51 protein-coding genes, 2 tRNA genes and 1 pseudogene are annotated in these 48148 nt (G+C 60.6%); 22 read left to right on the top strand and 32 right to left on the bottom strand.

What is annotated here, in order from left to right; all coding sequences use genetic code 11:
• The 4 genes from B3605_RS19490 to B3605_RS19475 all read right to left on the bottom strand — a co-directional run.
• On the bottom strand, positions 1-266 hold a 266-nt coding region (locus B3605_RS19490; protein ID WP_296435620.1), incomplete at its 3' end, for a biotin carboxylase N-terminal domain-containing protein.
• Positions 267-276: 10 nt separating this feature from the next.
• The gene (gene accB, locus B3605_RS19485; RefSeq protein ID WP_112941510.1) at positions 277-756 is read right to left on the bottom strand and encodes an acetyl-CoA carboxylase biotin carboxyl carrier protein; all 480 of its coding nucleotides are present in this window, start codon (positions 754-756) and stop codon (positions 277-279) included.
• An 18-nt stretch (positions 757-774) separates the two neighbouring features.
• The gene (gene aroQ, locus B3605_RS19480; RefSeq protein ID WP_047510061.1) at positions 775-1212 is read right to left on the bottom strand and encodes a type II 3-dehydroquinate dehydratase; all 438 of its coding nucleotides are present in this window, start codon (positions 1210-1212) and stop codon (positions 775-777) included.
• A 143-nt stretch (positions 1213-1355) separates the two neighbouring features.
• On the bottom strand, positions 1356-2114 hold the full coding sequence (locus B3605_RS19475) for a DsbA family protein (RefSeq protein ID WP_112941509.1): 759 nt from the start codon (positions 2112-2114) through the stop codon (positions 1356-1358).
• Between the two features lie 212 nt (positions 2115-2326).
• On the opposite strand from B3605_RS19475, the gene B3605_RS19470 reads away from it, so the two are divergent.
• Complete coding sequence (locus B3605_RS19470) at positions 2327-3490, top strand: pyridoxal phosphate-dependent aminotransferase (RefSeq protein WP_112941508.1); 1164 nt, start codon at positions 2327-2329, stop codon at positions 3488-3490.
• A 77-nt stretch (positions 3491-3567) separates the two neighbouring features.
• Here B3605_RS19470 and B3605_RS19465 read toward each other — a convergent pair whose 3' ends face one another.
• Positions 3568-4572: a ketopantoate reductase family protein gene (locus B3605_RS19465; protein ID WP_112941507.1), complete on the bottom strand. Its 1005-nt coding sequence runs from the start codon at positions 4570-4572 to the stop codon at positions 3568-3570.
• A gap of 76 nt (positions 4573-4648) precedes the next feature.
• Positions 4649-4861, bottom strand: a complete 213-nt coding sequence (locus tag B3605_RS19460; RefSeq protein ID WP_026283302.1) for a hypothetical protein — start codon at positions 4859-4861, stop codon at positions 4649-4651.
• 223 nt (positions 4862-5084) lie between these two features.
• On the opposite strand from B3605_RS19460, the gene ftsZ reads away from it, so the two are divergent.
• The 3 genes from ftsZ to B3605_RS19445 all read left to right on the top strand — a co-directional run bounded on the left by ftsZ (position 5085) and on the right by B3605_RS19445 (position 7418).
• On the top strand, positions 5085-6116 hold the full coding sequence (ftsZ, locus tag B3605_RS19455; protein ID WP_051110811.1) for a cell division protein FtsZ: 1032 nt from the start codon (positions 5085-5087) through the stop codon (positions 6114-6116).
• A gap of 208 nt (positions 6117-6324) precedes the next feature.
• The gene (locus B3605_RS19450; RefSeq protein WP_112941506.1) at positions 6325-7173 is read left to right on the top strand and encodes an oxidoreductase; all 849 of its coding nucleotides are present in this window, start codon (positions 6325-6327) and stop codon (positions 7171-7173) included.
• Positions 7174-7217: 44 nt separating this feature from the next.
• Positions 7218-7418 carry a hypothetical protein gene (locus tag B3605_RS19445; protein ID WP_112941505.1) on the top strand — a complete coding sequence of 67 codons (201 nt, stop codon included), beginning with the start codon at positions 7218-7220 and terminating at the stop codon, positions 7416-7418.
• A gap of 79 nt (positions 7419-7497) precedes the next feature.
• Here the strand turns inward: B3605_RS19445 and B3605_RS19440 are convergent, their stop codons facing one another.
• Entirely contained in the window at positions 7498-7824 is a 327-nt protein-coding gene (locus tag B3605_RS19440; RefSeq protein ID WP_018900140.1) for a hypothetical protein, read from the bottom strand.
• Positions 7825-8324: 500 nt separating this feature from the next.
• Here B3605_RS19440 and B3605_RS19435 point away from each other — a divergent pair, with 500 nt between their 5' ends.
• On the top strand, positions 8325-8504 hold the full coding sequence (locus B3605_RS19435) for a hypothetical protein (protein ID WP_112941504.1): 180 nt from the start codon (positions 8325-8327) through the stop codon (positions 8502-8504).
• 64 nt (positions 8505-8568) lie between these two features.
• Here the strand turns inward: B3605_RS19435 and B3605_RS19430 are convergent, their stop codons facing one another.
• Positions 8569-8751 carry a YegP family protein gene (locus tag B3605_RS19430; protein WP_112941503.1) on the bottom strand — a complete coding sequence of 61 codons (183 nt, stop codon included), beginning with the start codon at positions 8749-8751 and terminating at the stop codon, positions 8569-8571.
• 187 nt (positions 8752-8938) lie between these two features.
• Here B3605_RS19430 and B3605_RS19425 point away from each other — a divergent pair, with 187 nt between their 5' ends.
• Positions 8939-9427 (top strand): BON domain-containing protein, encoded by a 489-nt coding sequence (locus B3605_RS19425; protein WP_112941502.1) that lies wholly within the window; start codon positions 8939-8941, stop codon positions 9425-9427.
• Between the two features lie 79 nt (positions 9428-9506).
• On the opposite strand, the gene B3605_RS19420 is transcribed toward B3605_RS19425, so the two are convergent.
• The 5 genes from B3605_RS19420 to B3605_RS19400 form a co-directional block, all read right to left on the bottom strand.
• On the bottom strand, positions 9507-13328 hold the full coding sequence (locus B3605_RS19420) for a vitamin B12-dependent ribonucleotide reductase (RefSeq protein WP_112941501.1): 3822 nt from the start codon (positions 13326-13328) through the stop codon (positions 9507-9509).
• Between the two features lie 593 nt (positions 13329-13921).
• Positions 13922-14509, bottom strand: coding sequence for a hypothetical protein (locus tag B3605_RS19415; RefSeq protein WP_112941500.1), 588 nt, complete (start codon positions 14507-14509; stop codon positions 13922-13924).
• Positions 14510-14694: 185 nt separating this feature from the next.
• A complete protein-coding gene (gpt, locus tag B3605_RS19410) occupies positions 14695-15192 on the bottom strand; it encodes a xanthine phosphoribosyltransferase (protein WP_047510080.1) in 498 nt (165 codons plus the stop codon).
• 192 nt (positions 15193-15384) lie between these two features.
• Positions 15385-16227 carry a universal stress protein gene (locus B3605_RS19405; RefSeq protein WP_112941499.1) on the bottom strand — a complete coding sequence of 281 codons (843 nt, stop codon included), beginning with the start codon at positions 16225-16227 and terminating at the stop codon, positions 15385-15387.
• Positions 16228-16335: 108 nt separating this feature from the next.
• Positions 16336-17109 carry a competence/damage-inducible protein A gene (locus tag B3605_RS19400; protein ID WP_112941498.1) on the bottom strand — a complete coding sequence of 258 codons (774 nt, stop codon included), beginning with the start codon at positions 17107-17109 and terminating at the stop codon, positions 16336-16338.
• Positions 17110-17405: 296 nt separating this feature from the next.
• On the opposite strand from B3605_RS19400, the gene wrbA reads away from it, so the two are divergent.
• The 3 genes and pseudogenes from wrbA to B3605_RS25840 all read left to right on the top strand — a co-directional run.
• Positions 17406-18002 (top strand): NAD(P)H:quinone oxidoreductase type IV, encoded by a 597-nt coding sequence (wrbA, locus tag B3605_RS19395; RefSeq protein ID WP_112941577.1) that lies wholly within the window; start codon positions 17406-17408, stop codon positions 18000-18002.
• A 614-nt stretch (positions 18003-18616) separates the two neighbouring features.
• Positions 18617-19420 (top strand): DUF4886 domain-containing protein, encoded by an 804-nt coding sequence (locus B3605_RS19390; RefSeq protein WP_162725032.1) that lies wholly within the window; start codon positions 18617-18619, stop codon positions 19418-19420.
• A gap of 94 nt (positions 19421-19514) precedes the next feature.
• Positions 19515-20510 (top strand): annotated as a pseudogene (locus B3605_RS25840) (acyltransferase family protein); the annotation flags it as partial.
• Between the two features lie 203 nt (positions 20511-20713).
• Here the strand turns inward: B3605_RS25840 and B3605_RS19380 are convergent.
• Both B3605_RS19380 and B3605_RS19375 read right to left on the bottom strand, forming a co-directional pair.
• Positions 20714-20799: transfer RNA gene (locus B3605_RS19380), tRNA-Leu, on the bottom strand.
• A gap of 62 nt (positions 20800-20861) precedes the next feature.
• Positions 20862-21218, bottom strand: a complete 357-nt coding sequence (locus tag B3605_RS19375) for a VanZ family protein (protein ID WP_112941495.1) — start codon at positions 21216-21218, stop codon at positions 20862-20864.
• A 197-nt stretch (positions 21219-21415) separates the two neighbouring features.
• Between B3605_RS19375 and ilvA the strand changes: the two genes are divergently transcribed.
• The 3 genes from ilvA (at position 21416) to B3605_RS19360 (ending at position 24545) form a co-directional block, all read left to right on the top strand.
• The gene (ilvA, locus tag B3605_RS19370; protein WP_112941494.1) at positions 21416-22666 is read left to right on the top strand and encodes a threonine ammonia-lyase; all 1251 of its coding nucleotides are present in this window, start codon (positions 21416-21418) and stop codon (positions 22664-22666) included.
• A 61-nt stretch (positions 22667-22727) separates the two neighbouring features.
• A complete protein-coding gene (locus B3605_RS19365) occupies positions 22728-23057 on the top strand; it encodes an HlyU family transcriptional regulator (RefSeq protein WP_112941493.1) in 330 nt (109 codons plus the stop codon).
• 267 nt (positions 23058-23324) lie between these two features.
• Positions 23325-24545: a GGDEF domain-containing protein gene (locus tag B3605_RS19360; protein WP_409457177.1), complete on the top strand. Its 1221-nt coding sequence runs from the start codon at positions 23325-23327 to the stop codon at positions 24543-24545.
• 69 nt (positions 24546-24614) lie between these two features.
• Here B3605_RS19360 and B3605_RS19355 read toward each other — a convergent pair whose 3' ends face one another.
• A complete protein-coding gene (locus tag B3605_RS19355) occupies positions 24615-25229 on the bottom strand; it encodes an FMN-dependent NADH-azoreductase (RefSeq protein ID WP_018900127.1) in 615 nt (204 codons plus the stop codon).
• A gap of 144 nt (positions 25230-25373) precedes the next feature.
• Between B3605_RS19355 and B3605_RS19350 the strand changes: the two genes are divergently transcribed.
• Positions 25374-26342, top strand: coding sequence for a LysR family transcriptional regulator (locus tag B3605_RS19350; RefSeq protein WP_112941492.1), 969 nt, complete (start codon positions 25374-25376; stop codon positions 26340-26342).
• Between the two features lie 31 nt (positions 26343-26373).
• Here B3605_RS19350 and B3605_RS19345 read toward each other — a convergent pair whose 3' ends face one another.
• The 4 genes from B3605_RS19345 to B3605_RS19330 all read right to left on the bottom strand — a co-directional run bounded on the left by B3605_RS19345 (position 26374) and on the right by B3605_RS19330 (position 30325).
• Positions 26374-28362, bottom strand: coding sequence for a bifunctional 2',3'-cyclic-nucleotide 2'-phosphodiesterase/3'-nucleotidase (locus tag B3605_RS19345; RefSeq protein WP_112941491.1), 1989 nt, complete (start codon positions 28360-28362; stop codon positions 26374-26376).
• 124 nt (positions 28363-28486) lie between these two features.
• Positions 28487-28819: a PilZ domain-containing protein gene (locus B3605_RS19340; protein ID WP_183794720.1), complete on the bottom strand. Its 333-nt coding sequence runs from the start codon at positions 28817-28819 to the stop codon at positions 28487-28489.
• Positions 28820-28908: 89 nt separating this feature from the next.
• Complete coding sequence (locus B3605_RS19335; protein ID WP_112941489.1) at positions 28909-29790, bottom strand: DMT family transporter; 882 nt, start codon at positions 29788-29790, stop codon at positions 28909-28911.
• Between the two features lie 73 nt (positions 29791-29863).
• Complete coding sequence (locus B3605_RS19330) at positions 29864-30325, bottom strand: Lrp/AsnC family transcriptional regulator (RefSeq protein WP_112425295.1); 462 nt, start codon at positions 30323-30325, stop codon at positions 29864-29866.
• 163 nt (positions 30326-30488) lie between these two features.
• Here B3605_RS19330 and ald point away from each other — a divergent pair, with 163 nt between their 5' ends.
• Positions 30489-31607, top strand: coding sequence for an alanine dehydrogenase (gene ald, locus B3605_RS19325; protein ID WP_111561353.1), 1119 nt, complete (start codon positions 30489-30491; stop codon positions 31605-31607).
• A gap of 63 nt (positions 31608-31670) precedes the next feature.
• On the opposite strand, the gene B3605_RS19320 is transcribed toward ald, so the two are convergent.
• The 5 genes from B3605_RS19320 to B3605_RS19300 all read right to left on the bottom strand — a co-directional run bounded on the left by B3605_RS19320 (position 31671) and on the right by B3605_RS19300 (position 35488).
• Positions 31671-32141, bottom strand: coding sequence for a DUF1203 domain-containing protein (locus B3605_RS19320; RefSeq protein ID WP_112941488.1), 471 nt, complete (start codon positions 32139-32141; stop codon positions 31671-31673).
• 108 nt (positions 32142-32249) lie between these two features.
• Positions 32250-32810 (bottom strand): GNAT family N-acetyltransferase, encoded by a 561-nt coding sequence (locus B3605_RS19315; RefSeq protein ID WP_112941487.1) that lies wholly within the window; start codon positions 32808-32810, stop codon positions 32250-32252.
• 2 nt (positions 32811-32812) lie between these two features.
• Positions 32813-33682 (bottom strand): 3-mercaptopyruvate sulfurtransferase, encoded by an 870-nt coding sequence (sseA, locus tag B3605_RS19310; RefSeq protein ID WP_112973400.1) that lies wholly within the window; start codon positions 33680-33682, stop codon positions 32813-32815.
• 21 nt (positions 33683-33703) lie between these two features.
• Positions 33704-34441 (bottom strand): alanyl-tRNA editing protein, encoded by a 738-nt coding sequence (locus B3605_RS19305; protein WP_112941485.1) that lies wholly within the window; start codon positions 34439-34441, stop codon positions 33704-33706.
• Between the two features lie 6 nt (positions 34442-34447).
• Positions 34448-35488 carry a cysteine synthase A gene (locus B3605_RS19300; protein WP_112941484.1) on the bottom strand — a complete coding sequence of 347 codons (1041 nt, stop codon included), beginning with the start codon at positions 35486-35488 and terminating at the stop codon, positions 34448-34450.
• 230 nt (positions 35489-35718) lie between these two features.
• Between B3605_RS19300 and B3605_RS19295 the strand changes: the two genes are divergently transcribed.
• A complete protein-coding gene (locus B3605_RS19295) occupies positions 35719-36363 on the top strand; it encodes a ChrR family anti-sigma-E factor (RefSeq protein WP_112941575.1) in 645 nt (214 codons plus the stop codon).
• A 100-nt stretch (positions 36364-36463) separates the two neighbouring features.
• Positions 36464-37297 (top strand): SDR family NAD(P)-dependent oxidoreductase, encoded by an 834-nt coding sequence (locus B3605_RS19290; RefSeq protein ID WP_112941483.1) that lies wholly within the window; start codon positions 36464-36466, stop codon positions 37295-37297.
• A 117-nt stretch (positions 37298-37414) separates the two neighbouring features.
• On the opposite strand, the gene B3605_RS19285 is transcribed toward B3605_RS19290, so the two are convergent.
• From B3605_RS19285 to B3605_RS19270, 4 genes are all read right to left on the bottom strand, one after another.
• Complete coding sequence (locus B3605_RS19285; protein WP_112941482.1) at positions 37415-38674, bottom strand: SAM-dependent methyltransferase; 1260 nt, start codon at positions 38672-38674, stop codon at positions 37415-37417.
• Between the two features lie 163 nt (positions 38675-38837).
• A complete protein-coding gene (locus tag B3605_RS19280; protein ID WP_112941481.1) occupies positions 38838-39680 on the bottom strand; it encodes a DUF1365 domain-containing protein in 843 nt (280 codons plus the stop codon).
• Positions 39677-41014, bottom strand: a complete 1338-nt coding sequence (locus tag B3605_RS19275; protein WP_112941480.1) for an NAD(P)/FAD-dependent oxidoreductase — start codon at positions 41012-41014, stop codon at positions 39677-39679. Before B3605_RS19275 ends, B3605_RS19280 begins: the two co-directional genes overlap by 4 nt.
• Positions 41011-42456: a cryptochrome/photolyase family protein gene (locus tag B3605_RS19270; RefSeq protein WP_296435602.1), complete on the bottom strand. Its 1446-nt coding sequence runs from the start codon at positions 42454-42456 to the stop codon at positions 41011-41013. The genes B3605_RS19275 and B3605_RS19270 overlap by 4 nt, the downstream gene beginning before the upstream one ends.
• A gap of 305 nt (positions 42457-42761) precedes the next feature.
• Between B3605_RS19270 and B3605_RS19265 the strand changes: the two genes are divergently transcribed.
• The 5 genes from B3605_RS19265 to B3605_RS19245 all read left to right on the top strand — a co-directional run bounded on the left by B3605_RS19265 (position 42762) and on the right by B3605_RS19245 (position 45811).
• Complete coding sequence (locus tag B3605_RS19265) at positions 42762-42962, top strand: hypothetical protein (protein ID WP_112941478.1); 201 nt, start codon at positions 42762-42764, stop codon at positions 42960-42962.
• 9 nt (positions 42963-42971) lie between these two features.
• The gene (locus B3605_RS19260; protein WP_112941477.1) at positions 42972-43562 is read left to right on the top strand and encodes an alpha/beta hydrolase; all 591 of its coding nucleotides are present in this window, start codon (positions 42972-42974) and stop codon (positions 43560-43562) included.
• Between the two features lie 121 nt (positions 43563-43683).
• Positions 43684-44118, top strand: coding sequence for a hypothetical protein (locus tag B3605_RS19255; protein ID WP_112941476.1), 435 nt, complete (start codon positions 43684-43686; stop codon positions 44116-44118).
• A gap of 178 nt (positions 44119-44296) precedes the next feature.
• A complete protein-coding gene (locus tag B3605_RS19250; protein ID WP_112941475.1) occupies positions 44297-45520 on the top strand; it encodes an MFS transporter in 1224 nt (407 codons plus the stop codon).
• A 108-nt stretch (positions 45521-45628) separates the two neighbouring features.
• Complete coding sequence (locus B3605_RS19245; RefSeq protein ID WP_112941474.1) at positions 45629-45811, top strand: hypothetical protein; 183 nt, start codon at positions 45629-45631, stop codon at positions 45809-45811.
• Positions 45812-45963: 152 nt separating this feature from the next.
• On the opposite strand, the gene B3605_RS19240 is transcribed toward B3605_RS19245, so the two are convergent.
• Positions 45964-46038: transfer RNA gene (locus tag B3605_RS19240), tRNA-Asn, on the bottom strand.
• 108 nt (positions 46039-46146) lie between these two features.
• Here B3605_RS19240 and B3605_RS19235 point away from each other — a divergent pair.
• Positions 46147-46440, top strand: a complete 294-nt coding sequence (locus tag B3605_RS19235; RefSeq protein ID WP_112941473.1) for a hypothetical protein — start codon at positions 46147-46149, stop codon at positions 46438-46440.
• Positions 46441-46450: 10 nt separating this feature from the next.
• Here B3605_RS19235 and B3605_RS19230 read toward each other — a convergent pair whose 3' ends face one another.
• Both B3605_RS19230 and B3605_RS19225 read right to left on the bottom strand, forming a co-directional pair.
• Positions 46451-47455, bottom strand: coding sequence for an inorganic phosphate transporter (locus tag B3605_RS19230; RefSeq protein WP_112941472.1), 1005 nt, complete (start codon positions 47453-47455; stop codon positions 46451-46453).
• Positions 47455-48096, bottom strand: a complete 642-nt coding sequence (locus B3605_RS19225) for a DUF47 family protein (RefSeq protein ID WP_026283297.1) — start codon at positions 48094-48096, stop codon at positions 47455-47457. Before B3605_RS19225 ends, B3605_RS19230 begins: the two co-directional genes overlap by 1 nt.
• Positions 48097-48148: the final 52 nt, after the last annotated feature.

Raw genomic sequence — 48148 nt, 5'->3', positions numbered from 1 at the left:
GCGTTCTCCGACAGGAAGCCGTAGCCTGGGTGTACGGCGTCGGCGCCGGTGATCTCGCAGGCAGCAACGATCTGATGAATGTTCAGATAGCTGTCGCGCGACGGCGGCGGGCCGATGCAGACGCTTTCGTCGGCCAGGCGCACGTGCATGGCGTCGGCATCGGCGGTCGAGTGAACGACGACGCAGGGAATACCGAGCTCCTTGCAGGCACGAAGCACGCGAAGGGCAATTTCCCCGCGGTTGGCGATGAGGATTTTCGAGACCATGACGTTCGCCTTATTCGACGACCACGAGAGCTTGGCCGTATTCGACGGGGCTGCCGTCCTCGACAAGAATTTCAACGACCTTGCCCGACTTCGGGGCAGGAATCTGGTTCATCGTCTTCATCGCTTCGATGATGAGCAGCGTCTGGCCTTCCTTGACCGTCGCGCCAACTTCGATGAATGCGCGCGCGCCCGGAGCCGGTGCCATATAGGCGGTGCCGACCATCGGTGCGGAAACCGTGTTGGCCGGGTTGCGAGCCGGTGCGGCGGAAGCGGCAGGCGCTGCTGCGGCCGGAGCTGCAATCGCTGCCGGAGCGGCGGCGTAAGCAGGGGCAGCCATCGGCGCCTGGATGTACTGCGTGTTGCCGGCGCGCGAAACGCGGATGCGCAGATCGTCCTGCTCGACTTCAATCTCGGTCAGATCCGTGTCGTTGAGGATGTTCGCGAGATCGCGGATCAGTGCCTGGTCGATACCGTTCTTTTTTTCAGCCATGAGTTTTGCCCTGTCTTTTTATGCGGTGACGTTCTTTAGCGCATGGAGCGCCAGAATGTAGCTATATGGTCCGAAGCCGGCGATGACACCCTTTGCAGCGGGCGCGATCATCGACTTGTGGCGAAATTCTTCCCGCGCATGCACGTTGGAGATATGGAGCTCTACAACGGGAATGGAAATGGCGCGGATCGCATCATGTAGCGCAACCGAGGTGTGCGTGTAGGCGCCGGCGTTGATCGCAACGCCAATGGCCTTGTCGCCGGCTTCATGCAGCCAGTCGACGAGCTGACCTTCATGGTTGCTTTGACGGAAATCGACATCGACGCCAAGCTCTCGCCCGGCCGACTTGCAGTCCGCCTCGATGTCCTGAAGCGTCTTGCCGCCGTAAATGCCTGGCTCTCTTTTGCCGAGCATGTTCAGGTTTGGCCCGTTCAGGACGAAAATGGTTTGCGTCATCGAGTGTTCCGTCAAATGTGCGAGGGCAACCTATAGACTCACCAAAGGCTTAATGAAAGCCCTTTGGACAAGGCATCAGGAATCGCGCCACATTGTCCACATGGCTGAAGCACCTGGATTCTGGCAATTTGATGGGGGCCGGTTCAGCAGCTGGTCTTGCCGCATGTCCGCATGTTCTTGACCTTGGTCTCGAGGTCGTCGTAGCCGACCGCGCCCTGCACCAGCTCGTTGCCGATCACATAGGACGGCGTGCCCGTTATGCCGAGGTTCTGCGCCAGTGAGTAGGTTTCCTGCACGGAAGCGTCGCTCGGGCTCTTGGCCATCTCCGCCCGGATCTGCTTTTCGCTGACACCGAGAGACTGAGCCGCTTCGATGGCGCTCGCCTCGTCGGCGCGCCCGTCGCTGCCGAGAAGGGCGACGTGGAACTTGCTGTACTTCTCCGGAGCGATCTTGCGGAAGGCGTCTGACACCTTGTGGGCGGCAACCGATTCAGGTCCAAGGATCGGGAATTCCTTGAGCACGAAGCGGACGTTCGGGTCCTTCTTCAGCATGGTCTGCATGTCGGTCAGCGCATGGCGGCAGTAACCGCAATTATAGTCGAAGAACTCGACGATCGTGACGTCGCCCTTCGGGTTGCCGATCGTCATGTCGTATTTGGAATCGAAGATTGTCGCCTTGTTTTCCGAGATCGTCGCATTGGCCTTCACCAGGCGCGCGGTCTCCTGCTTCTTCTGCAGGGCATCCTGCACGTCGAGCATGATCTCCGGGTTTTCGATGAGGTACTGCTTGATGAACTCGCCGAACTCCTTCTTCTGCGCATCATCGAGCGCAGCGGCCGGCTGAGCGGAGACTACGGAGGCGGTCAGCGCGAGCGCCGTGAAGATTTTCGGGAGAATGGCCATGATATCCTCGTCTTTGCAGGTGATTTTGGTCGTTCAATGCTTCGGGTACCACAGTCCCATGATCGGAACGCAATGCGAAGCAACAAAAATACGGCGCATTCCGTCGTAAAGAAACAGGAATTCTCGTGTTCGTTATCTGGTCGCGGGATTGTGAAGATCTCACTAATGCGGCATTTGTCTGGCCGCAAATCGAAGTCGAAAGAGCAGAGTAATTGTTTTCCATTTCCAAGCGCAGTGCAGTCGAGCCGTTTCACGCAATGGATGTTTTGGCGGAAGCGACGCGGCGGCGCGCAAGTGGCCGGCCGGTAATCTCAATGGCCGTCGGTCAGCCCTCCCATCCGGCGCCGCGCGCCGCACTTGATGCGGCGAAGGCAGCCCTCGATGACGGCAGGATCGGCTACACCGATGCGCTAGGGACTGTGAGCCTGAAGCAAGCGCTTGCAGCGGATTACCGCGAGCGCCACGGCCTGGACATCGATCCCGCACGCATCGCGATCACGACAGGCTCGTCCGCCGGCTTCAACCTCGCATTCCTGTCGCTCTTCGATGCCGGCGATGCGGTGGCGATCGCCCGGCCCGGCTATCCCGCATACCGCAACATCCTCGGCGCGCTCGGCCTGCGGGTCATCGAGGTGCCCGTCACCGCCGAAACGCATTTCACGCTGACACCCCAAAGCATCGAGGCAGCCCAGAAGAAAAGCGGCGTCCGCGTGAAGGGCGTTTTGCTCGCAAGCCCGGCAAACCCCACAGGCACCGTGACCGGCCGCCAGGCGCTCGCCGAACTGGCGGAATACTGTTCGGCCAATTCGATCGCCTTCATTTCCGACGAGATCTATCACGGGCTCACCTTCGCGGGCGAGGAGACAAGCGCGCTCGAACTGACCGACGAAGCCATCGTCATCAACTCGTTCTCGAAATATTATTGCATGACCGGCTGGCGCATCGGCTGGATGGTATTGCCCGATCGTCTCGTGCGCCCGATCGAGCGGGTCGCCCAAAGCCTCTACATCTCTGCGCCGGAGCTATCACAGATCGCCGCCACCGCAGCGCTTGGCGCTTCCGCCGAGCTCGATGTCTACAGGGCAAGCTACGCCGCCAACCGGGACTTCCTGATGCGGCGTCTCCCGGACATGGGCCTTACGATCGCCTCGCCGATGGATGGCGCCTTCTACGCTTATGTGGATGTGACGCGCTTCACCAACGACAGCATGGAATTCGCCAAGCGGATGCTGACCGAGATTGATGTTGCCGCCACGCCGGGCCTCGATTTCGATCCGCTGGAAGGGCACCGCGCCATGCGCATGTCCTACGCAGGCTCCGAAGCCGAGATCGCCGAAGCGGTCGATCGCATGACGGGCTGGCTCAAAGCGGGCTGATTTCAAGGCGCTGCAGGCGTTTCCGGACTCATTTTCTGAGCGCCTTGGAAAAGCATTGTGAAGGGCAGGTCGGCCGTCTAGGCCGGCTTGCAGTTCTCGCGATCGAGCTGCGAAACCATTGCAAGCAAGGTTTCCGAAACCGGTGTCGGCACCGAAGCGAGCCTGCCGAGAACCACGACCATGCCGACCAGCGGCGTGATTTCGAGTGCCTTTCCGGCAAGCAGGTCCTGCAGCATCGAGGTGCGGACAGGGCCGATTTGGCTCGCCTGTTCGAGCCGCTCTTCCACCGACATGCCGACGTTGGCCCCAAGCGCCTCGCCAACCGCCTTGACCTCCTTCATCACCTTGCCGATCTGGTCGCTGACGGCGACGTCGGCCATGAGGCCGGACATGGTGGAGCGCGTCAGCGCGCTGATCGGATTGAACGAAGCATTGCCCATCAGCTTGCTCCAGATGTCGTTGCGGATTTCCGGTGACAGCGTGATGTTGAGATCGGCCTTCTGCAGCAACGCCTGAATGGCCTCAAGATCGCTCGTGACCTCGCCGGAGGGCTCGCCCAGAATGAAACGTCCCTTGTTGCTCAGCCTGATATGACCGGGCTGACTGACCTCCGCGCCCTGATGCGCGACGCAACCGATGACGCGGTGCGGGCCAACAAGGCGCCAGAGCGCGCCGCCTTCATCGAGCTCCTCGAATTGCAGTTCGGCGAATTTAGGGTGGTCGTCGCGGTGGAAGTACCACCACGGAATGCCGTTTAGGATCATCACGACGCGCGTGTCATCCTTCAACAGCTTCGCCATCCCCTCGGCGGCAGCGCCGAGCTGATGTCCCTTGAGACCTGTGATGACCAGATCCTGCGGCGGAAGATCGGCCGGATTGTCGGTCGCCACCACCTTCACGTTGATCGGCGTCTCGGCGCCTGCTTCGTGCAGTGTCAGCCCGTCGCGGCGGATGGCATCAAGATGCGCGCCGCGCGCGATGACCGACACCGTGACGTCGCTTCCAAGCAACGCCGCGATCTTGGTGGCGATCATCCCGCCAAGGGCGCCGGCGCCAAAAATGCAGATGGTCTTGATGGTCATGAAATCCTATCTCCGCAATCACTTGACCGCGTAGAGATAGGCCATCCGGCCTCGAAGGCGAATGATTTTTTGGTGTTCAGCGATCGCCCGGCAGCAACTCGCTGCGACGCAATTCGTCGATCGCGCTCACCGCGTCCTCTGCCGACCAGCCGGCCTTCAGAGCAGCGGAAATCATCCGCAACTCAGCCTCGGCCTCGATCTGCAGGAAGAGCGGCTCCAGCGCTTCCTGAGCGGTCACGACATGGTCTTTCGGAGGGGCTATCGACTGGCTGGAAGCGAGCATAGGCATCTGCGCGGTACTCCTCTCTTTATGGGCGGGCGGGCTTTCATTTTGACTGGCTTGAATCGACCTAATGCGCCAACCTCAAAAAAGGTTCCGGATAAATTTTAGAAAAGCCTGCATCTTGTTCTTTCGCCCCGCCTCTGCCTTCTTGCGCCCATAGGCTGATGCGCGATTCGGGTCCCGATAAAGCGGTGGAGCCCACGGAAGAATGCGCACGAAGGAGATTGCGATGACGAACGCCAAGCCCGGGATTTCCGAGATGCGGCCCAGAATTTCGGTGATCGGCGTTGGTGGTGGTGGCGGAAACGCCATCAACAACATGATCGCGGAAAGCCTCGAAGGCGTTGAATTCATTGCCGCCAACACCGATGCGCAGGTGCTTGCCACGTCGAAGGCCTCGCGCCGCATCCAGCTCGGCGCGCATGTGACCGAAGGCCTCGGCGCCGGTTCGCTGCCCGAGATCGGCCGCGCCGCCGCTGAAGAATCGATCGATGAGATCATGGACCACTTGGCCGGCTCGCACATGTGCTTCGTCACCGCCGGCATGGGCGGCGGCACCGGCACGGGTGCTGCACCGGTGATTGCCCAGGCGGCCCGCAACGCCGGCATCCTGACGGTCGGCGTCGTCACCAAGCCCTTCACCTTCGAAGGCAACCGCCGCATGAAGACGGCCGACGCCGGCATCGAGGCGCTGCGCCAGGCTGCCGATACCGTGATCGTCATCCCGAACCAGAACCTGTTCCGCATCGCCGACGCGAAGACCACCTTCGCCGACGCCTTCATGACCGCCGACCGCGTGCTGTTTGCCGGCGTCGGCTGCATCACCGACCTGATTGTCAAGGAAGGCCTCATCAACCTCGATTTCGCCGACGTGAAGTCGGTCATGCGCGGCATGGGCCGCGCCATGATGGGCACCGGCGAAGCCTCGGGCGAAGAGCGCGCAATGAAGGCGGCGGAAGCCGCGATCGCCAATCCGCTGCTCGACGACATCTCGATGCGCGGCGCCAAGGGCGTGCTGATCTCGATCTCCGGCGGCTCCGACATGACGTTGTTCGAAGTCGATGAAGCCGCAAGCCGCATCCGCGACGAGGTGCAGGACGATGCTGATATCGTCGTCGGCGCGATCTTCGACCGCAATCTGGATGGCAAGTTCCGCGTCTCCGTCGTCGCCACCGGCCTCGATGGCGCCGGCGCTGGCGTCGCTCCTGTTCAGCAGGGCGCGACCATGGTCCCGGGCCTGCCGCCGCGCACGCTGCAGTAAGCCGAAAACAAAACTTGGTTCGATCCGGCCGCGTGCTCCTGCGAGCGCGCGGCCTTTTTGCGTCTATTGGCCGCAACGAGCCGCCAATTCTGGAAAAACCAGTTGAACGACCCTAGATCAGAAGGTGCCCCCAAGACGCCCCCGAATACATCCCCAAAGGACACCCAAGGGCGCTTTCAATTTCAGACGAACATTTCAGGAAAGCACCATGTCTCAAGACAAAAATCCCGTCTGGTTCATCACCGGTTGCTCGACAGGCTTCGGCCGCGAACTGGCGAAACTTACCATCGCCCGCGGCTGGCCGACCATCGTCAGCGCCCGCGACAAGGCCCGCGTCGCCGATCTCGTGACCGGTCATGAAGACAACGCGCTTGCCGTCGATCTCGACGTGACCGATGCGGCGCAGATCACCGCCGCCGTGAAGGCCGCCGAGGAGCGCTTCGGGCGGATCGACGTTCTGGTCAACAATGCCGGCTATGGCTACCAATCGACGATCGAGGAAGGCAGCGACAGCGAGATCCGCGATCAATTCGAAGCCAATGTCTTCGGCCTCTTCGCCATGACCCGCGCCGTTCTGCCCGGCATGCGGACGCGCCGACGCGGCCATGTCATCAACATCACATCGGTGGCCGGCTTCATCGGCTTCCCGGCATCCGGTTACTACGCGGCCAGCAAGCACGCGGTCGAGGGCATGTCGGATGCGCTTGCAGCCGAAGGCGCGCCGCTCGGTATCAAGGTCACCTGTGTCGAGCCCGGCCCGTTCCGCACCGATTGGGCCGGCCGTTCGCTGCGGCAGACCGAAAGCAAGATCGCCGACTACGCGGAAACGGCTGCCGCGCGCATGCGCCAGACGGCTGGTTACAGCGGCCAGCAGCCGGGCGATCCCGTGCGCGCCGGCGAAGCGATCATCAAGATCACCGAGGTCGAGAACGCGCCACGCCATCTCGTGCTCGGCGAGTTCGGCTATGGCGCGGTCACGGCCAAGCTGAAGGAGCGCCTGGCGCTGATCGAGGAATGGAAGGACACCAGCCTCGGCGCCGATTTCCCGAAATCGTGAGGCTCGCGTCCTAGCATGAGTAGGGCGCCGTGGAGGAAGATGTGATGATGAAGCTCGTCTATGGCCTCGAAGGCCTGCTGGTCCTGGCCGGTCTGATCTGGATGGGGCAGGGTAGCGGTTATTTTCCGTATCCGGCCGAAAGCTTCATGATCGACCAGACGCCCTGGATCTACTGGGGCGCGCTTGCCGTTGCCGTCGGCCTCATTCTGATCGTGCTGACCAAGAGCCTGCGCGGCAGGCGCTAACATCAGCCCAAAACAAATTCGCCGGCTGGAAGGGCAAGAAAACCCCGCCAGCCGGCGATAATCAGTCGCTTGAAAGCGTTCAAGCGCGGCGCAGACGCGCCTCAGGTAGTTCGGGCCGGGTGCCGTCAGGCGCGCGAAGACCGCGATGCTTGCTGACGAAAATCCACTCGACATTGCCGGGCTCGAACGGCCGGCGCGGATTGCGCAGCGCCAGTCGGCGCTCGGACAGGCTGCGGGGCAGGGTGTCGATCATGTCGTTCATGAACGTGTCGAGACACTCTTTCCAGCGGGGAGAAACGGCGACATCGACGCCGCCGTAGCGATGAAAATCGGGGTGTTTGCGGGAGTAGCATGCGCCGATCATCCAGGCATGCTGCTGTTTCAGAAAACGCTCTTTAATGGTCATTCGCAGTCTTTTTCATTCCTTGGCGTCAGCGACTCCCTAGCCGTCGAAGCGAGCGATGTTGATCGGCCGTTCCGCTTTCCAGGTGCCATCCGCACGCTGATATTTTGTTTGCAAACCGGCTGCCGATCAAACGATCGATAAGCGACCTGGGGTCGCCGCCGGTGCCTCTACACGAGTAGGAAAAGTTGGCCGATTGAACGCCGTCGAAGCCTGAGCTGGGACGCCATTACTTCGGCGACGTGCTACCTAGTCGACATTGATTGTTCCTTCAAGGATTTTCCTGAAACAATTTTGCATGGCTGCCCGTCGCGACGAAAAAACGGTAGCAGCGCCCTCATCGGCTCGCGTCATGGGTGTGAATTTTGCCCGTGGCTGACTTGAGGCTGTATATGGCTGCCGAGGTCAGGGGATGCGACGCCGAATGCGCTTGCGCGGCGAGGGAACGCTTCATAGGCTCGCTGCGTTGATGGATTCGTTCAACGCTTTTCAGTAGGAATCACATGCGCGCTCAATCGAAGCCGTTCGTTGTTGAAATCAAGACTTCCCGCCGTACCGATCGCAGCAAGGAAAAATCCATCTGGGGCAATCTCGACCTCTCCGCCGTGGCGCAGGAAGTGGTCGATGACGTGCCGTTGTCGGCAGCACCTGCCACCGGTGTCGAGCAAAAGGCCGTCCGCTAACGGCCAAAAGGGCGCGCGCGCCGATATGTAGCCGCGCGCCTGATCGAATTCTGTGAAAGCGCAGTCAGACCGGGTTACAGGTCATGCCGTTGCGCTGGGCATTGGCAATGCAATCGCTGCGATTGTTATAGCCTTCTGTCGACGCGCCAACGATCTTTCCATTGGGCGCTTTGCACCGCCAGTGCCACTGGCCACTTGTCTGGTAGATCTCCCAAGTATCGCCATTGCTTGCCTTACAACTCGCCATGTCTCTCTCCCTTGGCTTTGACATACAAGGGCTAGGCCATTCCTTCGCGCGTTTCTACGAACTGATTGCAATCAAGAGGTGCGTCTCGCCGCGACGTCGGTTGTGTTGGCCGTCAGAAGCGAGACATAAATGGCGAACCATCTGGTCCCTTGGGCGTTGTTTGAAAACACGCTGAAGGAGAAGATCGATGCCAATCAACGATGATGGAAAGAAGCCGCTGTCGCGCAGCGAGGACTATCGCGATTTCGAAGAGCGCAATATCGACGACGGCTGGCCCTATGCGGACAGAACGGACGCCGCGTCCACGGAGCCTGAAAATCGAGCCTATGGCGAAACGCCCGCCAATTTCGACAGCAGCGACAATCCAGGCTTCCGCATCGACGGCATAGACCGCGATGGCAACGAGAACCGGCTGAAGGATTCGCTGCGCGCCGACACGATCGACCGCGATGACAGCGACGATCTCGAAGCGCGGGTCACCGAAAACATCGAAAACGTTCCCGAAGTCGATATCGACAGCATCGAGGTCCACGCAGACGGTCATGTCGTCACGGTCGAAGGCTCCGTCGAAACAATCGGCATCGCCCGCAAAGTCGAACTCGCCGCCTCCTCGGTCGATGGCGTCCACCATGTGAGGAACAGGCTGCACACGACTGGCGTGGATGCGCATTCGTAATTTGCCTCCTACCTCCAACGGAAAAGGCCGCCCGCTTGGATAGGCGGACGGCCTTTTTAATTAGCGTTCTCTAAGCTGATCAGCTGCAGCCGCTGGTCGCGCCGCAAGTGTCGCACTTCTCGCAGGTGCCGTTGCGCACCATCGTGAAGTTCTGGCACTCCGAGCAAATGTTGCCGGTGTAGCCCTGCATGATCGACCGGGCGCGACGCTCGGATTCGATCTTCTTTGCTTCCGTCTTGGCCGATGCGGCGTCAGCGGCGGCCTTGTCGGAGAACAGCGCCGTTGCCTGCTGCTGGTTTTCGGTCGTGACTTCTTCCAGCACTTCCTCGGCGATCTCTTCGGCCAATTCCTTGGCGCGCTCTTCGTAATCGCGCTTGAAGGCGACGATTTCGGAGGTCGAGATGGCGGTCGTCGGCTCGATCTTGCGGGCGGCAGCGCCTGCAAACGACGTTACCGTTGCGCCGGACGAAGCGCGGGCAGGGGCGGTTGTTGCCGAGCCCTTGGGCTCGCCGGAAGCCTGGCGTTCGCTGTTCGAAACGATCGTCGGCTTGTAGCCGCGGGTCCAGCCGGTCGAGACGAGGTTCGTCTTGCCTTCCTGGATGCCCTTGCCGAGTGCCGTGTTCGAGAAGTCCGACGTATCGACATGCGCCAGATCGTGGCGGCCGAGGTAGGAGACGGCGAGTTCGCGGAACACGTAGTCGAGGATCGACGTGGCGTTCTTGATGGCGTCGTTGCCGATGACCATGCCTGCCGGCTCAAACTTGGTGAAGGTGAAGGCCTCCACATATTCTTCGAGCGGCACGCCGTACTGCAGACCCAGCGAGATGGCGATGGCGAAGTTGTTCATCATCGCACGGAAGGCGGCACCTTCCTTGTGCATGTCGATGAAGATCTCGCCGAGGCGACCGTCACCGAATTCGCCGGTGCGCAGATATACCTTGTGTCCGCCGACGGCAGCCTTCTGGGTGTAGCCCTGGCGGCGGTTCGGCAGCTTTTCGCGTTCGCGGGTCACGCGCTCGACCACACGCTCGATGATCTTTTCGGTGATGGTGACGGCCTGGGCGGCGACCGGCTGCTGCAGCAGATCGTCCAGTGCGTCCTCATCGCTTTCGTCTTCGATCAGCGAGGCGTTCAGCGGCTGCGACAGCTTGGAGCCATCGCGGTAGAGAGCGTTTGCCTTCAGGCCGAGCTTCCAGGAGAGCATGTAGGCGCTCTTGCAATCCTCGACCGTCGCGTCGTTCGGCATGTTGATCGTCTTGGAGATCGCACCCGAGATGAACGGCTGGGCAGCGGCCATCATGCGGATGTGGCTGTCGACCGAGAGGTAGCGCTTGCCGATCTTGCCGCATGGGTTGGCGCAATCGAAGACGGCGAGGTGCTCGTTCTTCAGGAACGGTGCGCCTTCCAGCGTCATCGCGCCGCAGACGTGAACGTTGGCAGCCTCGATGTCCTTCTTCGAGAAACCGAGGTGCTCGAGCAGGTTGAAGCTCATGTCGCCGAGCTGTTCGTCGGAGACCTTCAGCGTCGCCTTCAGGAAGTCGGTGCCGAGCGTCCACTGGTTGAAGACGAACTTGATGTCGAAGGCCGACTTCAGTGCGCCGTTCAGCGCTTCGATCTTCTCGTCGGTGAAGCCCTTGGCCTTCAGCGAGCCGGGGTTGATCGCCGGCGCCTGGTTCAGGTTGCCGTGGCCGACAGCGTAAGCTTCGATCTCGGCGATCTGGCTCTCGGAGTAGCCGAGCGTGCGGAGCGCTTCCGGAACGGCGCGGTTGATGATCTTGAAGTAGCCGCCGCCGGCGAGCTTCTTGAATTTCACCAGCGCGAAGTCAGGCTCGATACCGGTCGTGTCGCAATCCATGACGAGGCCGATCGTGCCTGTCGGCGCAATCACGGTTGCCTGGGCGTTGCGGTAGCCGTGCTTTTGGCCGAGCTCGAGAGCCTTGTCCCAGGCGCTCTTGGCGTGAGCCGCCAGATCCTGGTCCGGGTTCTCGGAGTGGATCAGCGCGACCGGGTTGATCGACAGGCCTTCATAGCCAGACGTCTCGCCGTAAGCGGCGCGGCGATGGTTGCGGATAACCCGCAGCATGGCTTCGCGGTTCGGCTTGAACATCGGGAAAGGTCCGAGTTCAGCGGAGATCTCGGCAGAAGTGGCGTAGGAGATGCCGGTCATGATCGCGGTCAGCGAGCCTGCGATGGCGCGGGCTTCGTCGCTGTCATAAGGAATACCCGACGACATCAGCAGGCCGCCGATGTTGGCGTAGCCGAGGCCGATCGTGCGGTATTCGTAGGAGCGCTCGGCAATCTGCTTCGACGGGAACTGTGCCATCATCACGGAGACTTCAAGCACGACCGTCCAAAGGCGAACGGCGTGTTCGTAATCAGCGATGTTGATGCGCTTGGTAGCCGCATCCTTGAACTGGATAAGGTTCAGCGACGCGAGGTTGCAGGCCGTGTCGTCGAGGAACATGTATTCCGAGCACGGGTTCGACGCGCGGATCGGGCCGGCAGCCGGGCTGGTGTGCCAGTCGTTCATCGTCGTGTTGAAGTGCAGGCCCGGATCGGCCGAGGCCCATGCGGCGTAGGAGATCGATTCCCACAGGTCGCGTGCCTTCAGCGTCTTCATGACCTTGCCGTCCTTGCGGGCGGTCAGGTTCCAGTCACCATCGTTTTCGACTGCGCGCAGGAAGTCGTCCTTGATCGAGACCGAGTTGTTGGAGTTCTGGCCCGAAACCGTGAGGTAGGCTTCCGAATCCCAGTCGGTGTCGTAGGTCTTGAACTCGAGGTCCTTGTAGCCCTGGCGAGCGAACTGGATGACGCGGCCGATGTAGTTTTCCGGAACCTGATCCTTCTTGGCAGCGCGCACTTCGCGCTTCAGGGCAGGGTTCTTGTTCGGGTCGTAGCAATCGTCATTGTCGCCGTCGCAATTGACGCAGGCCTTCATGATCGCCTTCAGGTGGCGATTGACGATCTTGGAACCGGTCACGAGGGCAGCAACCTTCTGCTCTTCCTTGACCTTCCAGTTGATGTATTCCTCGATATCCGGATGGTCGATATCGACCACGACCATCTTGGCCGCGCGGCGCGTCGTGCCGCCAGACTTGATGGCGCCGGCAGCGCGGTCGCCGATCTTCAGGAAGCTCATCAGGCCGGAGGAGCGGCCGCCGCCGGAAAGGCGTTCGCCTTCGCCGCGCAGATACGAGAAGTTGGAGCCGGTGCCGGAGCCGTACTTGAAGAGGCGGGCTTCGCGAACCCACAGATCCATAATGCCGCCTTCGTTGACCAGATCGTCTTCGACGGACTGGATGAAGCAGGCGTGCGGCTGCGGATGCTCATAGGCAGACTTCGACTTCGTCAGCTTGCCGGTGAAGGGGTCCACATAGAAGTGGCCCTGGCCGGGGCCGTCGATGCCATAGGCCCAGTGCATGCCGGTGTTGAACCACTGCGGCGAGTTCGGAGCGACGCGCTGTGTCGCGAGCATGTAGGCAAGTTCGTCGCGGAAGGCGGCCGCGTCTTCTTCGGAAGAGAAATAGCCACCCTTCCAGCCCCAGTAGGTCCAGGTGCCGGCCAGACGGTCGAAGACCTGGCGCGCATCGGTTTCAGAACCGTACTGCTGATCCTTCGGGAGTTCCTTCAGAGCGGCCTCATCGGCAACCGAGCGCCACAGGAAGGAAGGAACGTCGTTTTCCTCGACCTTCTTGAGGCGGGCAGGGACGCCGGCCTTGCGGAAATACTTCTGCGCCAGAATGTCGGCCGCGACCTGCGAAAACTGCGCGGGAACATCGATGTTCTCGAGGCGGAATACGATCGACCCGTCAGGGTTCTTGATCTCGCTGGTTGCCTTGCGGAATTCGATAGCCGCGTAAGCGCCCTGATCTGCCTTCGTAAATCGGCGTTCTATGCGCATTTGCCTTAACCTCTAGCTCGCGCGCCCCGTCCCCGTTGACCAAGGCGCAAGTTTCCACCTCCGGCGGCGCCGTAAGGAGCGCAGCCAGTTCTCGTTTCCGTATCGTCACAGGAGTGTCATCCGGAGATGGGTCATCCTGTATCTTGTGGTGATGGTGGCTGCAATCACTAAATATAGTATTAACAGCCTTTTTCCGCCAGCCCCGGATGTCGCTTTTTCAGGCGGCAAAAATCGCGCAGAACATACTCATGGCGGCTCACCCCTCATGGATCAACGCCCTGATTCAATGCTCGATTTCTGGTGAGAACCGGCCTCGTCATGTCCGGTTCAGCTGCCGCCGCAACATCGAAGTTCATTAAGTTGAAAACAGGCGATTCCGTCAAGGGCTTGTTCTTAACGAAGTGTTCACCACAAGATATTGTGGAGTGGCCTGTGGAGACTGGGGAAAAACCAGTTGGGCAAGAATTTCAATGGCTTGCTACGGGATGCGCAAGAGAAATGCCAAAGCCGGATTAATTTTGCCATATTTTGTCATTTGGCGGTGGCTTTTCGAGCGCAAATGAGCCTTGTGATTCGCAAGGCCGAACAAGGCGCTAAAGTGCGTCGATGGCGATGGTCACGGTAGCGCTTCCGATCGCCTCTCCACGCTCATCGCGAACAGTGAAACTTGCCTGCGTTTCCAGCAATTGCGTGGCATCGTCGCGGCTGGCGCGATCGATAAAGACCTCGTCGGAGTCCCTGGCGAAGGTCTTCAGGAACTTGTTTTCGTCGCCCTGCCAGTAGTCGTTGGTGGGCACGCTCTGTGCGACATTCAGTCCGTTCCGGTCGGTCACGAAGATTTCCACAATCGTTCCTTGCGAATCATCCTGCTTGGCTTTGAGGTATCGCGAGACCGGATTGTTGAGGAGGCGGGTGACCATCTGCCATTGCCCGCTCTTGATCTCCGAGCGGTAGCTGTTGTCGAGCACCTGGATATCCATCGGGCTGATATCGCCGAACTTCCTGTTCTGCGCCTTGATCGCGGCCAGAACGTTCGGCTTGTTGATCATCGGCTTGACGAGCGTATCCACATATTCGCGCACGACGGAGATATAGGCAGGTTCGGCCGACACCGCGCGCGGATGCACGTTCAAACACAGCCCGAAAGCCGCGATCAAGCCGATAAACCGCCAACGCTGCATGGTCGTTCCAGTGTCGCGCTAGCGACCGCCCTCTACCCAAACACCCTGCCGCGCCCTTGCCGCCTGATGCCATGTGATCATACGGCGGACGGCGAGGGGCGGACAGCGAATTTGGTGATGTTAGTAAACAAAGATTGGAGCAATTTAAAGTTGCTTTCGTCTTCGCCTGCTAAAAGCCTGGAAAATCAGCCCTTGCTGCCCTTGGAGATCGGTTCCTGATAGCTGAAACCCATATCCCACGGGAAGTAGATCCAGGTATCCTGGCTCACCTCGGTAACGAAGGTATCGATGGTCGGCACACCCTGTGGTTTTGCGTAGACGCAGGCGAAGTGCGCCTTGGGAAGCAGGGTGCGGACTTCGGAGGCTGTCTTGCCGGTATCCGTCAGATCGTCGACGACAAGCACGCTCTCGCCGCCATCTTCAAGCAGTTCGGCGGCGATCCCCTTGAGGAGCATCATCTCGCCCTGGTTCACATAGTCGTGGTAGGACGCGACGCAGACCGTCTCGATCAGGCGGATGTTGAGCTCGCGCGAAATGATGGCAGCCGGCACCAGGCCGCCGCGGGTGATGCAGACGATCGCCTTGAAGTCGCGGTTGAGGCCGGCAAGACGCCAGGCCAGCGCGCGTGCGTCGCGGTGAAATTGATCCCAGGAAACGGGAAAGGCTTTATCGGGAAGGGACATGGGCTCGCTCCGAGGCATGAATGATGACACGCCGTTTGCCGGCGGCCGGACGCTCTTCCGTTCACTCGGGTCAAACGCAAATCGCGCAGCCGAGACTGCGCGATGGAAGGACCGAAGCCGGAGCTCGTCGTCGGTCGTGGCAATTAGCGGAATTTGGCTGCAAAACGCAAGCCCCCGCTGATCGCGGCCTCTCTAGCGTGAAAGCAGCGTCATCGCCGTCATGGAGTGCAGGAGCGTCTTCGTCGTGCCGCCGAAGATCATCTGCCAGAGCCTCGAATGCGTGTAGGCACCCATCACCAGCAGATCGATGCTGCTGTCGGACAGCCGGTTCTCGATAACGGCCGAGGTGCTCTTGTCCGTTGTCGTTGCCGTCGCGAGGGTGACGTTGACGCCGTGGCGGGAAAGCGTCGCGGCGATTTCCGCACCCGCCACCGCCGCCGATTGCAGCGCGTTGTCGACCGGGTCGACGGAGAAGATCTCAACCTCGTCGGCGGCCTTCAGGAAGGGCAGGGCGTCGAATGTGGCGCGCGCCGCCTCCTTCGAACCGTTCCAGGCGACGAGCACCCGCTTGATCGGCTTCGGCTGGCGGATGATGAAGGGGATCATCAAAACCGGCCGTCCGCTTTCGAGCAGGAAGTTATCGACATCGACGTGACTGTCCGACGGCCGTGCCGGATCGGCCTGCGAGGCGATCAAAAGATCGGCGCTGCGCGCGCTTTCAATCAACGGCGCCGAGCCGTAACCGGTAGAAGAGGCGAAGCTTCGCCACTCGAACGACACGCCTTCGACCTCTGCCTTGCGGCGAACGGTCGCCTCGATCTTGACCCTTTCGCTATGCGCCATGTCCTGCAGCGCCTGCACGGCGACGGGATCAGGAATCTCCATCGGCGCCACGAGCGGCACGACGGCGATCGTTTCCGCATGCAGCCCGATCACATGGGCACCGTGTTCCGCAGCCAGCGCGAAGGCGAGATCGGCGACTGCAGTGCAATTGTCTGAAGTATCGAGAATCGCAAGAATGGTTTTGTAAGACATGGGTATCTCTTTGCTCGGATGAAATAGTCCGTAAGAGAAGCAATGCGCTTGGCCGGCATTTGTTTCCTTGACCGAGATCAAGTCCCGCAGGCCGGCTCCATAAAGAAATTAGGCCTCCGCTGATGGGTTTTCCAGGATAGTCCGCTCGCGGCGAATGCCTTCGATCATCGCCGCGACATCCGCGCCAGCGGCATCGATCACCGCCTGCGAGCGACCACGAACGACGATCTCGGTAGAGAATTTCTGGCCGACATAGCGCGGATAGGAGCCGATGCTGGTTTCCGGATGCGCCTTCTGGATGGCGGCGAGCGGCGTGCCGATATCGCCTTCGCCATAAGGGCACGAGATCGCCAGCGACAGCACCGGCGTTCCGGTTCTGAGCGTCGGGATCACCGCGTCGACCATCGCCTGAAACACCTCCGGCACGCCCGCCATCACATAGACGTTGCCAATAACGAAACCCGGGGCGGTGGAAACGGGGTTGGGAATGTGCGTTGCGCCGACAGGCATACGTGCCATCCGCTGGCGGGCCTCGGTGAACTCCATCTCGCGGCGCTTGTACATATCGCCAAGCAGCGCCATCGCCTTCTCGTCATGATGGCAGGCAACGCCGAAAGCCTTGGAAACGGCATCGGCCGTGATGTCGTCATGGGTCGGCCCAATGCCGCCCGAGGTGAAGACGTAGTCGTATTTCGTCCTCAGCGCGTTCAGCGCCTCGACGATAGCGTCCTCTTCGTCGGCGACGATGCGGACTTCCTTGAGGTCGATGCCTGCAAGCAGCAGCATGTCGGCGAGATGGCCGATGTTCTTGTCCTTGGTGCGGCCGGATAAAAGTTCGTCGCCTATTGCCAGAATGGCTGCGGTCACAATCTGTTGGGTCATCAAAGGTCTCTGTCTTCACTCAGTCTTTGGCGTCGAGCTTATACCAAATAGGGCGGACGGGAAGCCCGTGCCAACGCATACGGAAATGTGAACGCAAGCCAGAAACGTGCGATAAGATTGAACAGTCCGTCTCTGCCTGCGCGACTGGCCGCCGTAAAATGCATGCGCTAGCGTATCGGTCATACGCACGATAGCGTTGCGAGGCATTCTTTATGATACGCGAATTCATCAAACGGATTTTGGTCGGTGCGCCAACGCAAGCACCCGCCGCAACCCAGAAAGAGGAAACTTCCAAGATGGCTAAGGTTCTGGTTCTCTACTATTCGTCGTACGGCCATATCGAGACGATGGCATACGCAGTCGCCGAAGGCGCGAAATCCGCAGGCGCCGACGTGACCGTCAAGCGCGTACCGGAACTGGTGCCGGAAGAAGTCGCCAAGTCGTCGCACTTCAAGCTGGATCAGGCCGCACCGGTCGCCACCGTGGACGAACTCGCAGAATACGACGCGATCATCGTCGGCGCAGGCACCCGCTTCGGCACGGTTGCGTCGCAGATGCGCAACTTCTGGGATCAGACGGGCGGCCTGTGGTTTGCCGGCAAGCTGGTCGGCAAGGTCGGCTCGGTCTTCACCTCGTCCGCCACGCAGCACGGCGGCCAGGAATCCACCATCCTTGGCTTCATCCCGACCTTCCTCCACCAGGGCATGGTCGTCGCCGGCCTTCCCTATGCCTTCCAGGGTCAGATGGGCGTTGACGAGATCAAGGGCGGCTCGCCCTACGGTGCGTCCACGATTACCGATGGCGACGGCTCGCGTCAGCCCTCGGCAATCGAGCTCGATGCCGCCAAGTTCCAGGGCGCGCATGTCGCCAAGCTTGCTGCAAAGCTCGCCTGAGCCAAGGCACCTTGAAACAGTGAAGGCGCGGCTTCGAGCCGCGCCTTTTCATGTGTGGCGTCGAAACGCCGTCATAAAATCGAAGTCGTCGCTGCTGATTGCCGCGGTCGTCTAGCCGTAAAATCCGTGGAATTTTGCCGTGTAAACGAACAGCGGTACCCCAAATACCGCCAGTGCGATCAAGAATGCCGTGCCTGTTCTAAACAGTCTCAGGCGCCGTGTTCTGGCACCATCCCAATCGTAAACCATCGTCTTACTCCCAAACAAGACAAGCTTTACAAATACACGCCCTAAAGCCGTAGCTTTGCTGACGGCGGGCATACAAACACATTCTAACGTTGCAAGAAAGAGATATTACTAATTAATTAAGCGATGTCTCATAAATGCATCGCAGCCGCTCGTTTTGTCTTCCGCTATTCTTCAAGTTCGCAGGTCGGCGTTGACCACTTCTCCGAGGCTGAATGCCGGCGTGGGGCTCGTTGCGCCTTTGGGGGACATGCTTCGATTCTTCGCTGTTCGTGCAACCCATCCTTTACGTCTTTGCTGATACTTATGTCAGCACCTGTTGAATAGCATGGGATTCCAAGGTGTTGCGGCTGATACGAATAAGCGCATTGCTGACGATCTTGCTCGTCTGCATGTTTTTCCTCCCGCCGTTCAATGGATATGTTAATGGGGGCGTTCAATACGTCCGGGACTATTTCGACAAGAGGCCCGAGCAGACCGCCCTGTTCATAGGCAACAGCCGCACATTCTATAACAATATGCCCCAGATGGTGCGCGCCATCGCCGATTCCGCCGGCTACTCCAAGAGACTGCGCATCGTGATGGATGCGGAACCGGGCGTCAGCCTCGGCTATCACATCAAGAGCGAAAAAACCCAGGCGCTCTTATCCCGGCGATGGGATCAAGTCGTGCTGCAGGTGCTGAGCAGCGATCAATATAGCGCGCAGCAATCCGGCCCGGCATGGGATGATGCCCAAAACCTGATCCGGGAAGTCCAAGCGAAAGGCGACGTGCCGGTCATGTTCGTCACCTGGCGCTATACCGATCAGTGCATCAAGGATGCGGGTATGCCGAAGACGGCCGGCGATTATTCACCGGCTGGTTATGCCGACATGCATCTCAACATCCAGCGGCAGCATGCCCGTCTCGCCGCGCTGACCGGCGTCGCGCTCGTCAATGTAGGCATGATTTGGGAAGCGCTTCAAAGCCAGCCGAAGGATTTCAATCTCTACTTTGATTGCAACCACCCCTCGATCTACGGCAGCTATCTCTCGGCGCTGATGTTCTACAGCTACTTTTCCGGAAACGACGTTCTGAACGTGACGTTCCGGCCGAATGAAATGTCTTCGGAGGACGCGGCGATGCTGCGGAAGGCTGTGTCGGACTATCTGGCGAATTCCACCAAGGTTTGAAATATTGCAATAAACATATTCAATCAAGCCGGTTAAATTAACGTCTGTTAAATTCCCTTATGGTTGTATCTCCCCGGGGCTGAGGGCGGGATATATGGTGGGCGACAGACCAGATGGACGACGTCACGATCTTGATGCGTTGCGTGTGTGTTGCTTTGGCACGCTCATCATCTACCATTCGAGCCTTGTCTATGGAGCGAAGACCTGGTGGGTCCACGCTTCGGATACCACGAAGCTGATCGATCTGATCACGATCGGGTCGCATCCATGGCGGATGAGCCTGCTATTCTTCATTTCGGGCGTGGTCACGGCATCGCTGCTCAAGAAGAGATCCGTGGCTGAAATTCGCACGACCCGCACGCGGCAGCTCCTTCTGCCCTTCGTATTCGGCGTTTTCGTGGTTGTGCCGCCGCAGATCTATTTCTCGCCGTACAACTTCACCCCCGATCTCTCTTATTGGGAATTCTGGAAGACCTATGTCGTCTCCGGGATTCAGCTTGAGCATATGTGGTTCCTGGCCTATCTCTGGATCTATGTCGTCGCCTGGTCGATTGCCCAGCCGCAGCTCGCGCGGCGCTGGCCCGGCCTATCGGCGTCCCTGGCGGCGCAGTTGCGGGGCAGGGTATTGTTCGTGGCGCCTATCGCGTTTCTGTCGATCCTGAGGCTGTGCCTCTATCCCGTCTTCCGCGAGACGCTGGTCATCAGTTCCGATGTCTATTCTCACGCCGTGTATTTCTCGATGTTCATGTTGGGCACGCTGCTCGCCAACGAGCAGAGCTTCTGGCAGGAGGTCGACCGCCAGCGCTGGATAAGCCTCGGCGTTGCCACGCTGTCGCTGGCGGTGCTTGCGGCACTCTCCGTGTTCATCCCAAGGGAAGCGCGGCCGGAGGCCCTCGTGCTCGCGGTGAGGGTCATCCGATCGGTTTTCCAATGGAGTGCCGTGCTTGTGCTGCTCGCCTTCGCGGGCCGGTTGGCCAGCCGGCCGAACCGGGTCATCATGCATCTGAACAAGTCGATCATGACCTACTATATCGCGCATCAGACCGTGATCGTCATTGCGGCCTACTACATCGCGAAGGCAGGCCTTCTCGACATCCGTTCCTTCATACCGCTCGTGGTCATCACGGCGCTCGTCTGCGCGCTTATTGCGGAGACGAAGCGTTTGGCGACCGCGCGCCTCGTGCCCTTCCTTGCCGGCATCGTGGCAATGAGAAAAGGTCTGAGGAAGCCGCTACCCCCAGGAACCAGCCTGAGCGATTTTCAGATTGATCTGCCGGTCACAGCGCTGGCATCTGGTGCGGGCGGCGGGGATCGAACCCGCACAGCCAAAGGCCGAGAGATTTTAAGTCTCTTGCGTCTACCAGTTTCGCCACGCCCGCGCAGGCTTCTCATTCAACGACTGAGGCGATTCAGTCAAGGGCATGCGTGCGCGGGGCAGACCTCAGGACGCATTCGCCTTGGCGGCGCGAACCCTGTTGAACAGCGATCCGATAGCGATGCCAACCGTGGCGCCCAAGGCTTTCACGGCCGCGTCGTGAAGACGGGCGTGGCGGGTGGGCGACAGATATTGCAGATATTCGATGAACACCGCACCCGCGATCAGCAGGACGGCCACCATGAGCCAGTGCCTGGGATAAGCCACGGCAAAGGCGAGGCCGACCACCAGATAGGCGAGCGCCCGGTCGATGTTGACTGATGTAATCGTATGAGGACGAAGGCCGATAGGCGAGACCGTTACGAAAATGATGGCGGCGAGGAGGAGCCAGGCGACCGGCTTCGAAAATTTGTCTGCTGTCATAAAACTCACAATATTGATGTCACCGGGCGGTTTAACTGCACGATTGCGTTATCTCCGTGGCGCGGTGCGCGACACTCTGGTGCTTTTCCCAAAACGCGCATCACTGGGCGCGACCGAACCGTTGTGGTTGAAAATGGGCTTCTTTCGAGGGTCTGCCTATGGCATAGCGTGGGGCGCAATAACAAGGGATTGAGACCGTGACCAGACAGAATGTCGAAGCTGCCGAGGAGGCTCTGCGCAGCCTATTTCCGGCAACGCCGCTGCAACTCAACGAGCATTTGTCCGCTCGCTACGGCGCGGATATCTGGCTGAAACGTGAGGATCTGTCGCCCGTCCGCTCCTACAAGATCCGTGGTGCCTTCAATTTCTTCCGCAAGCGCATCGAGGAAGGCGCCTCGGGCAAGACCTTCGTCTGCGCGTCTGCCGGCAATCACGCGCAGGGCTTTGCCTTCGTTTGCCGCCACTTCGGCGTTCCCGGTGTGGTCTTCATGCCGGTGACGACACCCCAGCAGAAGATCGACAAGACCCGCATCTTCGGCGGCGAGTTCATCACCATCAAGCTGACCGGCGACTTCTTCGACCAGTGCTACAAGGCAGCCCGCGATCACGTCGAGATGATCGACGGCGTCATGGTCCCGCCGTTTGATCATGAGGATATCATCGAGGGCCAGTCGACCGTGGCCTCCGAGATCATGCAGCAGCTGCCCGAGGGCACGGTCCCCAATCTCGTCGTCATGCCTGTCGGCGGCGGCGGTCTGGCGGCAGGCATCAGCGGTTACCTCAAGGACACGGTGCCGAGCACGGGCTTCTTCTTCGTCGAACCGCAGGGCGCGCCGAGCCTCAAGCGCAGCATCGAGGCCGGCGAGGTCGTGACGCTCTCCAAGGTCGACAATTTCGTCGATGGCGCCGCCGTTGCCCGCATCGGCGACCTCAATTTCGCTGCGCTGAAAGGCTTCCCGAGCAATCAGGTGATGCTGATGCCGGAGAACGCCATCTGCGTCACGATCAACGAGATGCTGAACGTCGAGGGCGTGGTGCTGGAGCCGGCAGGCGCCCTGTCGCTGACCGCAATCGCCACGATGGATCCCGAAACGATCCGCGGCAAGACGGTGGTCGCGATCGTCTCCGGCGGCAATTTCGATTTCGAGCGGCTTCCGGATGTGAAGGAAAGGGCCATGCGCTACGCGGGCCTGAAGAAATACTTCATTCTCCGCCTGCCGCAGCGCCCAGGCGCGCTCCGCGACTTCCTCAACCTACTCGGTCCCGATGACGATATCGCCCGCTTCGAATATCTGAAGAAGACCGCCCGCAACTTCGGTTCCGTCCTGATCGGCATCGAAACCAAGGCGCCGGAAAACTTCGCGGCGCTGTTCGCGAAATTCGAGACATCGGGTATCAGTTTCGAGGACATCACCGAAAACGAGATCCTCGCGAACCTCATCATTTAACTTTTACGGCAACGGCCCTATTTAACTTTGATGGCATCCGCCCTCATCACAAAGGCGTATCATGGCTTCGATTTTTTCCAGCATTTTCTCCATGTTCTCGGGCGGCGCAAAGCAGCCGGGTGCGGCGTCTTCGAGTGTTTCTTCCGATCCGCAGCCCTATGCCGATTGCACGATCTATGCCGAACCGATGAAGGAAGGCGGCCAGTATCGCCTAGCCGGCCGCATCGAAAAGACTGTTGGCGAAGAGGTGCTGGTGCGCAATTTCATCCGCGCCGACATGTTTTCGTCGACGGATGACGCGATCGAATGCACCGTGCGCAAGGCGCAGCAGATCATCGATCAGAACGGACCATCCTTGTTCAGCGACGGAGCCAAGGTTCGTCAGGTCTGATCACGGAAGGCTGGCGCGCCCCTGCGTGTTGAGCGCTCGCGCCGCCATTCCCTCATGCTATTTTAAAACATTGCGGCGATCCTGCGCTCAGCAGACATCGCAGGAATATCCAGTGCCTCAGAATGCCCGCCGCACATCCGCTGCCGATACCGCCGACAAAGTGGTCGAGGTGCCGTGGCATGGCAATATTGACGGGAGGTCGCGGCGTTGATTTCAAACGTCAATCTCATCCTCTTCGTCGTCGAGGCCGTCGGCTACTTCGCGCTGATGGTGACGCTGCTGCATTTTCGCGCCCGCATCGGCCTCGGCATATTCCTGACGGCACTCGGCGTCATGCATTTCATGGAGACCTACCTCGCTGCGGTCTTCTATGTCGAATTGCCGTTCGGGATCGTCTCGCCGGGATCGTCGGTGTTCTTCACCGGCAAGTTGATGATGATCCTGATGCTCTATCTTCAGGAGGACGCCGCCGTCGTCCGCCAGCCGATCTATGGGCTCTTCATCGGCAATATTCTGACGGTCGCAATCGCCTGGATCGTGCAATGGCACGCGCCGCTTGAGCTTTCGTCCGGCAACGTTCCAAGTGACGAGTTCCTGAAGGAAATGGGCTGGCTGATGCTCTGGGGCACGGCCATCCTCTATCTCGACGCCATCGGCATCATCCTGCTCTACGAGCGGCTCGGCCGCTATCTCCGGCAACGGCCAGTGGTCCGCTTCATGATCTGCGGCTTCGTGCTTTTGACTTTCGACCAGATCGCCTTCTTCGGCGCGCTTCACTATTCGGTCGGCGTCCCGCTCGCCGCCTTCTGGGGCGGATGGAAGGCGAAGATGTTCGCCGTCTGCATCTACACCGTGCTCTTCGCGATCTACGAGAAATGGATCGGCCGGGCAGTCACCACATCGAGCGCACGTCCCATCGGCGATATCTTCAGCGACCTGACCTTCCGCGAGCGCTACAATGATCTCTTGAGCCGCACCGGCCGCGACGTGCTGACCGGGCTTTACGACCGCACGCGAATGGAACTCGAAGCGCCGATCATGATCCGCGAATCACTGCGCCAGGGACAGTCCGCCACGGTAATGATCCTCGACGCCGATCACTTCAAGAACGTCAACGACGTGTTCGGGCACCTGCAGGGCGACGATGTCCTGCGCGCGATCTCAGCGCGCCTGGGCTCGATCCTGCGGGCCGGCGATCGGGTCTTCCGCTTCGGCGGCGAGGAGTTCGTTGCGATCTGCCCGTTGACCGATCACGCCGAGGGCTTGCGTCTGGCCGAGAGGTTGCGCTGGACGATCGAAAACAGCGTCGCCACGCCCGATGGCAAGCCGGTAACGATCAGCATCGGCGTCGCGACAGCCACCGAAGATGGCGATGCCTTCACGGCGATCCTGTCGGCAGCGGACGAGCGGCTTTATTGCGCCAAGAAAAACGGCCGAAATTGTGTCTTCGGCCAGACCGGCGTCCATGGCCTCACGGTCGCCGGCTAACAGTAAGTCTCCACAAACAAAAAGACGGCCGGCAAGCCGACCGTCTTCCTGAATTGACTGCCCTTTGAATTAGGCAGCGAGCGCGAGTTCTTCAGCGCGTGCCTTGGCAGCGCCGACAGCCTTCTCGGCTGCTTCAGGACCAAAGGCCAGGCCTTCGACATAGATGGTCTCGACGTCGGTAATACCCATGAAGCCGAGAACGGTCTTCAGATAAGGCACGGCATGGTTCATGCCGGCAGCCGGGCCCTGCGAGTAGACGCCGCCGGAAGCGAGAACGACGTAGACCTTCTTGCCGGTGGCAAGGCCAACCGGGCCGTTTTCGGTGTACTTGAAGGTCAAGCCGGCGCGGGCGACGTTGTCGATCCAGCTCTTCAGCGACGAGTAGATGTTGAAGTTGATGAGGCCGGTGCCGATGACGATGGTGTCTGCTGCGAGCAGCTCGTTGACCAGCTCGTCGGAGATCTTCGCGGCTTCGTTTTCTTCGGCCGTGCGGGCGTCCGCCGGCTTGCGGATGGCGCCGGTGAAGAGGTCGTTGATATGGGCCAGCGGGTTCGCGGCGAGGTCGCGGCGAACGACGACGCTGCCGGCCTTCTGCGACTGGAGCTTGCCAGCGAGGTCTACGGCGATATCGGTCGAAAGCGACTCAGCGCGCGGGCTGGAGGTCAAGAGCAGAATGGACGACATGATTGATAATCCTTTGGTCTTTGCGTTTGCGGCGCGATCGGGGGAAGGTCGAACCGCGTCTTCGAGTGAAGAAATAGGTCTAGCGGCCTATCGAAAAAACTGTGATAATGTCGATCAAGACTATCGATCGATTGGATGGATGTAATGTTGCCCAACCCGACACTGGACCAGCTGCAGGTTTTCCTGACCGTTGCCGAGACCGGCAGCTTCTCGGCCGCCTCGCGCGTGCTCAATCGTGCCCAGTCGGTGGTCAGCTACACCATCGCCAATCTCGAGGCACAGCTGGAAATGCAGCTGTTCGAACGCTCCGGCGCCCGTCAGCCGAAGCTTACCGAGGCAGGCAAGGCCATGCTCGAGGACGCCCGCCGGCTGATGACCGACCTGCAGGTGATGCGGGCGAGGGTAAAGAGCCTGAAGGAAGGGCTGGAGGCCGAGGTCGATGTGGCGATCAGCGTCATGGTGCCGTCGCAGGCGGTCGTCACCGTCCTGCGTGAATTCCGCGAGCGCTTTCCCTCCGTTTCGCTCAATCTCAGCGCCGGCGAACTCGGCATGGTCATGGAGTCCGTGTTGTCGGGCAAGGCCACGATCGGCATCGGCGGAGCGCTGCTGAAGCAGGACGATTCGATCGCCGTCGAAAAGATCGGCCATTCCTTCATGATTCCGGTCGCCGCGCGTTCCCACCCGCTGGCCAATATCGACAGGTCGCTGACGCTTAGCGATGTTCGCGAGGAGGTGCAGCTCGTCGTCACCGACGCCTCGGGGCTGACCAAGGGCCGCGATTTCAACGTGCTGTCCTACAAGACCTGGCGCGTCAGCGACATCGCCACCAAGCATGCGCTGATCCGCGGCGGTCTGGGGTGGGGCGGCCTGCCGGCGTCGATCATCCGCGAGGATTTGGCCAACGGCACGCTCGTCCATCTCGATCTGCCGGCCTACGAGCAGGGCGAGTATCCGATCTATGCGATACGGCGCATCGCCAACCCGCCGGGCCCGGCCGCCACATGGCTGATCGAAGCCTTCCATTCGAAACTGTCGTTCTGCCCGAACCACGCCGATTTCACCGCGGCGCTGAACGAGACCAAGGATCGCGATCTGCCACTCGCGGCGGAGTAGGCGAGGCGCTTAGCCCCGCCTGCAGCCTGTCTTAGAGAACCAGCCGGAATTTGGCGAACCCATCCGTGCCTTCGCCTGCATCCTCGATCTTCGCGCCCTTGACGTCGGCGATGAACTGCTTGGCTTTCGGCCCGCTCTGGAACGTGGCGGTCGCACCCGTCACCGGCTTGAAGGTCCAGTTGCCGTCGGCAGCCGGATTGATCGTTCCCTGCTCGTGCACATAGCGCACGATCACGTCTCGGTTCGTATCGGGCGCCTGGAACACCACCTTGTCGGCCGCGATCTCCGGGAATTTGCCGCCGCCGCCGGCGCGGTAATTGTTGGTCACGACCACGAATTTTTGGCTCGGATCGATCGGCTTGCCATCAAACGCGAGGTTCTGGATGCGGTTGGATCCGGCATTGATCGCGTTGCCGTCATTGTCATATTTGCGCGGCTGCGCCAAGTCGATCTGGTAGGTGACGCCGTCGATCACGTCGAAATTGTAGGAAGGGAAGTCGGCGTTCAGAAGCTCGGCGTCCTTCGTGCCTTCCTTGATGTCGTTGAACATCCCCGCCGACATTTCCAGCCAGTTCTTCACCTGCTCGCCGGTGATGACGACGGCCTGGACGGTGTTGGGATAGAGATAGAGGTCGGCGATATTCTTGATGGCGAGATCGCCGGCCGGAACATCCGTATAGTAATCGGCGCCGCCGCGACCACCCGACTTGAAGGGAGCCGCCGCCGAGAGAACCGGCAGGTCCTTGTATTCGGTGTCGGCGAGCATCTGCTTGATGTACCAGGTCTGCGCCTGGCTGACGATCTGCACGGAGGGATCGTCGGCGACCAGAGCGAAGTACGAGTAGAGCGGCGCGGACGTCTTGCCGACGGGCGTGCGGACATAGGCGAGCGTCGCTTCGTGCTCCGCCTTGGCGGCCTCGACGACTTCCTTCTTGTCGGCGACATCGGCCACGACCTTCTTCTTGTCGTCGCGGTGGTAGATCGGCCGCGCTTCGGACGTGAAGTCGACGATCTTCCAGCTCTTGCCATCCTTTTCGAGCAGCAGATCGATTAGGCCGAGATGCGAGCCCCAGAAGCCGGCCATGACGGCAGGCTTGCCGTGCAGCGTTCCCTTGACCGGATCGGCGTTCTGGATGCCATCCCACGTCTTCGGTCCGGGGAAGACGAGGTGCTGGTGGCCGGTAAAGATCGCGTCGATCCCGTCGACGGCGGCCAGGTGCAGCGATGCGTTCTCCATCTTGTCGCTAGGCGCACTACCATCGATGCCCGAATGCGAGAGCGCGATCACGATATCCGCGCCCGCTTCGTTCATCGCGGGCACCCAGGCCTTGGCGGATTCGACGATATCGCGCGTCTGCGCCTTGCCCTCGAGGTTCTTGATATCCCAGAGCATGATCTGCGGCGGAACGAAGCCGATGAAGCCAATCTTCACCGGGCTTTCATTGCCGGCCCCGTCCTTGATCATCTTTTCGACGATGATGTAGGGCTTGAAGAACAGCTCGTCGCTTTTCGGATCGGAGGCGAGCTGGCCCTTGGTCAGGTTGGCGCAGACGAACGGGAAGTTCGCGCCATTAAGCACCTTGAACATGAAATCGAGGCCGTAGTTGAACTCGTGATTGCCGAGCGTGCCGACGGTGTAGCCGAGCGTGTTCATCGCCTTGATCACGGGGTGGACGTCGCCATCCTTCAAGCCACGCTGATAGGCCATGTAATCGCCCATCGGATTGCCCTGCAGAACGTCGCCATTGTCGATCAGCAGCGAGTTGGCGGCTTCAGCGCGGATCGTGTCGATGATCGTCGCGGTGCGCGCCAGTCCCATCGTGTCGTTCGGCTTGTCTGCGTAATAGTCGTAAGGGAAAACGTTGACGTGAATATCCGTCGTTTCCATCAGCCTGAGATGCGCCTGATTGGCGGCGGCACGCGCGGTGAATGGGTGCAGCAGAACGAGCGCTGATGTGGCGGCGATGCCGGAGAGTAGAGAACGACGGTTCATGGATGAAAGATCAAGGTTGGAAGACATGAAAACTCCTTCGAAACATCACGCGACACCCGCCCGGCGGCGAGAGTAGGGTGATTTTCGAAGGAGTAAACCCTGTAAATGACAGGGGAATATCGCTTTTCGCTTTCTGCGTGTCGGACGCGACCTACCGTGCCAGAACCGGCTTCACGTCCTTGTGGAAGAACCGGAAGTACGAAGCCACCTGGGCGCGGGCGTTGGAATTCGGGTCGAACTGAATGCCGACGCGGCCATTGTGGCTCCAACGAATGACGCCGTGGAGAACGCCGAGATCGTCGGCCAGGATCTGAACGCGGCTGCCGGAAGCCGCATGCAGCGGTGCGCGGACTTCCAGCGCTATGCCCGAGATGGACATGTTCAGAATGCGCGCATCGACTTCCTTGGTCAGGTACCGAACCTTTCCAAACAGACGGCACGGTTTGCGCTCGGCCTTTCGGGTAATAATGTTGAGATTATGCATGACGCCTCTCCCAAATTGAACTGGAGACAGCATACGTCGCGTAGATTGAAATGAATTTATACAATTCGCTAAAATTGCGCGGTCGATTTTTACTTCCGCATTGCTTCCCGGCGGGCGACGACATGCTCGCGCCAGATCGTGAAAATGCCGGAGGCGACGACGATGACGGAGCCGATGATCGTGTTTAGGCTCAGCGTCTCTCCATAAATCGTCACCCCGATGATCGAGGCATAGACGAGCTGCAGATAGGTGAGCGGCTGGACGGCCGCGGCATCGAGCATGTCGTAGGCGCGGATCAGGAAATAGTGGCTCGATATGCTGGTCATGCAGACGAGCGCCATCCACACCCAGTCCGTCGGCGCCATCCATGTCCAGTAGAACGGCCCGACCAGCGTCATCGCGATAGCGCCGACGACACCGGTGTAAAAGAAGCTGGTCATCGACGAATCGTCGCGGCTGACCAGCCGGGTGGCGATGACGTAGAAAGCAAAGAGGAAGCAGGAGAGGACGGCCAGCAGCAGTGTGACATCGAAGGAGCCGCTATCGGGCTTCAGGATCAGAAGCACGCCGACCAACCCCGCGCCGATCGCCGTCCACCGCCGCCAGCCCACCCGCTCGCCGAGCAGCGGCATGGCCAGCAGCGCAATCAGGATCGGCGTCGCCGAGAAGATCGCCTGCGAGTGCGCGAGCCCGATCACAGCGAAGCAACTGATCACGACAACCACCTGGGCGGCGAGAAGCAGCCCCCGGATCACCTGCAGGACCGGCCGTTTCGTGCGCGCCGTGGCGACAATCCCGCCGCGCATCTTCGCGGCCAGAAGGATGGTGAAGAGGCCAAAGGCCCAATAGCGGATCATCGTCACGAAAACGGGCGGGTAGGCGCCGCCCAGATGCTTCGAGATGCCGTCCTGAATGGAAAAGATGGTGATAGCCAGAAGAACGAAAATATAGCCTCGGGTCTTCGATCTCATGGCGTCTTCTTAATACACCGGCCTCGGCCGTATTCCGGAAACACCCGCGCAGGCAGGTGATTCCGCTCCTCCGTCACAAGCCCACATTGGGCCGGTCCATCACCTCGCGCAAGGCAAAGCTGGAATTGATCTTGACGACATGGGGCAGGGCCGAGAGCCAGTCGCGATGGATGCGCTCATAGTCCTCCAGATCGCGGGCCGCGACCCGCAGGATATAGTCATATTCGCCCGACATCAGGTAGCAGACGAGCACATTGGGACAGCGCTTCACGGCGGTCTCGAATTCCGACAGCGTCTTCGCGAACTGGCCGGACAGCGAGATGTGCACGATGGCGATCATCTTGTAGTCGAGCGCTTTCGGCGAGACATGCGCGTGATAGCCGAGGATGACGCCGCTGCGGTCGAGGATGTCGAGCCGCCTGGAACAGGCCGACGCGGACAAGCCAACCTTGGCGGCCAGATCGGCATTGGTGATGCGGGCATTCGATTGCAGCGCTTTCAAAATGGCATGATCGATGGCATCGAGTTCCGACATTCGAAGAACTTTCGATTATTGCGTCTGAAACGCATCTTTCTTCGAAAAATGCCATACATGCAAATCCTCTTTGCAAGGACATTTCGTGCGCGGGGTGATTGGATTTCACTCGTGAACGCTTCGCTCGACGAGGCGGAAAAAACAAACGAGGAGGAGCGCCCCGATGCGCGTCGGTTGTCCGAAGGAAATCAAGAATCACGAATATCGCGTCGGCCTGACGCCTGCAGCCGTTCGCGAGTATATCGCGCATGGCCACGAGGTCTGGATCGAGACGAAGGCGGGTTCCGGCATTGGTGCCGATGACGCGGCCTATGCCGCCGCGGGCGCGAAGATCGCGTCCTCTGCCAAGGACATCTTCGAAAAGTGCGACATGATCGTCAAGGTCAAGGAGCCTCAGCCGTCCGAATGGGCGCAGCTGCGCGACGGCCAGATCCTCTACACCTATCTGCATCTTGCGCCGGACCCCGAGCAGACCAAGGGCCTGCTGTCGTCGGGCGTCACCGGCGTCGCCTACGAGACGGTGACCGATGATCGTGGCGGCCTGCCGCTCCTGGCGCCGATGTCCGAAGTTGCCGGTCGCCTTTCGATCCAGGCAGGTGCGACAGCGCTGCAGAAGGCCAATGGCGGCCTCGGCATTCTCCTGGGCGGCGTGCCCGGCGTCCTGCCGGCCAAGGTCACCATCATCGGCGGCGGCGTGGTTGGCCTGCATGCGGCTCGCATGGCCGCCGGCCTCGGCGCCGATGTCACCATCCTCGACAAGTCGCTGCCGCGCCTGCGCCAGCTCGACGATCTCTTTTCCGGCCGCATCCACACGCGCTATTCCAGTATCCAGGCGCTCGAAGACGAGGTCTTCTCCGCTGATCTCGTCATCGGCGCGGTGTTGATCCCCGGCGCTGCTGCGCCCAAGCTCGTCACCCGCGAAATGCTCTCGGGCATGAAGAAGGGCTCGGTCATCGTCGATGTCGCCATCGATCAGGGCGGTTGCTTCGAGACATCGCATGCGACAACCCATTCGGACCCGACCTATGAGGTCGATGGCGTCGTGCACTACTGCGTCGCCAACATGCCGGGCGCGGTTCCGGTCACGTCCGCACATGCGCTGAACAACGCCACGCTGGTCCATGGCCTGGCGCTCGCCGATCGCGGCCTGCGCGCCATCGCCGAAGACAGACATCTCAGAAACGGTCTCAACGTCCACAAGGGACGCGTCACCAATAAAGCCGTTGCCGAGGCGCTGGGCTACGAGCCTTACGCTGCGGAAGCCGTGCTCAACGTAGCGTAAAGTCCATCGCGCGACGTCAACTGAAGCCGGTTGCTCTCTCCGCAGCCGGCTTTTTTCCGTGATTTAACCGTCGATCCGGCATTGATAGCAATTGTTGCGCGCCGAGCGCACATGCACATAGGCGACCTCCGGTTTGCGCAGAAGCTCCGCCGCATAGGCAGGAATATCGGCGACCTCGGTCACCGCGCCGGTGCCGTAGACGATACGGTTGTTGGGGCCATAGCCGCGCAGGATGAAGTTGGGGCTCGTCATCAGGACAGGCGGCAACACTTCCTCGGCGGCATAGCGTTCGCAGCGCTTGTGATGCAGGAACACCGGTCCCGTCTCTGCGTAGGGCTGCAGCTCCGGGAAGGGGCGGTAGGCGAAAACGTAAAGCGCCTCGCCTGCATCTATGTTCTTCAGGCAATGGCGGCAGGGGTGTCCCGGCCCATCGGAAACCATTGTCTCCGGCAAGTGACCATAGGCGTCGTTCCCGCCGTTCCAGATCGTCTCGGCGTCAGCAGTAGGCATCGCAGTGAAAGATAGAGCATTCATGGCAAGTCTCCTTTTCGAGCTTGCCTTGAATGCGCTCCAACCCAGGTGGAAGCCACCCGATCCTTGCGCCTCTATGCTCTTGCCAGAAGAAACAGCCGAAACGCGCCGCTAGCTTCTCTTCGCCAGCTCAAGCAACTCCTTGTCGCTGAGCGGACGCACGATCGCGGTGCCCGTCGAGACAGGCGAAAAGCCGAACATCTGGTAGAGCTGCAACGCCCGGGGATGGTCGAGATTGTTGGTCGTGGTCGTCACGCGCAAAGGGTTCTGCGTCCAGATCGCATAGAGCGCCTGCAGCAGGAACCACTTGCCGATCCCGAGACCCAGCGCATGCTCCATCAGCCCGAAATGGCTGAGCTCGATCGTATCCTCGTCAATCGTCAGATACTCGTAAAACCCGGCAGGCGCGCCGTTCACATAGAGCACGCAGATTGTGTTGCGCTTGTCGTAGAGCGTGGTGGCCAGTTCCTCGTCGCTCATCCTCAGACGATCCACCCACTGCCACCGCGCGCCGACCTGGCGGTAAAGATAGCGGTAGAATGGCAGCGGGATTTCCGGCGCGCGCATGATGGCGGTCTGGATATTGACCGGCACCGGTAGGCTCGTCTTCGGCGCCGCCGTCATTTCGAGGCGGGTCACATGGGCCTTCAGCGAGGAGGGAGCTTTTGCCATGGTCAAGCTTTGATCGCTTCTGCGGGGCCGGTAACGATGGGCGTGTCCTCACGGCTACCCCACTCGCTCCAGGAGCCGTCGTAAAGCGCGTTGTCGTCATGCCCAACGCTTTCCAGCGCCAGCATGATCACGGCGGCGGTCACGCCCGAGCCGCAGCTCGTCACGACAGGCTTGGAGAGATCGATGCCCGCATCCGATATCATCGTCTTCAGCGTCGCCACATCCTTGAAGCGGCCATTGGCCGAGAGCGAAGTTGCCGGCAGGCTGCGGGCGCCGGGCATGTGACCCGAGCGCATGCCGGCGCGCGGCTCGGCTTCCTCGCCGGTAAAGCGGCCGGCGCCGCGAGCATCGGCGATCTGCGCCGAACCGTCATCGACGATCTCGCGCATGGTCTCGAAGGGGATAACCTTGTCGGCCCGGAATTTCGGCGTGAACACCGCTGTCACAGGAGTGGCCGTCCCGGTCTCCAGCGCGCGTCCCTCGGCCTTCCAGCCATCGAGGCCGCCATCCAGAACGTAGACATCCTTGGCACCCATGGTACGCAGCATCCACCAGACGCGCGGCGCCGAGAAGAAACCCATGCCGTCGTAGACGACGATCGTGTCCGTCTCTGAAATGCCGAGCTTGCCGACTTCGGCGGCAAAGAACTCCGGAGAGGGGAGCGAATGCGGCAGGCCGGTCGAATGATCGGCGATCACGTCCTGATCGAAGAACACGGCGCCGGGAAGGTGGCCCGCCACATATTCGTCCTTGGCGGCGCGCTTGTGGGCCGGCAGATACCAGGAGGCGTCCACCACCTTGAAACCTAAAGTCCCCAGCTGCTTTTCGACCCAATCGGCCGAAACGACGAAGCGGCTCGTGGTCTCGCTCATGTTGCTCTCTCCAATCAATGCTTATGCGTCGTCGCCAGGAGCGCCGAAACGGATACGGAAGCGGCGGTTTTCCTTGCCCTTCTTCTCGATCTTGGCGATGTGAATCTGTCCGACTTCTCGTGTTGTCGCAACATGTGTGCCGCCGCAGGGCTGGCTGTCAATCGCCGAGTTCTCGCCGATGCAGACGAGGCTGACGCGACCGAGCCCCATCGGCGGGCGCACGTTCTTCGATTTGACGATCCCTGGATTGGCCGTCAGTTCCTCATCGGTGATCCACTGCAGGTAAACGGGATGGTCCTGGTCGACCAACACCATCAGCTTCGCCGTCACCTCGTCCTTGTCGATCGTGTCGGTCATGTCGAAATCGACACGGCTTTCCTCTTCGCCGACGGCCGCGCCGGTAATCGGATAGGAGCAGACAACGGAAAGCAGGTGGCAGGCCGTGTGCATGCGCATCAGCTTGTGACGGCGCTCCCAATCGACATGCAGCACCACTTTCTCGCCGACCTCGGGGCTTGCCTGTCCCTCGAGCGGAACATGGATGATGATGTCCTTGGCGGCGCCATGCTTGGTCTGCCCCAGCGTGATCTTGCTGCCATCGGCGCGCTCGAGAAAGCCGGTATCGCCCGGCTGGCCGCCCGAGGTCGCGTAGAGGCAGGTCTGATCGAGTTCGATGCCCCCGTCTTCGTGGATGGCGGTGACGACGGCCTCGCAGGTCGAGAGATAGAAGTCGTCACGATAGAGGGCATTAACGGGCATTGGGCCTCACGCTGCGGGTTCGTATGGGATCTTGATATCGACAGGCGAGGTCAGCCATGCCGGCAGCGGCAGCGACTTCGATGTCAGGAAATCGGGATTGAAAAGCTTCGACTGGTAGCGGTTGCCGTAGTCGCACAGAATGGTCACCACCGTGTGGCCGGGGCCGAGGTCCTTGGCCAGACGCACCGCGCCAGCGATGTTGATCGCCGACGAGCCGCCGAGGCAAAGCCCCTCATGCTCGACGAGATCGAAGACATAGGGCAGGGCTTCCGCATCCGAGATGTTGTAGGCGAAATCAGGCGTAAAACCTTCGAGATTGGCGGTAATGCGGCCCTGGCCGATGCCCTCGGTGATCGAGGAGCCCGCGGACTTCAGCTCGCCGTTCTTGTAGAATTCATAGAGTGCTGCGCCATCCGGATCGGCGATGCCGATCTTGATGTCCTTGTTGAAGCCCTTCAGCCCCATCGCCGTGCCGGCAAGCGTGCCGCCCGAACCGACGGAGCAAATGAAGCCATCGACCTTGCCTGATGTATCCGCCCAGATTTCCTTCGCCGTCGTCTCGATATGCGCCTGCCGGTTGGCGACGTTGTCGAACTGGTTGGCCCAGATGGCACCGTTCGGCTCTGTCTTGGCCAGTTGCTCGGCGAGACGTCCGGAAACCTTCACGTAGTTGTTGGGGTTCTTGTAGGGCACGGCCGGCACTTCGACGAGTTCGGCGCCAAGCAGCTTCAGCGCGTCCTTCTTTTCCTGGCTCTGCGTCTCGGGAATGACGATCACGGTGCGGTAGCCGAGCGCCTTGGCGACCAGCGTCAGGCCGATGCCGGTGTTGCCGGCGGTCCCTTCGACGATCACGCCGCCCGGCCGCAGCAGGCCCTTCTTCTCGGCGTCGCGAATGATGTAGAGCGCCGCGCGATCCTTGACCGACTGTCCCGGGTTGAGGAATTCCGCCTTGCCGAGAATGGTGCAACCGGTCGCCTCCGACGCTCCCTTGAGCTTGATCAGGGGAGTGTTGCCAATGGCTTCTAGGACGGAAGGATGAACGGTCATGGAATCTGCCTCTTTGAAACACTTAGTTTAGGAACGGTCTTTTCCCTTCACAAGGCTGGGTTGGCAAGAAATCCTATTCCTCGCCCTCAACCAACACGGTAAAATTAGACTTCCCGTCCCAGATTGGTTCGCCACGTGCTGATCCGGGTCGCTATGTGATCCGGAGATTGACATTCATCGTATGGATGATGACAAAGCAATCACTGAAAGCGGAAACGACCGAAACCATCATGGTTCACGAGCATATCGACACGGTCGATGCATTGATGGCGTATTATGTTGCGGGCTCCCTTCCGGAGCCGGCGCGCGTTCTTGTCGAATCGCATCTGGAAATGAAGCCGGATCGTCGGATGCTGGTGCAGGACCTTGAGTTTCTGGCCGGCCAAGAGCTTGAGCAGACCTCCGAAGCAAGTCTCGATGACCGGGATGCCAGATTGGCGCGGATCTTCGCATCCGCCGCGCCGGTCGAGCCCAAGCCATTCATCGCGACTGACAAACCAAGCATCTTCCCGTGCGCCCTGCGCCGCCTTGTCGGCTTCGATGTCGATACGGTGCCGTGGAAGACCAAGCTCCCCGGTTTCAAGGAATATTCGGTCGATATCGACGGCTGCGAAGTCAGCGTCATGTGGATCAAGCCCGGCCGCGCCATGCCGGCTCATACCCACAAGGGCATGGAGCTGACGCTCATCCTTGACGGCGCCTTCAACGACAATCGCGGCCGCTTCGGCCCCGGCGACATCTCCGTTGCAGACGAGACGATCGATCACCGCCCGGTGGCCGAAAAAGATCGTCCCTGCATTGCATTTTCCGTTCTAGATGCCCCCATCAAACTGACCGGGTCCTTCCGCCAGCTGATTGGCGACCTGATCGGCTGAAAGCAGCCACAATAGCGTGATAGAGCCATTATCCCGGGAGGTTGAGAGGAACTTCCGGGCCCGTTTCGACGTTCTTCGATACAGCCTGAGGAGTCGCGCCATGAACGATTTTGTAGCCCGCCCCGAACATGGAATTGCCTGGATCTCAGGCGCAAGCTCCGGCATCGGCCGTGCCTTGGCGCTGAAATTGGCAAGCGAAGGCTACAAGGTCGCCGTCACCGCTCGCGACCATGAAAAGCTCGCCGAGCTGCAATCGGAAGCCAACGGTCTTGCGGGCAGTATCATCGTTCTCGATGGCGACGTCACTAATCCCGAAGACATGGAGCATGTGCTCGCATCGATCGAATACGAGCACGGCGCGCTGGCGCTCGCTGTCTTCAATGCCGGCGTCTATCTTCCTGTTCATGCCGAGGAACTGCGCCGCGAGGATTTTGAGCAGAGCTTCGCCGTCAATCTGCAGGGCGTGGTCAATTGCCTCGTGCCTGCCGTGCGTCACATGAAGCACAAGGGGCAGGGGCAGATCGCCATCGTCTCCTCGGTGACAGGTTACGGTGGCCTGCCCACGGGCGCTGCCTATGGCGCCACCAAGGCTGCCCTGATCAACATGGCCGAGAGCCTGAAATTCGATCTCGACAAGATGGGCATCCGCATCCAGCTCATCAATCCTGGTTTCGTCGACACGCCCGCCACCCGCAAGAACGAATTCCCGATGCCGTCGCTGATCCCGGTCGATGAGGCCGCCGCCGAGATCTATGCGGGCCTGAAGTCGAAGAATTTCGAGATCACCTTCCCGAAGCGCTTCACCTACACGCTGAAGGCTCTCAACCTGTTGCCCTACAGTCTGTACTTCTGGCTGGTGAACCGCGCCACCGGTTGGCAGGAGCGCCCGCGCGCTGACGGTCGCCGCCCGGTGACGCCAAGCCCGGCGGAATAGCTCAGTCGCTCACGAGCCATCGCGCCGACAACCGATCACGATGTTTATGGAGGGATAGACGAGGCGGATGGCGACCGGGACAGGAGGTCGACTGTCTGGTCCCGCCACCCGCTCTCGTCAGCTCCGCGAAAAGACGACCTGGCGGACGTCTATGTTTCGGGCGCGGAAACCTGCTTCACAATAAAATAAATAGAACTCCCAGAGCCGCTTGAAGCGCTCGTCGAAGCCCAGTGGGCGAACTCGTTCCCAAACGGACCAAAAACGCTCTCGCCATTCGGCCAGAGTACGAGCGTAGTCTAACCCAAAACCGAAGTCCCGCACCAGTGACAAATTCACTTTTCGCCCAAGTTCCGCCAAATGCTCGCGGGTCGGTAGCATGCCGCCGGGAAAAACGTACTTCTGGATGAAGTCTGGATTGCTCCTGTACTGCTCGAAGGACTCGGGCCGAATCGTTATGATCTGCAGACCCGCCTTGCCGCCGGGCTTCAGGCATTGCTCGAGCTTGGAGAAATAGGCGGGCCAGTATTTCTCGCCGACGGCCTCGAACATCTCGATCGAAACGATCTTGTCGTAGACGCCGGTTTCGTCGCGATAGTCCTGAAAGCGGAAGTCGACCTTGTCGCTGAGACCCGCCTTGCGGATGCGCTCCTCGGCGAAGGCCAGCTGCTCGCGGCTGATCGTCAGGCCCGTGACCCGACAATTCAGTTCGCTGGCGGCGAACTCGGCAAAACCGCCCCATCCGCAGCCGATCTCCAGCACGTGGTCGCCCGGCTTGATCCCGGTCGCTTCGGCGAGAGCCCGATACTTGGCGTTCTGCGCCGACTGCAGATCGTTGGCGCCGGTGGAATAGAGCGCCGACGAATAGGTCATCGTCGGATCGAGCCATTGCTTGTAGAAGTCGTTGCCGAGATCGTAATGGGCCGAGATGTTCCGCTTCGAACCTTTTCGGGTGTTCGTATTCATCCAGTGGCGGATGCGCTCGACGAGACGGGGCAGGCCACGCTTGCCGTTGGCGTAATCCTGGATCGCTTCGTCGTTGACGATGAACAGCTCGAGGAACGCCGCGATATCGGGGCTGTCCCAATCGCCATCCATATAGCTCTCAGCGACGCCGATCGTGCCGTTGGAAAGCGCCCGGTAGCAGATGTTCCAGTTCTTCAGGTGGATCTCTGCGTGCTGGCCGGGTGTGCTGCCGGTCACCCGCACCACGCGGCCATCGGGAAAGGCGATCGTCAGCGAGCCATGCTGCATGCGAAGCAATGCCCTCAGCGCAAGCTTGGCGCGCAACGGCAGTCCCTTCGAAACCTGTCCGATATTCTGCTGCGTCAGCTGGATCGCGTTGCGTTGAGAATCGGTCAAGTCACTAGCATCACTCATGGTTTTCTCCTCCGGCAAGATTTGGCCGGTTCAGGACGACGATGCGCTGAAAATCTCCGCCCCCCGGCGATTGCTTTGAACGCTATCGTAAAAATTGGAAAAGCCAAACAATTTTCCAATCCTGTGTTGCGCACGATCGACGCATATATCGAAGCACGCTTAGCTATTCCGCTGCCTCCGCCCTCTCGCGCGGCGCGACCACGCTGACAGGGGCGGGTGGCGCGGGCTTTGCGATGTACTTCGCGCCCTTCAGCCACAATTTCAGCGCCTCCCAGTGAATGCCGCCGACGATCTTGATCGGCAAAAACGGAACGGCGGCCGTGAGCCACGCAAGGTTCCTGGTCGTGAGCCCCACCTGTCGTCCTGAGAAGGTCGCCGCAAGCAGCGGGCCATCGGCATCGGTTTCGAGAATACGCCAACGGATCTCCTTGCCCGGCGGCAGCATGCGGAAATTGTAGCGCATGCCCATCTCGATGAACGGCGAGACGTGAAAGATCTTGTCGCAGCTCTGCCGAATGCCGGTGTCGCTGACCTCGCCTGAGCCGATAGGGCAGACGTATGTGTGCCGTTCGCCGAACGTGTTGCGAACTTCATAGATCATCGCGATCAGCTGATTATGCTTGTCATAGGCATGGTAGACTGAGAGTGGATTGAAGACGTAGCCGAGGATGCGGGGGTAGCAGACAAGCACGACGCGCTGGGCACGCAAGCCCGCATGCCCCAGCAGTTCATCGGCATGCGCCCTGGCGCCCATCCGGCCGCCATGGTCGCTCTCATGAAACGACACCGCATTGCGCTTGTTGACCGAAAACAGCGCGGACAGCCGATCCGCCTCGTCCAGCCGGTCGAGATCGATCGCCATCGAGAACACGCGATAGCGAAAGCGGTGGCCGAAGGGCTTCATGCGCTGATGCATGACGTCGCCGACATAGAGCGCTGCCGCAGCCTCAGGCGGCGGCCCGTTGTCGCGCATGCTCACGCCTCGTCCTTCGCGTTCCTGCGTCATGCGACGGCGTCCAGCTCCGGTTCGATGTTGTCCGTTTTCAGCGTGCTCCACCGCAGCGCCGCGCCGAGCGCCTTGGCGGCCGCAAGACCCGAGGTCAGCCCGTCCTCATGGAACCCATAGCCCGTCCAGGCGCCGGCAAAGTAGCAGCCGTTGCGTCCCTGTATATCCATGAGCGCGCGCTGCGCCTGAACGCTGTCGGCTGAGAACTGTGGATGCTCGTAGCTGAACTCCGCGAAGACCTTGCTTGGGTCCGGCTCTCGATCAGGGTTCAGCGTCACGAACAAAGGAAAGCGATCGTCGATCGCCTGCAGCCTGTTCATCCAGTAGGTGACGGCGACATCGGCGTTACCATTAGCCGAGCTCGAACGAAGATAGTTCCAGGATGCCCAGACCTTCCGGCGCTGCGGCATCAGCATCGGATCGCGGTGGAGCACCACCCTGTTCGGCTGATAGGGAACGGCCGCCAGCAGCCGCTTTTCCTCCTCAGTCGCGTCGGCAAGCATGCGCCGCGTCTGATCGCTATGCGCTGCAAGGATCACCTTGTCGAAGCGGCGCTCCTCGCCGCGTTCGTCGACGATGGTGACGCCACTCTCGGTCCTGATGACCGCGCGCACGCCGAGCCCGAGCTTCAGCCGGTCGCCCAGAGGCTCAAGCAGTTTTTCGAGGTAGTTTCGGCTGCCACCGGTCACCGTGCGCCACTGGTGCTGCCTGGAATAGATCAGGCGGTGATTGTCGAAGAAGTTGACGAAGTGCTCGGCCGGAAACTGCATCATCTTCGCCGCCGGCGTCGACCAGATCGCAGCTGCCATCGGCACCAGATAATTGTTGGTAAACCCGGGCGAGAAGCCCCGCCAGTCGAGATAGTCGCCGATCGAGCGTGCGGCGAGGTGGCCGGCGGCGCGGTCGAGAAGGCAGGTCTTGTTGAAGCGCAATATCTCGCGGATCATCAAGAGGAAGGATGGACGCACCAGATTGCGCTTCTGCGCGAAGATCGAAGACAGTCCGCTGCCGCTCCATTCAAGCTTGCCGTGGTCTAGCGAGAGCGAAAAGCTCATGTCGCTGGCATGGGTGGCGACGCCGAGCCGCGCGAACAGCGCGGTCAGGTTCGGATAGTTCGGCTCGTTGTAGACGATGAAGCCGGTATCGACGGGGATGTGCACTCCATCGTAATCGACATCAACGGTGGCGGTATGGCCGCCGGCGCGCGTTTCCTTCTCATATAGCGTCACGTCATGCATCGGATTGAGCGCCCATGCCGCCGATGCCCCGGATACGCCGGAGCCGATGACCGCGATCTTCAAGCGACTGTGCGGGTGGTGAAAATGGGCGTTCATGCTGCGTCCTTTACGGCGTTGTAGGCTTTCAACGCCCGGTCGCGGGCGGTCGCGTGGTCGACGATCGGCTTGGGATAGGTTTCGCCAAGCTTGATATCCGCCTTGTCGAGCACGCTCTGCGGTGCGGCGAACGGCTTGTGGATGTATTTGGTATCGAGCGCCGCAAGCTCGGGAGCGAACTCGCGGACATAAGCGCCATCGCGATCGAACTTCTCGCCCTGCAGCACCGGGTTGAAGATGCGGAAGAAAGGGGCGGCATCCGCCCCGCAGCCCGCCACCCATTGCCAGCTCGCCGCATTGCTTGCCGGGTCGGCATCGACAAGCGTATCGCGGAACCAGGCTTCGCCGCGTCGCCAGTCGATCATCAGGTCCTTGATCAGGAACGAGGCGACGATCATCCGCACCCGATTGTGCATGAAGCCGTGCTTCCAGAGCTGGCGCATGCCGGCGTCGACGATTGGGTAGCCGGTCATGCCCTTGGTCCATGCGCGAAAATGCGCGGTGCTGTTGCTCCATTCGAAGCCATCGAAACGGTCGTTCCAGTTGGCGTAGGGCAACTTCGGGAAGTGAAACAGCAGATGGTAGGAGAATTCGCGCCAGGCGAGCTCCTTGCGGAAGTGAACCAGATCGTCCGGCGGCACATCCAGCCCACGCGTCTCCTCCCAAATGCGGGCAGGCGATATCACGCCGAGCGCCAGATAGGGCGACATCATCGAGGTCGACTGCTTGGCCGGAAAATCGCGGTCGGCCTTGTAGCCCTCAAGGCTCTGATCGAGAAAATCCGTAAGCCGCTCGCGCGCCGCCTCTTCTCCGGCAGTCCAGACCTCGGCGAAATCCTTGGCCCAGTCCGGCTTGGTCGGCAGAAGCTTCCAGGACGCCAATTTCTCGCTTGCGGGAAGCTCCGGCGCGAATTTGACCTTCTTCGGCGCATCGACAGCGTGAGGCGGCTCGCCGGCGTCTTCGAGTGCCCGCCAGAACGGCGTATAGACGCGGTAGGGCGTCCCACCGCCTGTCTTCAGCCGCGAGGGCTCATGCAGCAATTGGCCGGCGAAGCTCTGCGCATCGAGGCCCTGCTGCTCGAGTTCCCGCTTGATGCGCGTATCGATGGCGATGCCCGGCGGATCGTAGCGGCGGTTCCACATGACAGTGTCCGCACCCGTCTTCTTGATCAGGTCGACGAGCACATCGAGCGCATCGCCGCTCACAAGATTGAGCGAGCCGCCAAGCGCTTCGATCGATGCGGTGAGCGACATCAGCGAATGATGCAGCCACCACTCTTGCGCGCCGCCCAGAGGCCCGGTGCCGGAAGAGGAGGGCTCGCGTATATAAAGGGGAATGATCGGGCGTCCGGTGCGGCAGGCAGCATGCAGCGCATGATTGTCGTCGAGGCGAAGATCCTTGCGAAACCAGAGGATAAGCGGCTTTGCTGCATCGTCGGACAATGAATGTGATCCCCTTGTTTCTGTGTTGCTTCTGTTACGAAGCTACGGGGAGTGTGGATCAAAAGTTTCAGCCCGCATAAAGATTTAACACGGCACATCGGTAAATTATCCGACAGCATCGGTGGTTGCGCGCGTCGCGGGTCGCCTGGTGGGTCGATCGTCGCCCTCAGGCGAGATCGGCATGCCGATTTTTCCCCTCGTTCGCGCATGCAGGGATGCTCATTCCTTTAATCCACTAAAAAGATAGAGAATACTGCTCTCATCAGATTGCGGCCGGAGAATGCGGCCGTACAGGAGAGACGACGATGAGTATCATCAGGCATTTTGATCGCCTTTGCACCATCCGCGACCAGCTGGAAGCGAGGCTCGAGCTGCACGAGGCACGATACTGCTTTGGTAGCGAGGACATCGAGGATGGAACGGGCGCTGATCTGCGCGAGCGCATCATGCAGATGACCGACGAAATCTCTGCGCTCATGCACAGCCCGCGCTATTCCGATTTCTAGGAGAGGGCGATGACAGCGACATTGATCATTCCCGGGCTCAACGGCTCCGACCAGGGCCACTGGCAGCGCTACTGGCTCCGCGACCGCCCCGACAGCGTTCTGGTGGAGCAGGACGACTGGGACGATCCCTTGGTTGATCGCTGGGCCGACCGGCTCGAAGCAGTGCTGCTCGAGCACGGCGAGGCCTATATCGTTGCCCATAGTCTCGGCTGCCTGCTGACGGCGAAGTTCGCCGACCGGCCATCGGCGCGCCGCATCAAGGGCGCGCTGTTGGTCGCTCCCTGCGACCTGCGCCCCACGGAACGGCGACACCCGGATGCCGCCATCCGCTTCGGGCCGATGCCGACACGGGCGCTGCCGTTCCCCAGCATCACCGTCGGCAGCCTGAACGACCATTACATGGAGCTCGACCGCCTGACGCTCTACGCGCGTCTGTGGAAGACCGAGCTCAGGAACATCGGCCTTGCGGGCCATATCAATATCGCCAGCGGCTTCGGTCGCTGGACCGGCGGCTATGCGCTCTTCGACAATCTCAGGGAGAAGGCGAAGGCGCCGAGGCGATACGTACCAGAACACGCGTCGCACACCTCGCTTGGCTGATCGCTATTGCCGTTCGATGTAATCGTCGGCTCCCATATCCCCCGAACGGTGAAGAGCCGAGCCTGTCGTAATGCTGTAATGTGGTCCCCATCGATAGCATGTGACGGATGGGAGGCCGGATATGTGGTATGAAGTTGCCTTGGCCATGACACTCGTGGCGTTTACGCTCAGCAGTTGCCAGACGGTGGTGACAAATACGCCGACGCAGATGTCGACGGCGAAGATGAACTGCGATCCCGCCACCAACCGCTGCCAGACCCCCGAATTCGGCATCAAGCAGAAAGCCCGGAAGGGCCAGAGGGTATCATGGACAATGCAGCCGGCCGAGGGCTGGCGTCTGACGGGCAATCCCAAGACCACCTTCGCCGGCAAGGGCGTCTATGACGTGACCGTCACCGCATGGGATCCCAACTCGCTGACCTGCCAGTGGCACGCCGAGGGTGATTCCAAGCTCTTCGCCAGCGACGGCTGGGTCGCCGGATATTGCTACGCCGACGCCGAACTGATCCCGCCGCCGGCACCGGTCAAGGTGCGTTCGACAAAGAAGAAGAGATAACGTCCCTGATCGGATGACCGCCGCGGCAAGCACCGTTGGCGGTCACGATCACGTGTTTTAGCGGGGCCGAACGGAAAGCGGCCCCGATGCCATTGACAAGGACGACTGTCCGGGCGGAAACGGTTGCAGCAACAACCCCCAGAGGCGCGCTGTCGGCAGCGGGCCGGACAGTTTTCTCATGGATGCATCAGTAGTTCACCAGGATAGCGTTCTGCGCCATCCCGGCTATCTCAATTTCGCGGCTTCCCGCGTCTTCTCTTCTCTCTCTTTTCAGTGCGTCGCCATCGCCATGGGCTGGATGATCTACGATCAGACCCATAGCGCCTTCGCGCTGGCCATGGTCGGGCTCTGCCAGTTCCTGCCGATGGTGGTTCTGACCTTCGTGGTTGGCCACGTCGCCGATCGTTTCGACCGAAGGCGCATCGGCCTGATCTGCCAGTTGATCCTCGCCACGGTGTCGGCGGCGCTTGCCGTCGCCACCTGGCAGAACTGGCTGACGCCAGCGGGCATCCTGACGGCGGTGACGATCATGGGCGCGACCGTCGCCTTCGAGCGCCCGACGATGGCAGCCCTTCTTCCCAGCATTATGCCGCCCTCGCTGCTTCAGCGCGCGGTGGCAACATCGACCTCGATGATGCAGACGGCGCTGATCGTCGGCCCGTCGCTGGGCGGCCTGCTCTACGGCGTCGATGCCGTTGCTCCCTTCGCCGTGGCCGCCGTCCTCTTTGCCGTCGCAAGCGTCAACGTCATCTCGATCCGCATGGAATGGACGCCGAGCAAGCGCGAACCGGTCACGCTCGCCTCCGTCTTCGCCGGCGTCTCCTTCATCAAGAGCAAGCCCGTGATGCTCGGCACCATCTCGCTCGACCTCTTCGCCGTTCTGCTGGGCGGCGCCACGGCACTCCTCCCGATGTTCGCCAGCGATATCCTTCATGCCGGCCCCTGGGGTCTGGGCATGCTGCGCGCGGCCCCGGCCGTCGGCGCGCTCTCCATGTCGATCGTTCTGGCCAGACGCTCGCTGACGAGCAGGGTCGGAGCGAAGATGTTGACCGCCGTGGCCGTGTTCGGCGTCGCGACGATCGTTTTTGCCGTATCGACTAACATCGCGCTCTCGATCGCCGCGCTGCTGGTGGTGGGCGCTGCCGATACGGTCAGCGTCGTGGTGCGCAGCTCGCTGGTTCAGCTTCTGACCCCGGATTCGATGCGCGGACGTGTGAACGCCGTCAACTCGCTCTTCATCGGCACCTCGAACCAGTTGGGCGAATTTGAATCGGGCATGCTGGCCGGCATGATGGGTCCCGTTGCTGCCGGCGTCATAGGGGGCTTAGGAACCATCGTCGTGGTGCTTCTGTGGACGCGGCTTTTCCCGGATCTTCGCAAGGTCGATACGCTTCAAGGGTAGGGTGCCTTAGCCGCAATAAGTGTTCGCCAATCGTGACCCAAGAAATTTACATGGCGTTTGGCGGCTGCGTGCTAGCTTAGTAGCCAAGACATTTTCGAGGAGGTTCATATGAAGCGAATTTCAACCGTCCTGGCCGCGATCATGCTGATCGGCCTTTCGGCGCTCACGACAGGATGCGCGGGCTACCCGACCTCCGCGGGGTCGGCATCCGGTTATGTGCCTGGCGATTCCATGAACCGCGCCTGCTCAGATGGCTTCAGGCCCAGCGAGGGACGCTCCTGCGGCTATTGATGTCGCCGCTTTGTCTTTCATCCCCGTGGCTCCATCGCCCGCGGGGATGACGCAAGCGCACACCGTCGCCGAGGAACCTCGAGGCGAAACCTATCGCTTTGATTTCGGAAAAGAAAAAGGCCTGCATTTTTCAATGCAGGCCTTTTAGAAACTGGCTCCCCGGGCCGGATTCGAACCGGCGACCTGTCGATTAACAGTCGAATGCTCTACCGCTGAGCTACCAGGGATCACCGCTCGCCGCGGTGTGAGTGGGCTAATACAAATGCTTGCTCGATTTGCCAAGCGGTTTTTTCAAAAAAATGACATCTCCTTGCAATCATTCAGGTTATCCCCACATGCTGTGGATGACTGAGAGCCCGAAAAACACCGCCAAACGCTTTGGCATCGATCACACCACCGGCCACATCGTCATGGGGCCGACCCGCATTCCGCTTCCGAAGTCGCGCATAGCAAGGCTTTTGATCGGCGGACTGCTGATTTTCGGCGGATGTCTGGGCTTTCTTCCGATTCTCGGCTTCTGGATGATTCCGCTCGGCGTGCTGGTGCTGTCGCACGACCTGCATGTCGCGCGGCGAATGAGACGACGATTTTCGGTGTGGTGGCACAGGAGGCGGAATTCCGCCTCCTGATATTGATCGCTCAGGCGAAGAGGCTGGCGATCCAGTAGAAGGCGGCGGCAATCAGTGCTGCGGCCGGCAGCGTCACCACCCAGGCTACGACGATATTGCCCGCAAGGCCCCAGCGCACGGCAGACACCCGCCGTGCCGCGCCGACGCCGATGATCGCGCCGGTGATGGTGTGTGTGGTCGAGACGGGGATGCCGAGCCATGTGGCGCCGAACAGCGTCAGCGCGCCGCCGGTCTCTGCGCAAAAGCCCTGCATCGGGTTCAGCCGCGTGATCTTCGATCCCATCGTATGCACGATGCGCCACCCGCCGAACAGCGTGCCGAGCGCCATTGCCGACTGGCAGGACAGCACAACCCACAGCGGCACATGAAAACTGCCGCCGAGATATCCCTGCGAGTAAAGCAGGATGGCGATGATGCCCATCGTCTTCTGCGCATCGTTGCCGCCGTGTCCGAGCGAATAGAGCGACGCCGAGACGAACTGCATGATGCGGAAGGTGCGGTCGACCGCGAACGGTGTCTGCCGCACGAAGAGCCACGAGACGATCAGAACGAGAAACAGCGCCAGGAGGAAGCCGATCATCGGCGACATGACGATCGCGCCGGCGGTCTTCAAGAGACCACTCCAGACGATCGAGCTGAAGCCGACCTTGGCGAGCCCTGCACCGACCAGCCCGCCGACCAGCGCGTGCGACGAGCTCGAAGGGATGCCGAACACCCAGGTGACGATATTCCATATGATCGCGCCCATCAGCGCCGCGAAGATCACCATCGGCGAGACGATGGCCGGATCGATGATCCCGGTCCCCAGCGTCTCGGCGACGTGCAGCCCGAAGAACAGGAAGGCGATGAAATTGAAGAAGGCCGCCCAGGCAACTGCGAACTGCGGGCGGAGCACGCGCGTCGAGACGATCGTCGCGATCGAATTCGCCGCATCATGCAAGCCGTTCAGGAAGTCGAAGAACAACGCGACCGCGATCAGCCCGGCAAGCAGCGGGAAGGCAAGGGTGGCGTCCATCAGACGTTCTCGATCACGATGCCGCTGATCTCGTTGGCGACGTCTTCGAAGCGGTCGACGACCTTTTCGAGCTCGCCGTAGATCTCGCTGCCGATGATGTAGGCCATCGGGTTGGTCGCGCCGTGCTTGTGGAAGAGGTCTTTCAGCCCCTGATCGTGCAACTCGTCCGACCGTCCCTCGATCCGCGTCACAGCTTCCGCGATCGCCGTCAGGCGAGGGGCGTTGGCGTTAATTCGGTCGAGCAGGGGAATGGCCTCGGCGATCATGTGCGCGGCCTCGACGATCGTCTTGCCCATCTCCTGCATCACGGGATCGAAGCTCTTCTGCTCGAACAGGCGGATGGTCTTGACCGTCTTGTGCATCATGTCGATGGCGTCATCCATCGACTGAATGAGGTCCTTGATGTCGACCCGGTCGAACGGCGTGATGAAACTGCGGCGAACAGCGAGCAGGACATCGCGGGTGATATCGTCGGCCTCGTTCTCAAGCGTGACGATGCGCGCGCAGTGCTTCTCGGTGTCGTTTCCGGAAAGCAGTTCATTCAGCGCTTCGGCCGCACCAACGACTGTTTTCGCGTGCTGCGCGAAGAGATCGAAGAACCGGTCTTCGCGTGGCATGAGTTTCCGAAACCAGCTCAGCATAGTATCCATCCATGAAAGGGTATTGTCATAAAACTGTCATAAAGCAGCGACC

This window comes from Rhizobium sp. UBA1881, from assembly GCF_002338015.1.
Classification (GTDB): domain Bacteria; phylum Pseudomonadota; class Alphaproteobacteria; order Rhizobiales; family Rhizobiaceae; genus Rhizobium.
This window is presented reverse-complemented; position numbering and strand designations above follow the sequence as displayed.

Bases quoted from the DNA above. Each gene is read 5' to 3' on its own strand.
- accB (WP_112941510.1), bottom strand. From the start codon at position 756: ATGGCTGAAAAAAAGAACGGTATCGACCAGGCACTGATCCGCGATCTC.
- aroQ (WP_047510061.1), bottom strand. From the start codon at position 1,212: ATGACGCAAACCATTTTCGTCCTGAACGGGCCAAACCTGAACATGCTC.
- B3605_RS19475 (WP_112941509.1), bottom strand. From the start codon at position 2,114: ATGGCCATTCTCCCGAAAATCTTCACGGCGCTCGCGCTGACCGCCTCC.
- B3605_RS19465 (WP_112941507.1), bottom strand. From the start codon at position 4,572: ATGACCATCAAGACCATCTGCATTTTTGGCGCCGGCGCCCTTGGCGGG.
- B3605_RS19460 (WP_026283302.1), bottom strand. From the start codon at position 4,861: ATGCCTATGCTCGCTTCCAGCCAGTCGATAGCCCCTCCGAAAGACCAT.
- ftsZ (WP_051110811.1), top strand. From the start codon at position 5,085: ATGACGAACGCCAAGCCCGGGATTTCCGAGATGCGGCCCAGAATTTCG.
- B3605_RS19450 (WP_112941506.1), top strand. From the start codon at position 6,325: ATGTCTCAAGACAAAAATCCCGTCTGGTTCATCACCGGTTGCTCGACA.
- B3605_RS19445 (WP_112941505.1), top strand. From the start codon at position 7,218: ATGATGAAGCTCGTCTATGGCCTCGAAGGCCTGCTGGTCCTGGCCGGT.
- B3605_RS19440 (WP_018900140.1), bottom strand. From the start codon at position 7,824: ATGACCATTAAAGAGCGTTTTCTGAAACAGCAGCATGCCTGGATGATC.
- B3605_RS19435 (WP_112941504.1), top strand. From the start codon at position 8,325: ATGCGCGCTCAATCGAAGCCGTTCGTTGTTGAAATCAAGACTTCCCGC.
- B3605_RS19430 (WP_112941503.1), bottom strand. From the start codon at position 8,751: ATGGCGAGTTGTAAGGCAAGCAATGGCGATACTTGGGAGATCTACCAG.
- B3605_RS19425 (WP_112941502.1), top strand. From the start codon at position 8,939: ATGCCAATCAACGATGATGGAAAGAAGCCGCTGTCGCGCAGCGAGGAC.
- B3605_RS19420 (WP_112941501.1), bottom strand. From the start codon at position 13,328: ATGCGCATAGAACGCCGATTTACGAAGGCAGATCAGGGCGCTTACGCG.
- B3605_RS19415 (WP_112941500.1), bottom strand. From the start codon at position 14,509: ATGCAGCGTTGGCGGTTTATCGGCTTGATCGCGGCTTTCGGGCTGTGT.
- gpt (WP_047510080.1), bottom strand. From the start codon at position 15,192: ATGTCCCTTCCCGATAAAGCCTTTCCCGTTTCCTGGGATCAATTTCAC.
- B3605_RS19405 (WP_112941499.1), bottom strand. From the start codon at position 16,227: ATGTCTTACAAAACCATTCTTGCGATTCTCGATACTTCAGACAATTGC.
- B3605_RS19400 (WP_112941498.1), bottom strand. From the start codon at position 17,109: ATGACCCAACAGATTGTGACCGCAGCCATTCTGGCAATAGGCGACGAA.
- wrbA (WP_112941577.1), top strand. From the start codon at position 17,406: ATGGCTAAGGTTCTGGTTCTCTACTATTCGTCGTACGGCCATATCGAG.
- B3605_RS19375 (WP_112941495.1), bottom strand. From the start codon at position 21,218: ATGACAGCAGACAAATTTTCGAAGCCGGTCGCCTGGCTCCTCCTCGCC.
- B3605_RS19365 (WP_112941493.1), top strand. From the start codon at position 22,728: ATGGCTTCGATTTTTTCCAGCATTTTCTCCATGTTCTCGGGCGGCGCA.
- B3605_RS19360 (WP_409457177.1), top strand. From the start codon at position 23,325: ATGGTGACGCTGCTGCATTTTCGCGCCCGCATCGGCCTCGGCATATTC.
- B3605_RS19355 (WP_018900127.1), bottom strand. From the start codon at position 25,229: ATGTCGTCCATTCTGCTCTTGACCTCCAGCCCGCGCGCTGAGTCGCTT.
- B3605_RS19350 (WP_112941492.1), top strand. From the start codon at position 25,374: ATGTTGCCCAACCCGACACTGGACCAGCTGCAGGTTTTCCTGACCGTT.
- B3605_RS19345 (WP_112941491.1), bottom strand. From the start codon at position 28,362: ATGTCTTCCAACCTTGATCTTTCATCCATGAACCGTCGTTCTCTACTC.
- B3605_RS19340 (WP_183794720.1), bottom strand. From the start codon at position 28,819: ATGCATAATCTCAACATTATTACCCGAAAGGCCGAGCGCAAACCGTGC.
- B3605_RS19335 (WP_112941489.1), bottom strand. From the start codon at position 29,790: ATGAGATCGAAGACCCGAGGCTATATTTTCGTTCTTCTGGCTATCACC.
- B3605_RS19330 (WP_112425295.1), bottom strand. From the start codon at position 30,325: ATGTCGGAACTCGATGCCATCGATCATGCCATTTTGAAAGCGCTGCAA.
- ald (WP_111561353.1), top strand. From the start codon at position 30,489: ATGCGCGTCGGTTGTCCGAAGGAAATCAAGAATCACGAATATCGCGTC.
- B3605_RS19320 (WP_112941488.1), bottom strand. From the start codon at position 32,141: ATGAATGCTCTATCTTTCACTGCGATGCCTACTGCTGACGCCGAGACG.
- B3605_RS19315 (WP_112941487.1), bottom strand. From the start codon at position 32,810: ATGGCAAAAGCTCCCTCCTCGCTGAAGGCCCATGTGACCCGCCTCGAA.
- sseA (WP_112973400.1), bottom strand. From the start codon at position 33,682: ATGAGCGAGACCACGAGCCGCTTCGTCGTTTCGGCCGATTGGGTCGAA.
- B3605_RS19305 (WP_112941485.1), bottom strand. From the start codon at position 34,441: ATGCCCGTTAATGCCCTCTATCGTGACGACTTCTATCTCTCGACCTGC.
- B3605_RS19300 (WP_112941484.1), bottom strand. From the start codon at position 35,488: ATGACCGTTCATCCTTCCGTCCTAGAAGCCATTGGCAACACTCCCCTG.
- B3605_RS19295 (WP_112941575.1), top strand. From the start codon at position 35,719: ATGGTTCACGAGCATATCGACACGGTCGATGCATTGATGGCGTATTAT.
- B3605_RS19290 (WP_112941483.1), top strand. From the start codon at position 36,464: ATGAACGATTTTGTAGCCCGCCCCGAACATGGAATTGCCTGGATCTCA.
- B3605_RS19285 (WP_112941482.1), bottom strand. From the start codon at position 38,674: ATGAGTGATGCTAGTGACTTGACCGATTCTCAACGCAACGCGATCCAG.
- B3605_RS19280 (WP_112941481.1), bottom strand. From the start codon at position 39,680: ATGACGCAGGAACGCGAAGGACGAGGCGTGAGCATGCGCGACAACGGG.
- B3605_RS19275 (WP_112941480.1), bottom strand. From the start codon at position 41,014: ATGAACGCCCATTTTCACCACCCGCACAGTCGCTTGAAGATCGCGGTC.
- B3605_RS19265 (WP_112941478.1), top strand. From the start codon at position 42,762: ATGAGTATCATCAGGCATTTTGATCGCCTTTGCACCATCCGCGACCAG.
- B3605_RS19260 (WP_112941477.1), top strand. From the start codon at position 42,972: ATGACAGCGACATTGATCATTCCCGGGCTCAACGGCTCCGACCAGGGC.
- B3605_RS19255 (WP_112941476.1), top strand. From the start codon at position 43,684: ATGTGGTATGAAGTTGCCTTGGCCATGACACTCGTGGCGTTTACGCTC.
- B3605_RS19250 (WP_112941475.1), top strand. From the start codon at position 44,297: ATGGATGCATCAGTAGTTCACCAGGATAGCGTTCTGCGCCATCCCGGC.
- B3605_RS19245 (WP_112941474.1), top strand. From the start codon at position 45,629: ATGAAGCGAATTTCAACCGTCCTGGCCGCGATCATGCTGATCGGCCTT.
- B3605_RS19235 (WP_112941473.1), top strand. From the start codon at position 46,147: ATGCTGTGGATGACTGAGAGCCCGAAAAACACCGCCAAACGCTTTGGC.
- B3605_RS19230 (WP_112941472.1), bottom strand. From the start codon at position 47,455: ATGGACGCCACCCTTGCCTTCCCGCTGCTTGCCGGGCTGATCGCGGTC.
- B3605_RS19225 (WP_026283297.1), bottom strand. From the start codon at position 48,096: ATGCTGAGCTGGTTTCGGAAACTCATGCCACGCGAAGACCGGTTCTTC.